Source organism: Streptomyces sp. PA03-1a (assembly GCF_033792805.1).
Classification (GTDB): domain Bacteria; phylum Actinomycetota; class Actinomycetes; order Streptomycetales; family Streptomycetaceae; genus Actinacidiphila.
Map to the genome: position 1 here is coordinate 1 of NZ_JARAVO010000011.1, position 56,083 is coordinate 56,083.

56 protein-coding genes and 1 riboswitch are annotated in these 56,083 nt (G+C 73.1%); of the genes, 39 read left to right on the plus strand and 17 right to left on the minus strand.

All coding sequences use genetic code 11. From position 1 onward, the window contains the following. Window positions 1-802, minus strand: an 802-nt coding sequence (locus PV341_RS03950; RefSeq protein WP_500356705.1) for an IclR family transcriptional regulator, incomplete at its 3' end; no start/stop codon positions are given. A 137-nt stretch (window positions 803-939) separates the two neighbouring features. Here PV341_RS03950 and PV341_RS03955 point away from each other — a divergent pair. From PV341_RS03955 to PV341_RS04005, 11 genes are all read left to right on the plus strand, one after another. Next, window positions 940-1,710: a CoA transferase subunit A gene (locus tag PV341_RS03955; RefSeq protein WP_500356706.1), complete on the plus strand. Its 771-nt coding sequence runs from the start codon at window positions 940-942 to the stop codon at window positions 1,708-1,710. After that, window positions 1,710-2,366, plus strand: a complete 657-nt coding sequence (locus PV341_RS03960) for a CoA transferase subunit B (RefSeq protein ID WP_500323333.1) — start codon at window positions 1,710-1,712, stop codon at window positions 2,364-2,366. The genes PV341_RS03955 and PV341_RS03960 overlap by 1 nt, the downstream gene beginning before the upstream one ends. Next, window positions 2,363-3,556: a thiolase family protein gene (locus PV341_RS03965; protein ID WP_500323335.1), complete on the plus strand. Its 1,194-nt coding sequence runs from the start codon at window positions 2,363-2,365 to the stop codon at window positions 3,554-3,556. Before PV341_RS03960 ends, PV341_RS03965 begins: the two co-directional genes overlap by 4 nt. Before the next feature lie 11 nt (window positions 3,557-3,567). Further along, window positions 3,568-4,350 (plus strand): protocatechuate 3,4-dioxygenase subunit beta, encoded by a 783-nt coding sequence (pcaH, locus tag PV341_RS03970; RefSeq protein WP_500323337.1) that lies wholly within the window; start codon window positions 3,568-3,570, stop codon window positions 4,348-4,350. Further along, entirely contained in the window at window positions 4,347-4,919 is a 573-nt protein-coding gene (gene pcaG / locus PV341_RS03975; protein ID WP_500356707.1) for a protocatechuate 3,4-dioxygenase subunit alpha, read from the plus strand. The genes pcaH and pcaG overlap by 4 nt, the downstream gene beginning before the upstream one ends. Then, entirely contained in the window at window positions 4,888-6,315 is a 1,428-nt protein-coding gene (gene pcaB, locus PV341_RS03980; protein ID WP_500356709.1) for a 3-carboxy-cis,cis-muconate cycloisomerase, read from the plus strand. The genes pcaG and pcaB overlap by 32 nt, the downstream gene beginning before the upstream one ends. Window positions 6,316-6,469: 154 nt before the next feature. Next, window positions 6,470-7,645 (plus strand): bifunctional 3-oxoadipate enol-lactonase/4-carboxymuconolactone decarboxylase PcaDC, encoded by a 1,176-nt coding sequence (gene pcaDC / locus PV341_RS03985; RefSeq protein ID WP_500323343.1) that lies wholly within the window; start codon window positions 6,470-6,472, stop codon window positions 7,643-7,645. Between the two features lie 8 nt (window positions 7,646-7,653). Continuing rightward, complete coding sequence (locus PV341_RS03990) at window positions 7,654-8,835, plus strand: 4-hydroxybenzoate 3-monooxygenase (protein WP_500323345.1); 1,182 nt, start codon at window positions 7,654-7,656, stop codon at window positions 8,833-8,835. An 82-nt stretch (window positions 8,836-8,917) separates the two neighbouring features. Then, on the plus strand, window positions 8,918-9,628 hold the full coding sequence (locus PV341_RS03995) for a molybdopterin-dependent oxidoreductase (RefSeq protein WP_500323346.1): 711 nt from the start codon (window positions 8,918-8,920) through the stop codon (window positions 9,626-9,628). Then, the gene (locus PV341_RS04000) at window positions 9,612-10,286 is read left to right on the plus strand and encodes a cytochrome b/b6 domain-containing protein (protein WP_500323348.1); all 675 of its coding nucleotides are present in this window, start codon (window positions 9,612-9,614) and stop codon (window positions 10,284-10,286) included. The genes PV341_RS03995 and PV341_RS04000 overlap by 17 nt, the downstream gene beginning before the upstream one ends. Window positions 10,287-10,550: 264 nt before the next feature. Further along, window positions 10,551-11,000, plus strand: a complete 450-nt coding sequence (locus PV341_RS04005; protein WP_500323349.1) for a phospholipase — start codon at window positions 10,551-10,553, stop codon at window positions 10,998-11,000. Between the two features lie 61 nt (window positions 11,001-11,061). On the opposite strand, the gene PV341_RS04010 is transcribed toward PV341_RS04005, so the two are convergent. Beyond that, entirely contained in the window at window positions 11,062-11,559 is a 498-nt protein-coding gene (locus PV341_RS04010; protein ID WP_499515533.1) for a peptidylprolyl isomerase, read from the minus strand. Window positions 11,560-11,652: 93 nt separating this feature from the next. Between PV341_RS04010 and PV341_RS04015 the strand changes: the two genes are divergently transcribed. Next, on the plus strand, window positions 11,653-12,285 hold the full coding sequence (locus tag PV341_RS04015) for a GNAT family N-acetyltransferase (RefSeq protein ID WP_500356711.1): 633 nt from the start codon (window positions 11,653-11,655) through the stop codon (window positions 12,283-12,285). Window positions 12,286-12,352: 67 nt separating this feature from the next. Here PV341_RS04015 and PV341_RS04020 read toward each other — a convergent pair whose 3' ends face one another. Further along, window positions 12,353-13,360 (minus strand): aldo/keto reductase, encoded by a 1,008-nt coding sequence (locus PV341_RS04020; protein ID WP_500323353.1) that lies wholly within the window; start codon window positions 13,358-13,360, stop codon window positions 12,353-12,355. A gap of 632 nt (window positions 13,361-13,992) precedes the next feature. Then, window positions 13,993-14,184, plus strand: a riboswitch (cyclic di-AMP (ydaO/yuaA leader). 2 nt (window positions 14,185-14,186) lie between these two features. Here PV341_RS04020 and PV341_RS04025 point away from each other — a divergent pair. The 3 genes from PV341_RS04025 (at window position 14,187) to PV341_RS04035 (ending at window position 18,512) form a co-directional block, all read left to right on the plus strand. Further along, the gene (locus PV341_RS04025; protein WP_500356713.1) at window positions 14,187-15,338 is read left to right on the plus strand and encodes a transglycosylase family protein; all 1,152 of its coding nucleotides are present in this window, start codon (window positions 14,187-14,189) and stop codon (window positions 15,336-15,338) included. A gap of 205 nt (window positions 15,339-15,543) precedes the next feature. Beyond that, the gene (locus PV341_RS04030; RefSeq protein ID WP_500323356.1) at window positions 15,544-16,359 is read left to right on the plus strand and encodes an SAM-dependent methyltransferase; all 816 of its coding nucleotides are present in this window, start codon (window positions 15,544-15,546) and stop codon (window positions 16,357-16,359) included. Beyond that, window positions 16,356-18,512, plus strand: a complete 2,157-nt coding sequence (locus PV341_RS04035; protein ID WP_500323358.1) for a putative bifunctional diguanylate cyclase/phosphodiesterase — start codon at window positions 16,356-16,358, stop codon at window positions 18,510-18,512. Before PV341_RS04030 ends, PV341_RS04035 begins: the two co-directional genes overlap by 4 nt. A gap of 30 nt (window positions 18,513-18,542) precedes the next feature. On the opposite strand, the gene PV341_RS04040 is transcribed toward PV341_RS04035, so the two are convergent. Beyond that, on the minus strand, window positions 18,543-19,352 hold the full coding sequence (locus tag PV341_RS04040) for an alpha/beta fold hydrolase (protein WP_500356714.1): 810 nt from the start codon (window positions 19,350-19,352) through the stop codon (window positions 18,543-18,545). Between the two features lie 134 nt (window positions 19,353-19,486). On the opposite strand from PV341_RS04040, the gene PV341_RS04045 reads away from it, so the two are divergent. From PV341_RS04045 to PV341_RS04065, 5 genes are all read left to right on the plus strand, one after another. Continuing rightward, a complete protein-coding gene (locus PV341_RS04045; RefSeq protein WP_500323360.1) occupies window positions 19,487-20,827 on the plus strand; it encodes an aminotransferase-like domain-containing protein in 1,341 nt (446 codons plus the stop codon). Window positions 20,828-20,962: 135 nt separating this feature from the next. Then, window positions 20,963-21,346 (plus strand): hypothetical protein, encoded by a 384-nt coding sequence (locus tag PV341_RS04050; RefSeq protein ID WP_499515541.1) that lies wholly within the window; start codon window positions 20,963-20,965, stop codon window positions 21,344-21,346. Beyond that, window positions 21,343-22,314, plus strand: coding sequence for a transcriptional regulator (locus PV341_RS04055; RefSeq protein ID WP_500356716.1), 972 nt, complete (start codon window positions 21,343-21,345; stop codon window positions 22,312-22,314). Before PV341_RS04050 ends, PV341_RS04055 begins: the two co-directional genes overlap by 4 nt. A gap of 80 nt (window positions 22,315-22,394) precedes the next feature. After that, complete coding sequence (locus PV341_RS04060; protein ID WP_089223339.1) at window positions 22,395-22,787, plus strand: roadblock/LC7 domain-containing protein; 393 nt, start codon at window positions 22,395-22,397, stop codon at window positions 22,785-22,787. Window positions 22,788-22,903: 116 nt separating this feature from the next. Continuing rightward, window positions 22,904-23,278, plus strand: coding sequence for a hypothetical protein (locus tag PV341_RS04065; protein WP_500323363.1), 375 nt, complete (start codon window positions 22,904-22,906; stop codon window positions 23,276-23,278). 92 nt (window positions 23,279-23,370) lie between these two features. Here PV341_RS04065 and PV341_RS04070 read toward each other — a convergent pair whose 3' ends face one another. Together PV341_RS04070 and PV341_RS04075 are read right to left on the minus strand one after the other, a co-directional pair. Then, window positions 23,371-23,922 carry a snapalysin family zinc-dependent metalloprotease gene (locus tag PV341_RS04070; protein ID WP_500356718.1) on the minus strand — a complete coding sequence of 184 codons (552 nt, stop codon included), beginning with the start codon at window positions 23,920-23,922 and terminating at the stop codon, window positions 23,371-23,373. A gap of 94 nt (window positions 23,923-24,016) precedes the next feature. Next, on the minus strand, window positions 24,017-24,451 hold the full coding sequence (locus PV341_RS04075) for a hypothetical protein (protein ID WP_499515544.1): 435 nt from the start codon (window positions 24,449-24,451) through the stop codon (window positions 24,017-24,019). Window positions 24,452-24,794: 343 nt separating this feature from the next. Here PV341_RS04075 and PV341_RS04080 point away from each other — a divergent pair, with 343 nt between their 5' ends. Continuing rightward, complete coding sequence (locus PV341_RS04080; RefSeq protein ID WP_500323365.1) at window positions 24,795-25,973, plus strand: acyl-CoA dehydrogenase family protein; 1,179 nt, start codon at window positions 24,795-24,797, stop codon at window positions 25,971-25,973. 61 nt (window positions 25,974-26,034) lie between these two features. Here the strand turns inward: PV341_RS04080 and PV341_RS04085 are convergent, their stop codons facing one another. Together PV341_RS04085 and PV341_RS04090 are read right to left on the minus strand one after the other, a co-directional pair. After that, entirely contained in the window at window positions 26,035-26,472 is a 438-nt protein-coding gene (locus PV341_RS04085; RefSeq protein WP_500323366.1) for a hypothetical protein, read from the minus strand. Between the two features lie 215 nt (window positions 26,473-26,687). Further along, window positions 26,688-27,737: a LacI family DNA-binding transcriptional regulator gene (locus PV341_RS04090; protein WP_500356720.1), complete on the minus strand. Its 1,050-nt coding sequence runs from the start codon at window positions 27,735-27,737 to the stop codon at window positions 26,688-26,690. A gap of 140 nt (window positions 27,738-27,877) precedes the next feature. On the opposite strand from PV341_RS04090, the gene PV341_RS04095 reads away from it, so the two are divergent. The 7 genes from PV341_RS04095 (at window position 27,878) to PV341_RS04125 (ending at window position 37,354) form a co-directional block, all read left to right on the plus strand. Beyond that, entirely contained in the window at window positions 27,878-29,182 is a 1,305-nt protein-coding gene (locus tag PV341_RS04095; RefSeq protein WP_500323368.1) for an ABC transporter substrate-binding protein, read from the plus strand. A 14-nt stretch (window positions 29,183-29,196) separates the two neighbouring features. Further along, window positions 29,197-30,126 carry a carbohydrate ABC transporter permease gene (locus tag PV341_RS04100; RefSeq protein ID WP_500323369.1) on the plus strand — a complete coding sequence of 310 codons (930 nt, stop codon included), beginning with the start codon at window positions 29,197-29,199 and terminating at the stop codon, window positions 30,124-30,126. Further along, a complete protein-coding gene (locus tag PV341_RS04105) occupies window positions 30,126-30,944 on the plus strand; it encodes a carbohydrate ABC transporter permease (RefSeq protein WP_500323370.1) in 819 nt (272 codons plus the stop codon). The genes PV341_RS04100 and PV341_RS04105 overlap by 1 nt, the downstream gene beginning before the upstream one ends. Continuing rightward, window positions 30,941-33,289: a beta-xylosidase/alpha-l-arabinosidase gene (locus PV341_RS04110; RefSeq protein WP_500323372.1), complete on the plus strand. Its 2,349-nt coding sequence runs from the start codon at window positions 30,941-30,943 to the stop codon at window positions 33,287-33,289. Before PV341_RS04105 ends, PV341_RS04110 begins: the two co-directional genes overlap by 4 nt. Further along, the gene (locus PV341_RS04115; protein ID WP_500356722.1) at window positions 33,286-34,902 is read left to right on the plus strand and encodes a glycoside hydrolase family 43 protein; all 1,617 of its coding nucleotides are present in this window, start codon (window positions 33,286-33,288) and stop codon (window positions 34,900-34,902) included. Before PV341_RS04110 ends, PV341_RS04115 begins: the two co-directional genes overlap by 4 nt. Before the next feature lie 13 nt (window positions 34,903-34,915). Next, the gene (locus PV341_RS04120) at window positions 34,916-35,890 is read left to right on the plus strand and encodes an acetylxylan esterase (protein WP_500323374.1); all 975 of its coding nucleotides are present in this window, start codon (window positions 34,916-34,918) and stop codon (window positions 35,888-35,890) included. Window positions 35,891-36,016: 126 nt separating this feature from the next. Next, window positions 36,017-37,354: a COG1361 family protein gene (locus tag PV341_RS04125; RefSeq protein WP_500356724.1), complete on the plus strand. Its 1,338-nt coding sequence runs from the start codon at window positions 36,017-36,019 to the stop codon at window positions 37,352-37,354. A gap of 59 nt (window positions 37,355-37,413) precedes the next feature. Here PV341_RS04125 and PV341_RS04130 read toward each other — a convergent pair whose 3' ends face one another. The 3 genes from PV341_RS04130 to paaI all read right to left on the minus strand — a co-directional run bounded on the left by PV341_RS04130 (window position 37,414) and on the right by paaI (window position 40,098). Next, on the minus strand, window positions 37,414-38,211 hold the full coding sequence (locus PV341_RS04130) for an ArsR/SmtB family transcription factor (protein ID WP_500323376.1): 798 nt from the start codon (window positions 38,209-38,211) through the stop codon (window positions 37,414-37,416). A gap of 130 nt (window positions 38,212-38,341) precedes the next feature. Next, window positions 38,342-39,688 carry a phenylacetate--CoA ligase PaaK gene (gene paaK, locus PV341_RS04135; RefSeq protein WP_500356725.1) on the minus strand — a complete coding sequence of 449 codons (1,347 nt, stop codon included), beginning with the start codon at window positions 39,686-39,688 and terminating at the stop codon, window positions 38,342-38,344. Then, the gene (paaI, locus tag PV341_RS04140; protein ID WP_326571081.1) at window positions 39,685-40,098 is read right to left on the minus strand and encodes a hydroxyphenylacetyl-CoA thioesterase PaaI; all 414 of its coding nucleotides are present in this window, start codon (window positions 40,096-40,098) and stop codon (window positions 39,685-39,687) included. The genes paaK and paaI overlap by 4 nt, the downstream gene beginning before the upstream one ends. 108 nt (window positions 40,099-40,206) lie before the next feature. Between paaI and PV341_RS04145 the strand changes: the two genes are divergently transcribed. The 7 genes from PV341_RS04145 to PV341_RS04175 all read left to right on the plus strand — a co-directional run bounded on the left by PV341_RS04145 (window position 40,207) and on the right by PV341_RS04175 (window position 46,308). Further along, the gene (locus PV341_RS04145; RefSeq protein ID WP_500323379.1) at window positions 40,207-41,412 is read left to right on the plus strand and encodes a thiolase family protein; all 1,206 of its coding nucleotides are present in this window, start codon (window positions 40,207-40,209) and stop codon (window positions 41,410-41,412) included. Between the two features lie 110 nt (window positions 41,413-41,522). Next, window positions 41,523-42,506, plus strand: coding sequence for a 1,2-phenylacetyl-CoA epoxidase subunit PaaA (gene paaA / locus PV341_RS04150; protein WP_500323380.1), 984 nt, complete (start codon window positions 41,523-41,525; stop codon window positions 42,504-42,506). Further along, entirely contained in the window at window positions 42,503-42,811 is a 309-nt protein-coding gene (gene paaB, locus PV341_RS04155; RefSeq protein WP_319136252.1) for a 1,2-phenylacetyl-CoA epoxidase subunit PaaB, read from the plus strand. The genes paaA and paaB overlap by 4 nt, the downstream gene beginning before the upstream one ends. Window positions 42,812-42,820: 9 nt before the next feature. Then, the gene (gene paaC / locus PV341_RS04160; protein ID WP_500323382.1) at window positions 42,821-43,678 is read left to right on the plus strand and encodes a 1,2-phenylacetyl-CoA epoxidase subunit PaaC; all 858 of its coding nucleotides are present in this window, start codon (window positions 42,821-42,823) and stop codon (window positions 43,676-43,678) included. Then, the gene (paaD, locus tag PV341_RS04165; protein ID WP_500356727.1) at window positions 43,675-44,196 is read left to right on the plus strand and encodes a 1,2-phenylacetyl-CoA epoxidase subunit PaaD; all 522 of its coding nucleotides are present in this window, start codon (window positions 43,675-43,677) and stop codon (window positions 44,194-44,196) included. The genes paaC and paaD overlap by 4 nt, the downstream gene beginning before the upstream one ends. Then, complete coding sequence (gene paaE / locus PV341_RS04170) at window positions 44,196-45,305, plus strand: 1,2-phenylacetyl-CoA epoxidase subunit PaaE (protein WP_500356728.1); 1,110 nt, start codon at window positions 44,196-44,198, stop codon at window positions 45,303-45,305. Before paaD ends, paaE begins: the two co-directional genes overlap by 1 nt. Window positions 45,306-45,375: 70 nt before the next feature. Beyond that, entirely contained in the window at window positions 45,376-46,308 is a 933-nt protein-coding gene (locus tag PV341_RS04175) for an anti-sigma factor RsbA family regulatory protein (RefSeq protein ID WP_500356738.1), read from the plus strand. Between the two features lie 65 nt (window positions 46,309-46,373). Here PV341_RS04175 and PV341_RS04180 read toward each other — a convergent pair whose 3' ends face one another. The 6 genes from PV341_RS04180 to PV341_RS04205 form a co-directional block, all read right to left on the minus strand. Beyond that, the gene (locus PV341_RS04180) at window positions 46,374-46,559 is read right to left on the minus strand and encodes a CsbD family protein (protein ID WP_499515564.1); all 186 of its coding nucleotides are present in this window, start codon (window positions 46,557-46,559) and stop codon (window positions 46,374-46,376) included. Further along, window positions 46,474-47,355 carry a YhjD/YihY/BrkB family envelope integrity protein gene (locus PV341_RS04185; RefSeq protein ID WP_500323387.1) on the minus strand — a complete coding sequence of 294 codons (882 nt, stop codon included), beginning with the start codon at window positions 47,353-47,355 and terminating at the stop codon, window positions 46,474-46,476. Before PV341_RS04185 ends, PV341_RS04180 begins: the two co-directional genes overlap by 86 nt. Window positions 47,356-47,522: 167 nt before the next feature. After that, window positions 47,523-48,671: an iron-containing redox enzyme family protein gene (locus tag PV341_RS04190; RefSeq protein WP_500323389.1), complete on the minus strand. Its 1,149-nt coding sequence runs from the start codon at window positions 48,669-48,671 to the stop codon at window positions 47,523-47,525. Further along, the gene (locus PV341_RS04195; protein ID WP_500356730.1) at window positions 48,628-49,884 is read right to left on the minus strand and encodes a carboxylate-amine ligase; all 1,257 of its coding nucleotides are present in this window, start codon (window positions 49,882-49,884) and stop codon (window positions 48,628-48,630) included. The genes PV341_RS04190 and PV341_RS04195 overlap by 44 nt, the downstream gene beginning before the upstream one ends. A gap of 76 nt (window positions 49,885-49,960) precedes the next feature. Next, window positions 49,961-50,422 (minus strand): SRPBCC family protein, encoded by a 462-nt coding sequence (locus PV341_RS04200; RefSeq protein ID WP_499515568.1) that lies wholly within the window; start codon window positions 50,420-50,422, stop codon window positions 49,961-49,963. 128 nt (window positions 50,423-50,550) lie between these two features. Next, window positions 50,551-50,697, minus strand: coding sequence for a hypothetical protein (locus PV341_RS04205; RefSeq protein ID WP_500356731.1), 147 nt, complete (start codon window positions 50,695-50,697; stop codon window positions 50,551-50,553). A 177-nt stretch (window positions 50,698-50,874) separates the two neighbouring features. Between PV341_RS04205 and PV341_RS04210 the strand changes: the two genes are divergently transcribed. From PV341_RS04210 to PV341_RS04225, 4 genes are all read left to right on the plus strand, one after another. Further along, a complete protein-coding gene (locus PV341_RS04210) occupies window positions 50,875-51,315 on the plus strand; it encodes an Lrp/AsnC family transcriptional regulator (protein WP_361803599.1) in 441 nt (146 codons plus the stop codon). A 94-nt stretch (window positions 51,316-51,409) separates the two neighbouring features. Beyond that, window positions 51,410-53,068 (plus strand): amidohydrolase, encoded by a 1,659-nt coding sequence (locus tag PV341_RS04215; RefSeq protein ID WP_500356732.1) that lies wholly within the window; start codon window positions 51,410-51,412, stop codon window positions 53,066-53,068. A gap of 534 nt (window positions 53,069-53,602) precedes the next feature. Beyond that, the gene (gene lnt, locus PV341_RS04220; RefSeq protein ID WP_500323395.1) at window positions 53,603-55,261 is read left to right on the plus strand and encodes an apolipoprotein N-acyltransferase; all 1,659 of its coding nucleotides are present in this window, start codon (window positions 53,603-53,605) and stop codon (window positions 55,259-55,261) included. After that, window positions 55,258-56,052, plus strand: a complete 795-nt coding sequence (locus PV341_RS04225; RefSeq protein WP_500323396.1) for a polyprenol monophosphomannose synthase — start codon at window positions 55,258-55,260, stop codon at window positions 56,050-56,052. The genes lnt and PV341_RS04225 overlap by 4 nt, the downstream gene beginning before the upstream one ends. The last annotated feature ends 31 nt before the right edge of the window (window positions 56,053-56,083 follow it).

The following is a 56,083-nucleotide window of genomic DNA, read 5'->3' on the forward strand; positions in this document are numbered from 1 at the left end:
GTGAGAGGGCGTCCTCCATGGCCGCGACCGTCTCCCGCAGCCGGGGCAGCACGGCCTCGCGCAGCGACTCGGCGCTGTGCCTGCTGGTGTGGCTGACCACGCTCACCGCGCACACCGGCTGCCCGGCGCTGTCCCGTACGGGCACGGCGACGGCGATCAGTCCCGGTTCGATCAGCTGGTCGTCCGCCGACCAGCCGTGGGTGCGCGCGGCGGCGACCCGCTCCGGGAAGGAGGCGGCGGCGTCGCCGTGTCCGCGGGGCAGTGCGGGGAAGCCGGTGTCCAGCGGGTCCGCCGCGCGGCGGTGGCGCCACCGTTCCCATCCGGCGTCGTCCCAGTCGCCGGCGAAGAGCGCCCCGGGGGCGCCGCGCTCGGCCGGCAACTGGTCGCCGATGCGGAAGGTCAGGGACATCGCGCGGCGCCGGGTCGCCTGGTGGACGAAGCGGACCCCGTCGCCGTCCGGCACGGCGATGGACACGGACTCGTCCAGGCCGTCGGCCAGGGCGTCGGCGAGCGGACCCAGCAGGTCGGGGAAGCGGCTGGCGGCGAGGTAGGCGTTGCCGAGTTCCATCAGCCGGGGGGCGAGGACGGCGTCCCGGCCCTCGACCCGCAGGTACCCGGTGCGGACGAGCGTGCTGACCACCCGGTCCACCGTGGACCGCGCCAGGCCGGTGGCCCGCACGAGGTCGCCGACCGAGCGCCGGCCGTCGGCCGCGGCCAGCTCGCGCAGCACCGCCAGTCCCCGGACGAGGGGGCCGACGGCCTCCTGCGGCGGGGGAGTGGTCGCGGTGGTCAGCGGTGTCATCAGCACTCCAGCGTGGCGAAACGTCGTCGAAACCGTACCGCCCCGGAACGTTGACAGAGCGGGCGCCCGAGGATCACACTCGGGCACAAGCAATTGTGAACTTAAGTTCACTGGACGAACAAGAAGGTGGGCGCAGGATGGACAAGGTGGTCGCCTCGGCCGCTGAGGCCGTAGCGGACGTCCAGGACGGCGCGTCGCTGGCGGTCGGCGGCTTCGGCCTGAGCGGCGTGCCGAACACGCTGGTCCAGGCCCTCTACGAAGCCGGGGTCAGCGGTCTCGCCGTCGTCTCCAACAACTGCGGCGCCCTCGACTCGGGCCTCGCGGTCCTGCTCGCCGCGCGCCGCATCGCCCGTGTCACCGGCAGCTACATCGGGGCCAACAAGGAGTTCGCCCGCCAGTACCTGGCCGGCGAGCTGGAACTCGAACTGATCCCGCAGGGCACCCTGGCCGAGCGCCTGCGCGCCGGCGGCTGCGGCATCCCCGCCTTCTACACCCCGGCCGGCGTCGGCACCCAGGTCGCCGAGGGCGGCCTGCCCTGGCGCTACGACGGGGACGGAGGCGTGGCACTGGCCTCCGAGCCGAAGGAGGTGCGCGCGTTCGACGGCGTCGAGTACGTCCTGGAGCGCGGCATCACCACCGACTTCGCGCTCGTCCGCGCCGCCAAGGGCGACCGCCACGGCAACCTGGTCTTCAACAAGGCCTCCCGCAACTTCAACCCGCTCGCCGCGATGGCCGGCCGGATCACCGTCGCCGAGGTCGAGGAACTCGTCGAGCCCGGCGCGATCGACCCCGACCAGGTGCACCTGCCCGGCATCTTCGTCCAGCGCGTGGTGGCGCTCACCCCGGAGCAGGCCGCCGACAAGAAGATCGAATTCCGTACGGTCACGGCCAGGGAGGTGCGGGCCTGATGGCCTGGACACGCGACGAGATGGCCGCCCGCGCGGCCCGGGAACTGCGCGACGGCGAATACGTCAACCTCGGCATCGGCCTGCCGACGCTGATCCCCAACCACCTCCCCGAGGGCGTCGAGGTCATCCTGGAGTCCGAGAACGGCATCCTCGGCACGGGCCCCTTCCCCGACGAGGACGAGGTCGACCCCGACCTGATCAACGCGGGCAAGGAGACCGTCACCGTCCTGCCCGGCGCGGCCTTCTTCGACTCCGCGCTGTCCTTCGGGATGATCCGCGGTGGTCACATCGACACCGCCGTGCTCGGTGCCATGCAGGTCTCCGCCCGCGGCGACCTGGCGAACTGGGCCGTCCCCGGCAAGCTCGTCACCGGCATCGGCGGCGCGATGGACCTGGTGCACGGCGCCCGGCGGGTCATCGTCACCATGACCCACACCGCCAAGGACGGCAGCCCCAAGATCCTCCAGGAGTGCGCGCTGCCGCTCACCGGCCGGGCCTGCGTGGACCGGATCATCACCGACCTGGGCGTCCTCGACGTCACCGACGGGGGACTCGTCCTCGTGGAGACCGCCCCCGGCGTCACCACGCAGGAGATCCTGGACAAGACCGCGGCCCCGGTGCACGTCGCCGTCGCCGCAGAAGGGAGCGCCCGATGAGCGGGCAGCTGCGTGAGGTGTACGTCGTCGACGCCGTCCGTACCCCGGTCGGCAAGTACGGCGGCGCCCTGTCAGGAGTGCGTCCCGACGACCTCGCGGCGCACGTCGTGGCCTCGCTGGTGGCCCGTACGCCCGAGCTCGACCCGGCCCGGATCGACGACGTCTTCTTCGGTGACGCCAACGCGGCGGGCGAGGACAACCGCAACGTCGCCAGGATGGCCGCACTGCTTGCCGGGCTGCCCGTCACCGTGCCCGGCACCACGGTCAACCGGCTCTGCGGCTCCGGCATGGAGGCCGTGATCCAGGCCGCCCGCGCCGTGGCCGTCGGCGACGTCTCCGTCGCCATCGCCGGCGGTGTGGAGTCCATGAGCCGGGCCCCCTGGGTGCTGCCCAAGCCCGAACGCGCCTTCCCCGCGGGCCACCAGGAGCTGTACTCCACCACCCTCGGCTGGCGCATGGTCAACCCGAGGATGGACCCGCGGTGGACCATCCCGCTCGGCGAGAGCGCGGAGCTCATCGCCGACCGGCACGGCATCACCAGGGAGCAGCAGGACGCCTTCGCCGTCGCCAGCCACGAGAAGGCGGCCCGCGCCTGGAAGGACGGCCTGTACGAGGCCGAGGTCGTCCCGGTCGACGGCGTGGACCTGCCGCGCGACGAGACGATCCGCGACACCACCTCCATGGAGGCGCTCGCCCGCCTCAAGCCCGCCTTCCGCAAGGACGGCGGCACCGTCACCGCGGGCAACTCCTCGCCCCTCAACGACGGGGCAGCCGCGCTGCTCGTCGTCGACGAGGAGGGCCTGAAGGCCACCGGCCGCGAGCCGCTCGCGCGCATCCGCGCCTCGGCGGTCACCGGCATCGAGCCCGACTACTTCGGCCTCGCCCCCGTCGAGGCCGTCCGCAAGGCGCTGGCCAAGGCCGGCAAGGGCTTCGGCGACCTCAGCACCGTCGAGCTCAACGAGGCCTTCGCCTCGCAGGTGCTCGGCTGCCTCGCCGGATGGCCCGAGCTCGACCCCTCGATCGTCAACCCGCGCGGCGGCGCCATCGCCGTCGGCCACCCGCTCGGTGCCTCCGGCGCCCGCATCGCCGGCGCCGTCGCCCACCAGCTCGCGGCCGCGGGTTCGGGCACCGGCCTCGCCGCCCTGTGCATCGGCGTCGGGCAGGGTCTCGCCCTCGTCCTGGAAAGGTAGGAGCCCTCCGCATGAGCAGCCCCCTCACCCAGGGCGAGATCTCCGCCGAGATCGCCGACGAGCGCGCGGCCTATGCCAAGCGACGTGCCGACGGCGGCGCCGCCGAGGACCACCCCGACCGCGGCTACGCCCCCTACCGGAGCAGCGTCCTGCGCCATCCCAAGCGCCCGTTGGTGGCGGCGGGGCCGGCCGCCGGCGACCCCGAGGCCGTGGAGCTCTCGGGCCCGGTCTTCGGCGTCACCGACGTCACCGCCCTCGACCACGACCTGACGCGGCAGCACCAGGCCGAGCCGCTGGGCGAGCGCATCAAGGTCACCGGGCGCGTCCTGGACCGCGCGGGCCGGCCCGTGCGCGGCCAGCTCGTCGAGATCTGGCAGGCCAACGCCTCCGGTCGCTACGCGCACCAGCGGGACGACCATCCCGCCCCGCTGGACCCGAACTTCACGGGTGTCGGCCGCACCCTGACCGGGGACGACGGCACCTACGCGTTCGTCACCATCAAGCCCGGCGCCTACCCCTGGCGCAACCACCTGGGTGCCTGGCGCCCGGCGCACATCCACTTCTCGCTCTTCGGCCCGGCGTTCACCCAGCGCCTGGTCACCCAGATGTACTTCCCCGGGGACCCGCTCTTCGCGTACGACCCGATCCTGCAGTCCGTCACGGACGACTCGGCCCGGCAGCGGCTGGTCGCGACGTACGACCACGACCTGTCCACCCCCGAATGGTCGCTCGGCTACCGCTGGGACATCGTCCTGGACGGCCCGGCCGCCACCTGGATCGAGGAGGGCCGATGAGCGGCGAGGCACCCGCCCCCACGCCCTCGCAGACCGTGGGCCCCTTCTACGGCTACGCGCTGCCGTTCCCCCAGGGCGGCGACCTCGCCCCCGCCGGGCACCCGGACACCGTCACCGTCCACGGCTGGGTCTACGACGGCGCGGGGCAGCCCGTCCCCGACGCGCTCATCGAGGTCTGGCAGCCCGCCCCCGACGGCTCCCGGCACGGCGCCCCCGGTTCGCTGCGCCGCGACCAGGTCACCGGGGCGGTCCTCGGGCGCGACGGACTGGTCTTCACCGGCTTCGGGCGCGTCGCCACCGACGCGGACGGACACTACGTGATCCGCACGTTCCCGCCCGGCGGCGTCCCGTACCTGTCGCTGATCGTCTTCGCCCGCGGTCTCCTCCACCACCTGCACACCCGGGTCTACCTCCGCGACGCCGAGGGGGACCCGCTGCTCGGCTCCCTGGAGCCGCAGCGGCGTGCCACCCTGATCGCCACTCCGGAGGGCGGGCGCGTCCACCGCTTCGACGTCCGGCTCCAGTACGACGGAGTGCATGAGGAGACGGTCTTCCTTGCCTTCGACTGACCCCGCCGCGGACGTCGGCCTGCTCTCCCCGGTCCGGGCCGGGTCGGCCGCCGAGGAGGCGACCGGGGACGCGGCCTTCGTACGGGGCATGCTCGACGCGGAGGCCGCACTGACCCGGGTGCAGGCCGCGCTGGGTCTCGCGCCGGTGTCCGCGGCGGCCGCGGTGACCGCCGCCGCGGCCGAGCCCGGCCGGTTCGACCCGCGCGACCTCGCGCTGCGCGCCCGGGCCGGCGGCAACCCGGTGATCCCGCTGGTCGCCGACCTGACCGAGGCGGTGGGGGAGCGGGACGCGAACGCCGCCGGCTATGTGCACCGCGGCGCCACCAGCCAGGACATCCTGGACACCGCGGCGATGCTCGTCGCGTCCCGCGCGCTGGGCCCTGTCCTGGACGACCTCGCCGCCGCGGCCGGGGCGTTCGGACGGCTCGCGACGGAGCACCGCGACACCCCGATGGCCGGACGCACGCTGACGCAGCACGCCGTCCCCACCACCTTCGGACTCAAGGCGGCCGGCTGGCGCTCCCTGGTCCTGGACGCGTACGACCGGCTGACTGCCGTCCGCGGCGACCTGCCCGTGCAACTCGGCGGTGCCGCGGGCACGCTCGCCGCCTTCGGCGCCTTCGCCGAGGCGGACGGCACCGCCCCCGGCGCGAACGCCGCCGCCGCTCCGCGGCTCCTCGCCGCCTACGCCGCCGAGACCGGGCTGGCGGAACCCGTTCTCCCCTGGCACACCCTGCGGACGCCCATCGCCGACCTCGCCGGGGCACTCGCCTTCGCGGCGGGCGCGCTGGGCAAGGTCGCCGCCGACGTACTGGTGCTGTCGCGCACCGAGGTCGGCGAGGTCACCGAGGGCGCCGGCGGCGGTTCCTCGGCCATGCCCCACAAGGCCAACCCCGTCCGCGCCACGCTCATCGCCGCCACGGCCCGCCAGGTGCCGGCGCTCGCCGCCGTGCTGTACGGCTCCCTGGCCGCGGAGGACGAACGCCCGGCCGGCGCCTGGCACGCCGAATGGCAGCCCCTGCGCGAGGCGTTGCGCCTCGTCGGCGGCGCCGCCCGTGACGCCGCCGGACTCGCCGCGGGCCTGCGCGTCCACCCGCACCGCATGCGCGAGACCCTCGGCACGACGGGCGGTCTGGTGGTCACCGAACGTCTCGCCGCGGCCCTGACCGCTCTCATGGGCCGCGGCGAGGCCAAGTCCGCCCTCGCACGGGCCTCCAGACGCGTCGCCGAGGAGGGGATCGCCCTCGACGACGCCCTGGCGCAGGAGCCGGCCCTCGGCGGCCTCCTCCCCGAGGGACGCCTCCGGGAGCTCACCGACCCCACCCGCTACACGGGGTCGGCCGGCGCTCTCGTCGACCGCGCCCTGCGCCGTCCCGCCCCGGGGACGTCCTCGTGACCGCCCCCGCCCCCTTCCGCGACCCGGGCCGATCGGGGTACGCCATGTCCGGGGGACTTCGGGCCCGGGCGGGCGCCCGCCCGGCCGCCGGGCCCTGAATGGGCGCCGTGACACCGCCGTACGCACCCGTCAGCACCATCCGCGAGGAGCCCGCATGAGCACGCCGCACGAGGCCGTGGAGCCCCGACTGCCGCACCACCGGGTGGACGGCGCGCCGGGCCTGCCGCCGCTGATCCTCGGGCCGAGCCTGGGCACCTCGCTCGCCGTGTGGGACCCGCAGGTCCCCGCCCTCGCCCGCGGGCACCGCGTCATCCGCTGGGACCTGCCCGGCCACGGCGGCAGCCCCGCCGCGCTGCTCCCGGAGGGCGGCACGGTCGAGGACCTGGCCCGCTCGGTGCTGGCCCTCGCCGACGCGCTCGGCGCCGACCGCTTCGCCTACGCCGGCGTCTCCCTCGGCGGGGCCGTGGGGACCTGGCTCGCGATCCACCACCCCGAACGGGTCGCCGCGCTCGCGATCGTGTGCTCCTCCGCCGACTTCGGCGACCCGGACGGCTGGCGGGAACGCGCGGCCCTGGTCAGGGCGAAGGGCACGGGACCCGTCGCCGACACCGCGGCCACCCGCTGGTTCACCCCGGAGTTCGCCGGCGACCCCGCCGTCGGCGCCCTCCTGGACGACCTGCGCGCCGCCGACCCGGAGGCGTACGCGACCCTCTGCGACGCCCTCGCCGCCTACGACGTACGCGCCGACCTGTCCCGGATCACCGCGCCCACCCTCGTCGTCGCGGGCCGCGGCGACCCGGCGACCCCGGTCGCGGACGCCCGTGTCCTCGCCGACGGCATCCCCGGGGCGAGCCTCACCGAGGTGGCGCACGCCGCCCACCTGGCCGGCGTCGAGCGCCCGGCCCCCGTCCTCGCGGCGCTCCTGCAGCACTTCGCCACCGAGCCGGCCGCCGACGACGGCGCCCGCCACACCGAGGGCATGGCCGTCCGCCGTGCCGTGCTCGGCGACGCGCACGTCGACCGGGCGGTCGCCCGCACCACCGCCTTCACCGCCCCCTTCCAGGACTTCATCACCCGCTACGCATGGGGTGAGATCTGGACCCGGCCGGGCCTGAGCCGCAGGACCCGCAGCTGCATCACCCTCACCGCGCTGGTGGCCCACGGCCACCTGGACGAGCTGGCGATGCACGTGCGCGCCGCGCGGCACAACGGCCTGACCTGGGAGGAGATCCAGGAGGTCCTGCTCCAGTCCGCCGTCTACTGCGGCGTTCCCGCGGCCAACGCCGCGTTCGCCGTGGCGAACCGCATCCTCGAGGAAGAAGAGGAGTAGGAGAACACATGCAGCACCACACCACCGTCGCCATCGTCGGCGCCGGTCCCGCAGGCCTCCTGCTGGCCCGTCTGCTCCATCGCTCCGGCATCGACTGCGTCGTCCTGGAGAGCCGCGACCGCGAGTACGTCGAGCAGCGCCAGCGCGCCGGGATCCTGGAACAGGGCACGGTCGACGTGCTCCGCTCGTCCGGCGCGGGCGCGCGCCTGGACCGCGAGGGCCTCGTCCACGACGGCATCGAGCTGCGCTGGGACCGCCGCTCCCACCGACTGGACTTCCCGGCCCTCACCGGCGGACGGCGCGTGTGGGTCTACGCCCAGACCGAGGTCGTCAAGGACCTGATCGCCCTCCATCTCCAGGACGGGGCGCCGCTGCTGTTCGGCGCCCCTGTGCACGCGGTCGAGGGGGCCGATACGGACCGCCCGGTGGTCCGCTACCGCCACGAGGGCCGGGAGAAGACCCTCACCTGCGACTACGTCGTCGGCTGCGACGGCTTCCACGGCGTGACGCGCGCGGCGGTCCCGGAGCACGCCCGGCGGACGTACGAGCGGGTGTACCCCTTCTCGTGGCTGGGGATCCTCGCCGACGTCGCGCCGTCCTGCGAGGAGTTGATCTACGCGCACTCGCCCCGCGGTTTCGCGCTGCACAGCATGCGTTCCTCCCAGGTCAGCCGGCTCTACCTGCAGGTGCCGAGCGGCACCGATCCCGCCGAATGGTCCGACGAGCGGATCTGGGGCGAACTGGACGCCCGCTTCGCCCTCGACGGGGACTGGAAGCTGGAGCGCGGTCCCATCACCTCCAAGGCCGTGCTGCCGATGCGCAGCTTCGTGACCGAGCCGATGCGCTGGGGCCGCGTGCTGCTCGCCGGCGACGCCGCGCACATCGTGCCGCCGACCGGCGCCAAGGGCCTCAACCTGGCGGCCGCCGACGTCATCGTCCTGGCCCGTGCCTTCGCCGCCCTGGCGGAGACCGGTTCCTCCGCCCTGCTCGACGCCTACTCCGACACCTGCCTGCGGCGGGTGTGGCGTGCCGAGCACTTCTCCTGGTTCATGACCACGACCCTGCACACCGACCCGGCGCAGAGCGACTTCGACACCCGGCTGCAGATCTCCCAGCTCGACCGCATCGCCGCCTCCCCGCACGCGGCGGCCGAACTCGCCGAGAACTACGCGGGCCTGGAGATCGGTTAGCCCGGGACCGAACCTCTTACGCCTTGCTTACGTGCGGCCCCGGCGGTCCGCAACCGCCTCGCGCGGGCTTACGGTGAGGGGTATGGAAGGCAAGGGCACGCCGGTCGGCCGGCGCGTGGTGCTCGGGATGCTCGGGCTGGGCGCCCTGGGGGTGGCGTTCGGCAGCCGCGCGCAGGACGGACTGGACTCGGCGCTCTCCCAGGTGGCGGGGAAGGACCCCACCGGGCTCAGCGGACTGCTCCCCGGGGGCGGCGGCTTCCGCATCTACAACGTGGCGGACTCCGTTCCCCACCGGGACGCGACCGACTACCGCCTCACCGTCTCCGGCCTCGTCGACCGGAAGGCCACCCACACCCTGGCCGAACTGCGGGCGATGCCGCAGACCAGGATGGTGCGCGACGTGCAGTGCGTGACCGGGTGGCGCGTGCCGGGCACGCCCTTCGAGGGGGTGCGGCTGTCCCACCTCCTCGACCTCGCGGGCGTGCAGGACGGTGCCGGCGCCGTGCGCTTCACCTGCTTCGACGGGGTCTACAGCGAGAGCCTCACCCTCGAACAGGCCGTCAGGGACGACGTCCTGGTCGCCCTGCGGATGCAGGACAAGCCGGTGACCACGGCCCACGGCGGCCCCGTGCGGCTCTACGTGGCGCCGATGTACTTCTACAAGTCCGCCAAGTGGCTCTCGGGCATCGAGGTCACCCGGGACGTGCGGCCCGGCTACTGGGAGCACTACGGCTACGACGTCGACGCCTGGGTCGGCCGCTCGAACGGACGCCACGATGACCCCACGTCCTGAGACCGTGCGCCGCTTCACCCGCGGCGAGCGCTGGGTGCACCGCAGCACGGCCGCCCTGATGCTGGTCTGCCTCTGCACGGCGGCGGCCCTCTACCTGCCCCCGCTCGCCGAACTCGTCGGCCGCAGGCGGCTGGTGGTCACCGTGCACGAATGGTCGGGCATCGCCCTGCCGCTGCCCGCCCTCGCGGGCCTCGCCTCCCGCGCCTTCCGGCGCGACCTGCGGCTGCTCAACCGGTTCGCCCCCTACGACCGGGGCTGGCTGCGGGACGCGCTGCGCCGCGTCCCCCACGACCGTCGTGCGGCGGGGAAATTCAACGCCGGGCAGAAGCTGTACGCGTCCTTCGCCGCGGGCGCGGTGCTCGTCATGCTCGGCACCGGGCTGCTGATGATGTTCCCGCACCTGAGCGGCTTGGTGTGGCGTACCGGCGCGACCTTCGTCCACGACTGGCTGGCCCTGGCGGTGGCCGTGGTGGTCGCGGGACACCTGTGGATGGCGGCCGACGACCCGCAGGCGCGGCTGGGGATGCGCACCGGGTTCGTCACGCCGGAATGGGCGCGCCGCCACCATCCGCGGTGGGAGCGTACGGAGTCCGAGGAGCCTGGGGAGCACGGCGGGTCCGGGGAGCCCGGGGACCGGCCGCGCACCCCCGCCGCCTGACGCCCCGTAGGGGCAGACGCGCGGCCCGCGGGTCCAGCGGGTCAGTGAACCAGACAACGGTGTCAGCTTCTTGACGTGCCGTCGACGCCCGCCGTCGGCGGCGCGTCGTCATGTTCATGTAATTTTTGCCGTCCGGCATCTACTCGCATAGACCCCTGGGGCCCCATCCTGGCTTCGCACACCAGTACCACCTGTTCGGTTCCGCATCCGGTTGCACCGCCATGCCCGCGCGTCACACCGCGCCCGTCAGTGACTGGAGTCCCCATGCGCCGAATCACGACCGGCTTCGCCGCCACCGCGGTCGCCGCCGTCGCCACCGTCGTCTTCACCGTCCCCGCCCAGGCCGCACCCGCCGACAAGGCCCAGGTGCTCGCCGGTTGGACCCAGACCAGCGCCTCGAGCTACAACGCCTGGTGGTCCGCCCGCGGCAACCAGGGCGCCTGGGCCGCCTACGGCTTCGACTGGTCCACCGACTACTGCAGCAGCTCCCCGGACAACCCCTTCGGCTTCCCGTTCCAGAACTCCTGCGCCCGGCACGACTTCGGCTACCGCAACTACAAGGCGATGGGCTCCTTCTCCGCCAACAAGAGCCGCCTCGACAGCGCCTTCTACGAGGACCTCAAGCGCATCTGCGCCGGCTACAGCGGCGCCACCGCGACCGCCTGCAACAGCACCGCCTGGACCTACTACCAGGCGGTCAAGGCCTTCGGCTGACCCGTACGCCGAGCGGCCCGGCACCGGTCGTTCCGGTGCCGGGCCGCTTCGCGGAGCCGGGTCAGGCGACCGTACCGGACTTGGCGATCTCGACGCGGGCGCTGGTCGCGCCGGTGCGGGAGCCGAGCGACTCGATCTTCTTGACGACGTCCATGCCGTCGACGACCTCGCCGAAGACCACGTGCTTGCCGTCGAGCCAGTCGGTGACGATCGTGGTGATGAAGAACTGCGAGCCGTTGGTGTTCGGGCCCGCGTTGGCCATGGAGAGCTGGCCGGGCTTGGTGTGCTTGAGCTGGAAGTTCTCGTCGGCGAACTTCTCACCGTAGATGCTCTTGCCACCGGTGCCGTTGCCGGCGGTGAAGTCGCCTCCCTGGAGCATGAAGTCGGGGATCACGCGGTGGAAGTGCGAACCCTCGAAGCCGAAGCCGTGCTCGCCGGTGGCGAGCTCACGGAAGTTCCGCGCGGTCTTGGGGACCACGTCGTCGAACAGGGTGAACACGATCCGTCCGGCGGGCTCGCCGTCGATCGTGATGTCGAAGAACACGTCGTTGCTGTTCATGCCCCCATTTTCGCATCCATCACGCCCGGCCTCCGACGCGCCCCGCGGAAACGCGCTTGACGGGTGACCCGGCCGGACACCAGCATCCGGGGCATGCCCGAACCCGTGACCCTGGAAGGCAAGCACGTCCGCCTGGAGCCGCTGAGCGCCGCCCACGCGGACGGGCTGCTGCGCGCCGCCGACGAATCCCGCGACACCTACGCCTACACAAAGGTGCCGGCCGACCGCGAGGCGATGGCGCGCTACGTCGAGGAGGCCCTCCAGGACCAGGCGACCGGGGCCGCGCTCCCCTTCGCCGTGCGGGACGTCCAGCGTGGCGCCCTGATCGGCTCCACGCGGTTCCTCGACCTCGACCACTGGACGGCCACCCCCGCCTGGCCCGCCGGCCGCTCCGTGCCCCGCAGCGGCGCGGTGCCCACCGTCGCCGAGATCGGCAGCACCTGGCTCGGCGCCTCCGCCCAGCGCACCCCCTGCAACACCGAGGCGAAGCTGCTGCTGCTCACCCACGCGTTCGACGTGTGGGACGTGTTGCGCGTCACCCTGAAGACGGACGCGCGCAACGCGCGCTCCCGCGCGGCGATCGAGCGCATCGGCGGCCGTTTCGAGGGCATCCGCCGCGCCCACACCCTCGCCGTGGACGGCACCGTCCGCGACAGCGCGTACTACTCCATCGTCGCCGGCGAGTGGCCCGGCGTCCGCGCCGCGCTGGAGGCCCGTCTCGCCTGAGCCGGGCACCGACGCGGAAGGGCGGGCCCCTGCGGGGGCCGGCCCTTCCGTACGTGCGGAGCGGCCGTTACGGGATGCGGACGCCCGCCTCCGCCGAGAGGCGGTCGATCTCGGCGAGCTCGTCCGCGGTGAGCGGGCCCGCGTCGAGGGCGGCGAGGTTCTGGTCGAGCTGGGCGACGCTGCTCGCGCCGATGAGGACGGAGACGACCCGCGGGTCGCGCAGCACCCAGCTCAGGGCCAGCTGCGCCAGGGTCTGACCGCGCTCGCCGGCGAGCTTGTTGAGGGCGTGCAGGAAGGTGAGCTTCCGCTCGGTCAGGGCGTCGCGCTTGAGGAAGTGGCCGAGCGCCATCCGCGAGTCGGCCGGCACGCCCTGGAGGTATCGGTCGGTGAGCTGGCCCTGGGCGAGCGGCGAGTACGCGATGAGCGCGGTGCCGGTGTCGCCGACGGCGTCGAGGACCCCGGCCTCCGGGTCGCGCTGGAGGATGCTGTAGGCGGCCTGGTGGATCAGCAGCGGGGTGCCCAGCTCGCGCAGGATCTCCGTCGCCCGGCGGTGCGCCTCGGCGGGGTAGTTGGAGATGCCGGCGTACAGGGCCTTGCCCTGGCGGACCGCGGAGTCCAGGGCGCCCATGGTCTCCTCCAGGGGCGTGTCCGGGTCGAAGCGGTGCGAGTAGAAGACGTCCACGTGGTCCAGGCCCATGCGGCCCAGCGACTGGTCCAGCGACGAGAGCAGGTACTTGCGGCTGCCCCATTCGCCGTACGGTCCCGGCCACATGTCGTACCCGGCCTTGGTGGCGATGAAGAGCTCGTCGCGGTACGGGCGGAAGTCCTGGGCGAACAGGGTGCCGAAGTTGGCCTCGGCCGAGCCGGCGGGCGGGCCGTAGTTGTTGGCCAGGTCGATGTGGACCACGCCGCGGTCGACGGCGCGGCGCAGCACCGCGCGCTGGTTCTCCAACGGCGAGGTGTCGCCGAAGTTGTGCCACAGGCCCAGGGACACGACGGGCAGCAGGACCCCGCTGCGCCCGGTCCTGCGGTATTCCATCGAGGCGTAGCGGTCGTCGGCGGCGAGGTAGGGCACGCGAGGTCTCCCGGGCGATGTAAGAAAATGTGCGGGATTGGGAGGCTACCGTCGCCCAATCGGCGCTGTCACGTCCGTTCTCCGGACGGCGGCCGTCGTGCACGTCCCCTTCTCGCCCCGCCGGAGGGGTGGTTGTGGCGCACGCCACACCGCGGAACGCCTCGGCGCGGCCCGTCCGGGAATCGCGGACCCCCCTCGGCGGTTGGATCCGGGGGGTGTTCCTCCGGGGGACCTCAGGACGGCGCGGTCCGGGGCGGGTTGGACCGGAACGCGTCCTGCCTTATCCGGCATTAAGCCGCCTAACCGGACATATGCGTCCACAGTGCATGCGTAGGGAATCGATGCGTGATGGGTGTCACGCGCCGAACACGCAGCGGAGGCCACGGGCCACGCAGCGTCTAATTTTCCCGCCGAATTTCACCGGGTGATATCACGCAATTACCGTGGGACAGTTTTCCGCCTACGCAGAGCGGACACTTCTCACCTAAAGTCACAGAAGCGGATGATCGACTTGCGGTCCGCCGGGGGGCGTGATTCCGGTCCTTGCTCCGGGGCGATTCCGTCGTTTAGCTTCCAGATCTCGCAGGACAAATTCCTGCGAGATTCTTCCGGGTAGAACGCCTAGTCCTGCCGCTGCCCGGACGCCGGATGACAAGACCGCACGGCAGGAGCGGGGGACCCAGGTAGTTTGCCGTTCCCGTTGGTCTCGGGACGGCTAGGGGTGAAGTCGCAGCGACATGCCTTTATTTGGCATGCCCCATTGCGGCCGGGCATCTCCAGCCCGAACCCGACAGCTTACCTCGCAGGCGTCGGAGAGGAATTCGGCATGCCCGGTAAGGGAAAGCACCGTCGTCCGCGGAACACCCGCATCACCCGTATCAGCGCGCTGGCCGGCACCACCGGCGCCGCCGTGGCGCTCCCGATCGTCGGCGCCACCGGTGCCCACGCCGCTCCCGTGAGCGTCTGGGACAAGGTCGCGGCCTGCGAGAGCACCAACAACTGGTCCATCAACACCGGTAACGGCTTCTACGGCGGACTGCAGTTCACCCAGAGCACCTGGGCCGGCTTCGGCGGCACGAAGTACGCCCCGCGCGCCGACCTTGCGACCAAGGCGGAGCAGATCGCCGTCGCGGAGAAGGTCCTCGCGACCCAGGGTCCGCAGGCCTGGCCCGTGTGCGGTCCCAAGGCCGGTCTGACGAAGGCCATGGCCAACCCGTCGGCCACCCCGCAGAGCGTCTCCGGCACCGCCGCGAAGCCGGCCGCCAAGCCCGCCGCCCCCGCCAAGAAGGCCGAGGCGCCGAAGGCCGCCACCGCCGAGCCGAAGAGCACCGGCGGCTCCTACAAGGTCGCCGGCGGCGACACCCTCTCCAAGATCGCCGACGCCCGGTCGGTCGAGGGCGGCTGGCAGAAGCTGTACGCGAACAACGAGTCGGTCATCGGCGGCGACCCGAACCTGATCTACCCGGGCCAGGTCCTGTCCCTGGGCGAGAAGTCCGCCGCCAAGAGCGCGCCCAAGGCCGCGAAGGCCGCCCCGGCCGCCAAGCCGGCCGCCGCCAAGGCCGCCAGCACCTCCGGCTACACCGCCCCGCTCGACCACGTCACCCTGGGCACCGCCTACCACCAGGCCGGTGCCATGTGGTCCAAGGGCTACCACACCGGTGTCGACTTCATCGCCTCGACCGGCACCAAGGTGAAGTCGATCGCCGGCGGCACCGTGGTCTCCGCGGGCTGGGGCGGTTCGTACGGCAACCAGGTCGTCGTCAAGCACGCCGACGGCCGGTACTCGCAGTACGCCCACCTGTCCGCGCTGTCGGTCTCGGCCGGTCAGACGGTCTCCGCCGGTCAGCAGCTGGGCCTGTCGGGCGCCACCGGCAACGTGACCGGTCCGCACCTGCACTTCGAGGTGCGCACCACCCCCGACTTCGGCTCCGACATGGACCCGCTGGCGTACCTGCGTGCCCACGGCGTCAACGTCTGATCGGACTGATCGACCGTCATCCGTCGGTAGGGTGTGCCCTGTTCCCCGTTTGTAGGGAACAGGGCACATGCCTTTGGTCTGTGACCGAAAACGGATCGAATATTTCCATTTCTTGTGTCCTCTCGAACGGTCGATCAGTAGCCTCTCTCGCACGTGGTCGTGTCCACGACCACGAATCCTGATCGCCGACGAGCTGGAGCCGTTGATGGAACGCCCTGCCTGGGCCCCCCAGGGGATCGATCTTTCCGTGCCGAGCGTGTCCCGCATCTACGACTACTACCTGGGCGGTTCGCACAACTTCGAGGTCGACCGGGAGGCGGGACGGCGGGCCATCGAGGCCTTCCCGGGGCTGCCGAAGATCATGCAGGCCAACCGGGCGTTCATGCGCAGGGCCGTGCGTTACTCCGTCGACCAGGGCATCACCCAGTTCCTCGACATCGGCTCCGGCATCCCCACCTTCGGCAACGTCCACGAGGTCGCCCAGGCCGCCAGTCCCGGCGCGCACGTCGTCTACGTCGACCACGACCCGGTCGCCGTCGCCCACAGCCGTGCCGTGCTGGAGGGCCACGAGAACGCCGCCATCGTCGCCGCCGACCTGCGCTCGCCCCGCGACATCCTGGACAGCGCGCAGGTGCGCGGGCTCATCGACCTGGAGCGCCCGGTCGCGCTGCTCCTCGTCGCGGTCCTGCACTTCCTCGAGGACGCCGACGAACCGGCCAAGGCCGTGGCCGAACTGCGCGACGCCATCGCCCCCGGCAGCCTGCTGGTCGTCACCCACGCCTCGGTCGAGGGAGGCCCGCGCAGACCCGAGGAGGGGGAGCGGGTCGAGAACGTCTACCGCAGCGCGAGCTCGCCGCTGATCATGCGGTCGCGGGCCGAGGTCGAGCGCTTCTTCGACGGCTTCGACCTCGTCGAACCCGGCCTGGTCTCCGCGCCGTTGTGGCGCCCCGACGGCACGGACGACGACGAGCTCGCCCCGGTCGTCTTCAGCGGGTTCGCGGGCGTCGGCCGCAAGGCGTGACCGTGAGCAGGGAGCCCGGCCCGGAGCCGGAGCCCGCCGACAGCCTGCGGCGCTTCGCGATCATCTGGAGCCGGGCGATCTACCCGGCCACCGCCACCTCCATGACACGCGGCGAGTTCGAGGAGTACCTGCTCCCGCTCGCCGCGCGTCTCGACGCCACGCTGCGCGCGCAGCCCTTCGACCCCCGCCCGGCCGCGGAGGTCGGCGCCGCGCTCGTGGCCGCGCACTGCACCGATCCCGAGGCGCTGCCCCGCATCCTCGACGTCGTCGACGCCTACCTGCTGCTGTACTGCCCGCCCGGCCCCGCCCTGTTCCCCGAGGACGGCCGCACCCGCTGCAACCGCCTGCAGCACTGGGTGGCCGCCGGGTACGCCCGGGCCTTGCAGGAACGCACGCGGACCGAGCAGGAGGCCCTCTCCAAGGCGGCGCTCGCCGCCCGGGCCGCCACCGAGCAGGCCCTGCACGAGAGCGAGGTCCGTTTCCGGGCGGTCTTCCAGGACGCCTCCATAGGCATCGGCATCGCCGACATGGACGGCCGCATCCTGGACGTCAACGCCGCCCTCACCACCATGTTCGGCGGCCTGGAACGCCACATCCGCAGCAGGAACGTCTACGACTGGGCGCACGCCGACGACGCCCCCGAGGTCTGGGAGATGCAGCGCCAGCTCAACCGGGGCGAGCGCGACCACTACCGCATCGAGAAGGCCTACTACCGGCCCGACGGCACCGCGCTGTGGACCAACCTGACGGTCTCCCTGCTGCGCGACGCCGGCGGGACCCCGCAGTACATGCTCGCGCTGATGGAGGACATCACCGAGGAACGCCTGCTCAGCGAGCGGCTGCGGTACGAGGCGACCCACGACGCGCTCACCGGCCTGGCCAACCGCAACCTCTTCTTCGAGCGACTGGAGCAGACGCTGAACGGCCCCGAGGGCGTGGGCGTCGGCGTCTGCTACCTCGACCTGGACGGCTTCAAGGACGTCAACGACAGCCTCGGCCACGCCATCGGCGACCGGCTCCTGGTCGCTGTCGCCGAACGCCTCCAGGCCTGCGTCACCTCGCCCGACCAGCTCGTGGCCCGCATCGGCGGCGACGAGTTCGCCGCACTGGTGGTCAACCCCGCCAGCCGCGCGGACATCACCGGCCTGGCCGACCTGATCCTGGCCGCGCTGGCCGACCCGATCCGGGTGGACGGCCGCGAGCTGTCCGTACGGTGCAGCATCGGCATCGTCGAGGGCCAGGCCGGCTCCCTGGGCCCCGCCGAGGTGCTGCGCAGCGCCGACATCACGATGTACCGGGCCAAGGCCGCGGGCGGGAACCGCTTCGAGCTGGCCGACCCCGACTCCGACGCGCGCGCCATCACCCGGCACGGGCTGACCAACCGGCTGCCGACGGCCCTGGAGCGCGGCGAGTTCTTCATCGAGTACCAGCCGCTGGTACGGCTCGGCGACGGCAGCGTCCGCGGCGCCGAGGCACTGGTGCGCTGGTGCCATCCGGTGCACGGGATCCTCGGTCCCGACCAGTTCATCCCGCTCGCCGAGAGCACCGGGCTGATCGTGCCGCTCGGCCACTGGGTGCTGCAGCAGGCCGCCTGGCAGGCCCGGGACTGGCAGTTCCCGCGCAGCGACGGCCACCCGCTGCGGATCAACGTCAACCTCTCCCCAGCCCAGCTCGGCCACCCCGGCCTCGTCCCGGAGACCCTCGCGGTGATCAAGGACGCCGGGCTGGAGCCGACCGCGCTGTGCCTGGAGGTCACCGAGAGCGCCTTCATCGGCGCCGACGAGGAACTGCTGCGCCCGTTGCGGGAGTTCGCCGAGCTCGGCATGGCCATCGCCCTGGACGACTTCGGCACCGGCTACTCCAACCTCGCCTCGCTGCGCCGGCTGCCCATCACCACCCTCAAGCTCGACCGCTCCTTTACGCGCGGGATGCAGCAGCAGCAGGCCGACCCGGTGGACGTGAAGATCGTGGAGATCGTCGTCGACCTGGCGCACACCCTCGGGCTGTCGGTGACGGTGGAGGGCGTCGAGACCGGCACCCAGGCCGAGCACCTGCGCGCGCTGGGCTGCGACACCGCGCAGGGCTGGTACTACGCGAGGCCCGGCCCGCCCGACCGCCTCCACTCGCTCTCGCTGGTCGACACCACGCCCTGAGCACACGGGCGGGGTACGGCGCCCACCGGCTCAGGGACGCACGTCGAGGACGTCGAGGAACCGCCGCAGAGCGTCGTTGAACTCCTCCGGCCGCTCCAGGTTCGGCAGGTGCCCGGCGTCCTCGACGACCACGAGCCGCGAGCCGCGGACGGCCGCGTGCATGGCCTCGGCCTCGGCGACGGGGGTGTACACGTCGTCCCGGCCGACCACGATCAGCGTGGGCACCCGGACCGCGGCCAGCACGGCCCCGTAGTCGGGCCGCCGGGCCCGGCCGCGCAGGGCCGCCGCGGCGCCCTCGGGGGAGGTGCCGCGCATCATCCGCAGCACGTGCGCGGCCACTTCGGGGAGCGCGGTCACGTTGCGGGGCGTGATCATCCGGTCGAGCACCTCGCCGGCGTAGCCGTCCATCCCCTCGGCCAGCAGCCGCTCCGCCATCGCGTTCCGGGCCCGCCGCCCCTGCGCCGTCTCGGCGCCGGGGAAGGTGTCGGCGAGCACGAGCCCGGCCACCCGGCCGGGGAACAGCCGCTCGAACTCCATGACGATCTGACCGCCCATCGACAGCCCGCCGACGACGGCCTCCGGCACGCCCAGGCGGTCCATCAGGGCGGCGATGTCGCGGGCGAAGGTCTCCAGCGGGGTGACCCCCGGGACCACCTCGCTCGCGCCGTAGCCGCGCAGGTCAGGCACGACCACCCGGCGGCCGGCCGCCGCCGCGGGGACCTGCGGGGCCCACATCGAGCGGTCGAAGGGATGGCCGTGCACCAGCACCAGGGGGGTTGCGGGCCCGTCCCCCGCGACGTCGTACGCCAGTGTGACGCCGTTGACCGATGCCGTCGCCAAGGGGATCTCCTCGTCTCGCACGATCCCCTTCCCGCAGGGGAGTTGACCGCGATGCTAGGTTCCCCTCCCGGCTCGGTGCAATAGCATCTTTGCTCTCGGTGCAATACGGGAATTGCCTCGGAGGAGGAACACCGATGGACGACTACCGCACGGTCGCGGACGCCGTGGCGGCCGACATCGCCGCCGGACGGCTGCGCCCCGGCGACCGGCTCGCACCGCAGCGGACCTTCGCGCGGCAGCGTGGCATCGCCAACTCCACGGCGATCCGCGTCTACGCCGAACTCGCCCGCCGCGGCCTGGTCGTGGGCGAGGTGGGACGCGGTACCTTCGTGCGTGCCGCATCGCCCGCCACGGGACCCGCCCTCGCCGAGCCGGCACCCCAGCGGATCGACCTGGAGCTGAACCACCCCGTCGCCGAGGGCCAGTCGCAGCTGCTCGCCCCCGGGCTCGCCGCGCTGCAGCGCCCCGACGTCCTCGGCGCCGCGCTGCGCCCGCTGACGGCCGCGGGCACCCCGGCCGCGCGTGACGCCTTCGCCGAACTGCTCGCCCGCACCGGCCCACGCCCCGACCCCGGGCGGCTGCTCTTCGCGGGCAACGGACGTCAGGCCATCGCCGCCGCCCTGGCCGCGCTCGTCCCGCCCGGCGGCCGGCTCGCCGTGGAGGCGCTCACCTACCCCGTGGTCAAGGCGCTCGCCACACGGCTCGGGATCGCCCTCGTCCCCGTCGCCTGCGACGAGCACGGGATGCGTCCCGACGCCCTCGCGGAACTCCACCGGGCCGCCCCGCTGCACGCGCTCTACACCCAGCCCACCCTGCACAATCCGCTCGGCGTCACCATGCCGGAGGGCCGCCGGGCCGAACTCGCCGGCGCCCTCGGCCGGCTGGGCCTGCACGCCGTCGAGGACGCCGTCTGGGGATTCCTCGCCGCGGACGCCCCGCCGCCGCTCGCGGCATACGCCCCCGACCGCGTGGTCCTGGTCGACAGCCTCTCCAAGCGGCTCGCCCCCGGGCTCACCGCCGGCGTCGTGCTCACTCCGCGGGAGCTATCCGCCCCGGTTTCCGCGGCCTTGCGCTCGGCGGGCACCGCGGCCTCCGGTTTCGCGCTGGCCGCCGCCTGCCGGTGGATCGCCGACGGCGCCGTCGACGCGGTGGTGGCGGCCAAGCGGCGCGACGCGGCCGCGCGGGCCCGCATGGCCGCCGAGCGCCTCGCCGGGTTCTCGGTCGCGGCGGATCCGCGTGCCTGCTTCTGCTGGTGGCGGCTGCCCGGGCCCTGGCGCGCCGACACCTTCGTCGCGGCCGCCGCCCGGCAGGGCATCGCCGTCACCCCCGCGGCCGCCTTCGCCGCGGGCCGCGGCAGCGCGCCGCACGCCGTACGGATCGGCCTCGCCTCGCCGTCCCTGCAGGTCCTGGACGACGCGCTGGGCGTCCTCGCGCGGATCGCCAGGGGCGGTCCCGAGGACAATTGCGCCGACTGATCACAAGGGGCGGCGAATCCTAGCGAGTCGCCCGCACATGCCTCCGGAAAATGCCCCAACTCACCTTTTTCGCGTACGGGATGAGTAACGTTCCGTGCTGTTCCGTATACCAGAAGTGGCGGCGAAGGGGTGCGCGTGCCCGGCATAGACGAGTGCCTTTCCGAGGCGCTGGCGATTCCCGGTGTGCTCGGGGCGAGCGTGGTCGACTGGAGCAGCGGCCTGCTCCTCGGGGCGGTCGGGCAGGAGCCGGGACACGGTCACGAGGCGGCCGCCGCGGACACCACCGAGGCGGCGCGGGCGGTCGTGGAGGGCGGCACCTTCACCGCGAAGGAGTCCGGAAGGGTGCCGGTCGAGGACATCATCATCACCGCCCCGGGGAGTTACCACCTCATCCGCTTCCTCGACACCTCCTTCGACAGCGACGTCATCCTCTACCTGTGGCTGGACCGGTCGATGGCCAACCTGGCCGTCGCCCGGCTCGGGCTGCAGTCCATCGCCGAGCGGCTGGTGCTCGTATGACGGGCACGGAGGCGGGGCGGCCGGCACTGGCCATGCGCGGTCTGCCCCGGCGCATTCCGGCGCGCGGCAGCGCGCCGGCCCAGGTCCGCGCCGGGGTGGTGGGCGCGTACGCCTTCACCGCCGCACTGGCCCGGCTCGCGGAGGCGAGGGCCAGCGGGGCGCTGTACGGATCGGCGGGGGCGGTCTACCTGCGCGACGGGGCGATCGTCCACGCCGAGAGCCCCTGCGCCCCCGACCTCGGGGTACGGCTCATTGCCTGCGGGCTGCTCTCCCCGGACCAGTGGCGCGAGGCGGTCACCATCGCGAGCGCCGAGCGCGGCGTCGGCGGGCACCTCGTCGACACCGGGCGGGTGGCCCGCGGGGAGCTCGAGCTCTGCCACCTGCTGGCGCTCTTCGACGCCTCCTACTTCACCCTGCTGCCCGACTCGGAACCCGACCGGTTCCAGCCGGGCGCCACCTCCCGGCTGGGTCCCATCTCCCGGCCGGTCCCCGCCCAGCGCGTGGCCAGGGAGGCGCAGCGGCGCCGCGCGCAACTGGAGCGGGCCTGGCCGTGGGACGACACCGACGCCGGCCCCGTCGTCCCCCGCTCCGAGGGCGGGGTGCGGGGCGGCCGGGCCAGGGCCCCCACGCCCGCCCAGCTGGCGGTGCTGGCGGCGGCGGACGGATCCCGTACGCCGGTCCAGATCGCCTGGCACCTGGGACGTTCCGCCTTCGCGACCCTGCTGGACGTCCGTCGGCTGGCCGCGACCGGCCGGATCAGCATGCCGGTACGCGCCCAGGCACCCGCGGCTCCGGCTCCGGCCCGCCCAGCGCCCGTGCCGCCAGCGCCGGTGGCGCCCGCGCCGCTGCCACCGGTGGCGCCCACGCCCTTCGCCCACGGCGGATCGCAGTCGGCGGTCCTGTCGTCCTCCGATCCCTCAGTCGCCCTGTTGCTACGACTTCGTGCCGCCCTGGAGGCCCGCCTGTGAGCGCCCTGCCGACCCGCCCGGCGCCCGCCGAACGACCGTGGAGGAAGGCTCTGCGGCAGCTCGCCGGAAGGAGACAGCTGGTGGCACTCGAAGCCGATGTACTGGCCGAACTCCGGAGCCTGCGGGCGAGGGTGCCGCACCTGACGGGCGGGCTCGTCGCCAGCGTCGACGGCCTGGTCGTCGCGCACGACCTGAGCGGGCCGGAACCGGAGGGGGTCGCCGCGCTGACCGCCGCGGCACTGGGCGTGGCGGCCCGCATCACGGAGGCCACCGAGTGCGGCGGCTTCCGGGAACTGCTCGTCAGGGGCGACCGCGGGTACATCGCCGCGTACGCCGCCGGCGGGGCCATGGCCCTCGCCCTGGTGGCGGGACCCGGCTCCAACGTGGGCCGCCTGCACCTGGAGGCACGCCGATCCAGTCGACGGATCGAGGATCTCGTCGACCTCGCGCTCCAACGTCAGGAGCGGAAATGACCGCAGGACCCAGCTCATCAGCCGACAAGCCGTCGGGCACCGCACGCGGCCGCGCCGTTACCGGACCCAGGCATTCGTCACGTCAGAGAACTCAACGACAAGGAAGTGAGACCGCAATGGCCAACACCGAGACCGCGCTGAAGGATGTCATGACGTCGATCGAGGGCGTCCTGGGCGTCGCTCTCGTGGACTACGGCAGCGGCATGGCCCTGGGCACCCTCGGGGGCTCCAAGGACCTCGACCTGACCGTCGCGGCCGCGGGCAACACCGACGTGGTCCGCGCCAAGATGCGCACCATGGAGATGCTCAACCTCAAGGAGCACATCGAGGACATCCTGATCACGCTCAACACCCAGATCCACATGATCCGGCTGCTGACCGGCCGCTCGGGCAAGGGGCTGTTCCTCTACGTCGCGCTGGACAAGGACCGGGCGAACCTGGCGATGGCCCGCCACCAGCTCAGGCGCATCGAATCCGACCTGGAGGTCTGACCCGCCCCCCCCACGAGCCCGCGGCCGAGGGCGGCCCGGCACATGAGGCGCAGGCCGACGTGTGCCGGGCCCCGCCCTGCCGTGGCCGGGGGTCACGCGGCCCCTGCGACCGGCAGACGTGTGCCGAACATGCCCTCCACGGCGCTCCGTTCGGCCTCGTCCGGCTGGATGCTGTGGCACGAGGTGCCGGCGGTGCTCCCGGACATCAGGCTGGAGCGGGGCCCAGGCTTCTTGGCGTCGAGACCGAGGATGTGACAGTTCGTGCGCCGCGATCCATGTCGGGTCGTAGCCCTCGTGCACCGCCTGGCGGCAGATGTGGACGGTGCCGCGGCCGGGTTCCTCCTGTTCCGCGTAGGGCCGGCCGCCGAAGGCGACGATGCGGACGTCCGCGAACCGGTCGGGGGAGCACCGGCTCGAACACCACGTTGTCCACCGCCTCGCTCCACGCGGCGACGGCTCCGGTGACCGCGCCGGTGAACTCGCCCGCGGCCGCCACGGCGGGCAAGCACCGAGCGGCGCCGGAGATGGGGGATGCGGGGTCTGGGGAGGCTCCTTGGTCCTGCGGGGGCGGGTGCGTGCCGGTCCGGCCGGTCGGCAGGTCGCGCACACGCCACCCGTTGGCCTTGGCCGTCGGTGCAGGTCACGTCGCTGATGTTCGGGACGTGACGGTGCGGTCCGACCGGCGGTAGCGCTCGCGGAGCGCCGCGGATGGCGACGGGGCGGGGCCTCCCCGGCCCGCTACCGGCTCGTGGCGGACGCGGGTGCCGAGGGCGAAGCGGCGGAGTGGCCGCCGTGGTGCGCCCCCTCCTCGACCCTGCCGCCCAGCTTCTCGCGCACCGGCGCCAGCGCCTCGGGATCGGCCTCCACCACCCAGCGCTCCCCGATCAGGTAGGAGCCGCCGTACGGCTCCGCCTCCTCCAGCCACGACTTCTGGCCGGCCTCGCTGGTGAAGGTGAGCATCACATAGGCACCGCGTGCCGTCGTGCACGCCCCCTGCCGCAGCTCCTTCACGTCGGTCTGCAGCTGCGGGGTGCACCCGACGGCCTCGCCGATCCGCTCCAGGGCGACCGGACCGCCCGCCGCATCCGTGTCCTGGCCGCCGCAGCCCGCCACCGCCAGCGCGACGACCGCCACCGCGGCCACCTTCGGGCCCCACGCACGGAACACGGACACCGGCATCACCTTTCCTCGACTCCTGGCACGGGCGACACACGCCCCGCACGCGCACCGCGCGCGGGACGACGCTAACCCGAACGGCCCCATGACCCGTACAGCCTTGCGAAAAGCCCGCCCATGGGCGCGCGGTATGAAAAAATCCGCTGCCGCACGCTCCGGAGGGCCTGGCACCCCGTGACTCCGACACCTCCGATCGGGCATACTCCAACGCGCCGAAGCCGCAGGTCGGACCATGCCGTGACCCGGCAGGAGACCATCGGTCTACGGTCGACAACCCGGTAGCGCCGCCACACCCTGTGCGGACGCCGCCGCAGCGCCCGACAGGGAGGAGAGTGCCGCCATGTCCCACGACGGCCTTCAGCCGGTGGACCGACAGCTTCCCACCGAGGAGGCCCGCGACCTGCTCGCGCTCGTACGCGAGCTGGCCCAGCGGGAGATCAAGCCCAGGGCGGCCGAGGAGGAGGACGCGGGCGTCTTCCCGCGCGAGGTCTTCCGCCTCATCGGCGAGGCGGGGCTGCTCGGACTGCCCTACCCGGAGGAGCACGGCGGCGGTGGCCAGCCGTACGAGGTCTACCTGCAGGTCCTGGAGGAACTGGCGGCGGCGCGCCTGACCGTCGGTCTCGGGGTGAGCGTGCACACCCTGGCCTGCCACGCGGTCGCCCAGTTCGGCAGCAAGGAGCAGCGCACCGAGCACCTGCCGGCCATGCTCGGCGGCTCCCTGCTCGGCGCCTACAGCCTTTCCGAGCCCGCCTCCGGCTCCGACGCCGCGTCCCTGCGGACCCGTGCCACCCGCGAGGGCGACGCGTGGCGGATCGAGGGCACCAAGGCGTGGATCACCCACGGCGGTGTCGCAGACTTCTACACGGTGCTCGCCCGCAGCGGCGCCGAGGGCCCGCGCGGCATCACCGCGTACCTGGTGCCCGGCGACGCGGAGGGCCTGACCGCGGCGGTCCCGGAGAAGAAGATGGGCATGAAGGGGTCGCCCACGGCCCAGGTCCACTTCGACGGCGTGACCGTCCCCGACAGCCGCCGCGTCGGTGACGAGGGCCAGGGCTTCACCATCGCGCTGGCCGCGCTCGACTCCGGCCGCCTCGGCATCGCCGCCTGCGCCATCGGCGTCGCCCAGGCCGCCCTCGACGAGGCGCTCGCGTACGGGATGACCCGGCAGCAGTTCGGCCGTCCCGTCGTGGACTTCCAGGGGCTGCGCTTCATGATCGCCGACATGGCCACCAAGATCGAGGCCGGCCGGGCGCTGTACCTCGCGGCCGCCCGGCTGCGGGACGCGGGCCGGCCGTTCTCCCGGCAGGCGGCCATGGCCAAGCTGTTCTGCACGGACGCCGCGATGCAGGTGACCACGGACGCGGTGCAGCTGCTCGGGGGCTACGGCTACACCGCCGACTTCCCCGTCGAGCGGTACATGCGCGAGGCCAAGGTGCTGCAGATCGTCGAGGGCACCAACCAGATCCAGCGCATGGTGATCGCCCGCAGCCTCGCAGGGCCGGAGAGCAAGGAGCACTGAGACAGTCGTGCCGCGCCGCCCGGCGGGGGCGGCGCGGCACCGAGCGTACGGTGGGCGCGGGTCAGGCCGCGCGCTGGAACGGCACGCGGATCGGCTGTGAACCGGGTCCGCCCACGTGGGAGAACGGCTGCGTGCGCCAGTCCAGCCCGGCGGGGAGCGTCAGCAGCGCGCCCCACTCCGTGTCGTCGTCCCGGGCGTCGCCGGGGGCCGGCGAGGCCTCGGCGGTGGCACGCCCCGAGCCGGGGCAGACCGTCAGCCCGAAGGGGTTCCAGGGCGAGGCGCACAGCGCGTGCTGCGGCAGGACGTCCTCGTCGGTGAAGAGCGCGATCGGGCGGGCGCAGTCGGGGCAGTGCACCCGGAAGATCTCAAAGCCTTCGTCGTCGAAGGCGTCTTCGGCGTCTTCCGCCGTCAGCAGCTCGAACGGCTCGCGACGTTCGTGCTCCTCCTCGAGCGCCACCAGCGTGCGTTCGCCGCGGCTGTGTCGTGCATGGGTGCGCATGGGTGCATCTCCCCCTCAGAAGAACGCCCACCAGCGGGGCAGACCGGGCTCTCGGCCTCGGCCATAGCGAGCATTTCCCGCCACCCGCCCGCGGTAATCACCGCCACTCCGAAAGGCGTTGACATCGGGTGTGGCCTTCGTCACACAGTCCTCCGCTAGCGCGCTCCGCGCCCCCGCCGGCGATGCCGTGCGCCCGCTCCGCGCCCTTCCGGAGATCAGTCCTCGCGCGTCGCCCCGGCGTCGCGCGGCGCTGCGGTGCTCTTTCTGACGACCAGTCTGACGCCCAGCTCCATACGGGTGTTGCTCTTGTCGCCGGTCTCGTCGGGCTGGGACAGCCGGAGCAGCATCCGGGCGGCCTCCTCGGCCATCTCGACCAGCGGCTGGTTGACGGTGGTGAGCGACGGGCTCGCCCACTGGGCGAGCGGGATGTCGTCGTAGCCGACCACGGACAGGTCGCGCGGCACCTGCAGACCCTTGACCCGGGCCGCCTCCAGGACGCCGAGCGCCTGCAGGTCGCTGCCGGCGAAGATGGCGGTCGGCGGGTCGGGCCGCTCCAGCAGGGCGAGGGCCCCGTCGTGCCCGCCCTGCACGTGGAAGTCCCCGTAGCGGATCAGGTCGTTGTCGACGGTGAGCCCCGCCATGCCCATGGCCGAGCGGAAGCCGTCGAGACGGGCCAGGGAGCACAGCATGTCGTCGGGCCCGGTGATGATGCCGATGCGGCGGTGGCCGAGGTCGATGAGGTGCCGGGTGGCCGCGACGCCGCCGGCCCAGTTCGCCGAGCCCACGGACGGGACGTCGGGTTCGGGATCGCCGGCCGGGTCGATGATCACGAAGTTGATGGCCCGTGAGCGCAGCTTGCGCTTGATGTCGTCGGGCAGCGAGGAGAAGACCAGGACGACGCCGAGCGGCCGGCGGCGCAGCACGCCCTCGATCCACTCGGGGCCGGGGGCGTGGCGGGTGCCGCTCTCGGTGAGCACCACGCTCATGTTGCGGCTCTTGGCGACGTTCTCCACGCCCCGGATGAGCTCCATCGCCCAGACGCTCTCGAGCTCGTGGAAGACGATCTCGATCAGCCGCGACTCGGGCTGGGTGGGGGAGGGGCGCTGGTAGCCGTTCGCCTCCAGCAGGCGCTCGACCTTGCTCCGGGTCGGCGCGGCCACATCGGGACGTCCGTTGAGCACCTTCGAAACTGTCGAAAGTGAGACGCCCGCTTTCGAAGCCACGTCGGCCAGGGTGATACGGCCCTCGGTCTCATCATCACGCATGCGGCACAGGATAGAGCACCGCCCTTCGGTAACGGTTTGGTCGCGTCAATTCCACGCTGTTGACCCCGGCGAGGAGGGAGCCTACGGTCCGTCGTCAGGCGAATTTCGGCAAAGCGGCCGAAACTTTCGAGAGGTCGATCATGAAGAAGCGTGCGTGGTTCCCCCGTGCCGTCGCCGGCGGCGCGACACTGGCACTGGGCCTGACCCTGACCGCCTGCGGCGGCGATGGCGCCTCCGCGGGAGGCGATTCCGGGACGATTCACGTCCTCGTGTACGGCGACTCCGCGAACAAGGTGGAGAAGGCGATCGTCGCCGAGTTCAACAAGACCTCGAAGGTCAAGGCCGTCCTCGACACGGTCCCCGGCGCGGACTACCAGCAGAAGCTGCAGACCGTCATCAACACCAAGCAGGCCCCCGACGTCTTCTTCAACTGGGGTGGCGGCAGCATCCAGCCGTTCGTGAAGGCCGGTCTGCTGCTCCCGCTCGACGACTTCATCAAGAAGGACCCGGGCCTGAAGGACAACTTCCTGTCCTCGGTCTTCAACACGGCGGTCGTCGACGGCAAGTCCTACGGCGTGCCGATGCGCGGCACCCAGCCGGTGCTGATGTTCAACAACAAGAAGGTCCTCGCGGACGCGGGCGTCCAGCCCCCGCAGACCTGGGACGAGCTCATCGACGCGGTCAAGAAGCTCAAGGCCAAGGGCGTCACCCCGATCGCGCTCGGCGGCGGCGACCAGTGGCCGACGCTGATGTGGTTCGAGTACCTCTACGACCGCGTCGCCGGCCCGGAGCTGTTCACCAAGGCCCTCGGCGGCGACAAGAGCGCCTGGGAGAGCGAGGACAGCAAGAAGGCGCTGGGCATGCTCAAGGAGCTCATCGACGCCGGCGCCTTCGGCACCAACTTCGACTCGGTGAAGTTCACCGACGGCGGCTCGCCCCAGCTCCTCGCCAGCGGCAAGGCCGGCTTCGAGCTCATGGGCTCCTGGGAGTACTCCACGCAGCAGGACGCCAGCCCGGACTTCGCCAAGAACGACCTCGGCTACACCAACTTCCCGACCGTCACCGGCGGCAAGGGTGACGCCGCGAACGTCGTCGGCAACACCAACAACTTCTACTCGGTGCTGAAGAAGACCGAGCACCCCGAAGCGGTGGCGGAGTTCCTCAAGCTGATGTACTCCGACGACTTCGTGAAGCAGCAGCTGGCCATCGGCAACCTGCCGACCACCACGAACACCACCAAGTTCCTCGACTCGGCCGACAACCCGGACTACCTGAAGTACCAGTTCGACCTGGTCCAGAAGGCACCCTCGTTCCAGCTGTCGTGGGACCAGGCCTACCCGCCGTCGGGCATCACGCCGATCCACCAGGCCGTGCAGCAGTTCTTCAACGGCCAGGTCGACGCGGACGGCTTCATCAAGGCCATGCAGGCCCTGCCCACCTCCTGAGAGCGACGTCCCGCATGGTCTCCCTCACTGCCTCCGTGACGGGCAAGCGGCAGACGCAGCGCCCGGTCGGCCGTACCATCGGCCGGCCGGGCCTCGCCTGGGCGCTCCCCGCCACGATCTTCTTCGCCCTGTTCGCCGTCGTGCCGCTGGTGCTGGTGGCGGTGCTGTCCTTCACCACCTGGAGCGGACTTGGCTCGCCCGAGTTCGCGGGCTTCGACACCTGGGTCCGGGTCTTTCAGGACCCCGTCATGATCAAGAGCCTCTGGCTGAGCGTGCTGCTCACCGTGCTGGGCGTCGTCGTCCAAACCCCGCTGAGCATCCTGCTCGGCGTCTGGGCGGCCGGTCCCCAGCGCAACCGCGCCGTGCTGTCGGCGGTCTTCTTCGTGCCGCTGCTGCTGTCCGCGACCGCCGTGTCGGTGCTGTGGCGCGCGCTGCTCGACCCGAACTTCGGTGTGCCCTCGCAGGCGCGCTGGCTGTTCGGCGACGGCAACCTCTTCGGCACGCAGACCGCCGCGATCGGCGTGCTGGTGTTCGTCAGCACCTGGCAGTTCACCCCGTTCCACGCCCTGATCTACCAGGGTGCGACCCGGGCGATCCCGCAGGTGCTCTACCAGGCGGCGCAGATCGACGGCGCGGGCACCGTACGGCAGTTCTTCCACATCACGCTGCCGCAGCTGCGCAACTCGATCATCACCTCGATGATCCTGATGATCGTCGGCGGTCTCACCACCTTCGACACGGTGCTGATCCTCACCCAGGGCGGCCCCGGCACCGACACCACCATCAGCGCCTACTACATGTACGACAAGGCCTTCAAGGGGTTCGACTTCGGCGCGGGCGCTGCGGTCGCGCTGATGCTCGTCGTCGTCGCCACCGTGATCTCACTGATCGTCGTCCGCGTCTCCGGCTACGACAAGATGGCCGGCACCAAGGAGGGGCTCTGATGAGGCGCCGCCCCAACTACCTGGCGGGCCTGGGCGCCCTGCTGTGGCTCGCGCTGGTGGGCCTGCCGCTGTACGTCATGCTCGGCGCCACCGTGCAGACGCGCGAGGAGTACAGCGCCAACGGCCCGCTGGCCTTCCCCCGCTCCTTCACGCTGGACAACTACGTCCAGGACTTCAGCAACGGCTTCGGGCAGTACTTCCTCAACACGGTCGTCGTCACGGTCAGCGTGGTGGCCATCGTGCTGCTGCTCGTGCCGCCGCTGGCGTTCACCATCGTCCGCAACCGGGGCCGCGGCACGTCCGGGGTGTTCCGGCTCTTCCTGCTGGGCCTGGCCATCCCCGCGCAGGCCGTGATCGTCCCGATGTTCTACGTCATCAGCAAGGCCGGGCTCTACGACAACCTCATCGGCATCATCCTGCCGACGGCGGCGTTCTGCCTGCCAGTGTGCACGCTGATCCTGACCGGCACGATGCGCGACATCACCTCCGACCTGTTCGAGGCGATGGCCATGGACGGCGCCTCCGTCCGGCGGACCTTCTTCCAGCTCGTCCTGCCGCTGTCCGGCAGCGGGCTGTCGACGATCGTCGTCTTCTCCGCCCTGCAGGCGTGGAACGGCTTCCTCTTCCCCCTCGTGCTCACCCAGTCCGAGGAGACCAAGGTGATCACGCTGGGCCTCTACAACTTCCGGACCCAGTACGGCATCAACATCCCCGGCCTGCTGGCCGCCGTGGTGCTGTCCACGATCCCTGTCCTGCTCGTCTACCTGTTCGCCCGCCGTGCCCTCGTGCAGGGGCTCATGGGCGTCGGAGGAAAGTGAACGACAACGTGACCGCCGACTCCCGCGTCGAGGCGCTGATCCGCGACATGACCCTGGACGAGAAGATCGCCCAGCTCTACGGCGTCTGGGTCGGCGCCTCCAGTGAGGGGGCCGAAGTGGCCCCCCACCAGCACGACATGGACGAGCCGCCCCGTCTGGAAGACCTCCTGCCGGACGGCCTCGGACAGCTCACCCGGCCCTTCGGCACCGTCCCCGTCGACCCCGCCCTGGGCGCGCTGTCCCTGATGCGCACCCAGCAACGGGTCGCCGCGGCCAACCGGTTCGGCATCCCGGCCATGGCCCACGAGGAGTGCCTCGCGGGCTTCGCGGCCTGGGGCGCGACCACCTACCCCGTCCCGTTGTCCTGGGGCGCCTCCTTCGACCCCGAGCTGGTCCGGGTGATGGCCGCGGCCATCGGCCGCGACATGCGCTCGGTCGGCGTCCACCAGGGTCTGGCCCCGGTCCTCGACGTCGTGCGCGACGCGCGCTGGGGCCGGGTCGAGGAGACCATCGGCGAGGACCCGTACCTCGTCGGGACCATCGCCACCGCGTACATCCAGGGCCTGGAGTCCGCGGGCATCGTGGCCACCCTGAAGCACTTCGCCGGCTACTCCGCCTCCCGCGCCGGGCGCAACCTGGCGCCGGTCAGCATGGGCCCGCGGGAGCGCGCGGACGTCGTCCTGCCGCCCTTCGAGATGGCGGTCCGGGAGAGCGGCGTCCGGTCCGTGATGCACGCGTACACCGACACCGACGGCGTCCCCTCGGCCGCCGACGAGGAGCTGCTCACGGGACTGCTCCGGGACACCTGGGGCTTCGACGGGACCGTGGTCGCCGACTACTTCGGGATCGCCTTCCTCAAGACCCTGCACGGCGTCGCCGCCGACTGGGCGGACGCGGCGGGCACCGCGCTGCACGCCGGCGTGGACGTGGAGCTCCCCACCGTCAAGACCTTCGGGCAGCCGCTGCGGGACGCCGTCGCCGCGGGTCTGGTCGACGAGAAGCTCGTGGACCGCGCGCTGCGCCGCGTCCTGACCCAGAAGGCGCAGCTCGGCCTGCTCGACCCCGGGTGGAGCCCGGTGCCGTCCGCGCTCGCCGGGGCCGACCTCACCGATCCGCAGGGCCTGCGCGGCACGGTCGACCTGAACTCCGCCGCCCACCGGGACCTGTCGCGGCGCCTGGCCGAGCGGTCCGCCGTCCTGCTGAGCAACGACGGCACCCTGCCCCTGGGGCGGCCCGCCCGCATCGCGCTCGTCGGCCCTCAGGCGCAGACCCCGACCGCCGTGCTGGGCTGCTACTCCTTCCCCGTGCACGTCGGCGCCCAGCACCCGGACACCCCGCTCGGCATCGACCTGCCCACGCTGCGCCAGGCCCTGGTGGCGGAGTTCCCCGGCTCCGAGATCGTGACCGTGGCGGGCTGCGGCGTCGATGACAGCGATGTCTCCGGCATCGCGGCGGCCGTACGCGCGGCCCTGGACGCCGACGTGGTGGTCGCCGCGCTGGGCGACCGTGCCGGGCTCTTCGGCCGCGGCACCAGCGGCGAGGGCTGCGACGCGGAGTCGCTCACCCTGCCCGGCGTGCAGCAGCGGCTGCTCGACGCGCTCCTCGACACGGGGACGCCCGTCGTGCTCACCCTGCTGGCCGGCCGCCCGTACGCCCTCGGACGGGCCGTGGACGAGGCCGCGGCCGTCGTCCAGACCTTCTTCCCGGGACAGGAGGGCACCCCGGCCCTGGCCGGAGTGCTGAGCGGGCGCATCAACCCGTCCGGGCGGCTGCCGGTGAGCGTGCCCCGGCACCCGGGCGTCCAGCCCTCCACCTACCTCGCCGCGCCGCTCGCGCGGGCCAGCGAGGTCTCCAACATCGACCCGGCCGCGGCCTTCGGCTTCGGCCACGGACTGACGTACACGGCCTTCGAGTGGTCCGCGCCGCAGGTGCACGGCGGCGCCGACGGCCGGGCCGTCACCGGCACCGACGGCGAGGTCGAACTGTCCTTCACCGTCCGCAACACCGGCGGTCGCGCGGGCAGCGAGGTCGTCCAGGTCTACCTGCACGACCCGATCGCCTCCGTCGTCCAGCCGGTGCAGCGGCTCGTCGGCTACCTCCGGGTGCCGCTGGAGGCGGGCGAGGCGCGGCGCATCGGCGTCACGGTCCCCGCCGACGTCGCCGCCTTCACCGGCCGGGACGGCCGCCGCGTCGTGGAACCGGGGGAGCTGGAGGTGCGGCTGGCGGCCTCCAGCACCGACGTCCGGTTCACCGTGCGGGCCGAACTCACCGGCCCGGCACGGCAGGTGGACCACACCCGGCGGCTGCACGTGCTGGTCACCGGCGCACCGGAGGAGTCCAGGTGAACCTGCCCGAAGGGACGGGGGAGGCGGCCGTGTCGACGGTGGACGTCGCCAACCCCGTCCTGCCGGGCTGCCATCCCGACCCGAGCGTCTGCCGGGTCGGGGCCGATTTCTACCTGGTGAACTCGACGTTCGAGTACTTCCCGGGGATCCCGGTGTTCCACAGCCGCGACCTGGTCCACTGGCGGCCGATCGGGCACGTCCTGGACCGGCCCTCGCAGGTGGACCTCGGCACCGTCGCCTCCTCCGAGGGGATCTTCGCCGCGACGATCCGGCACCACCGGGGCCGCTTCTACGTCGTGACCACCCTGGTGGGCGGCAGCGGACAGGGCGGCACCTTCGTCGTCACCGCCACCGACCCCGCCGGGCCGTGGAGCGACCCGGTGTGGCTGGACGACGCGCCCGGCATCGACCCCTCCCTGTTCTTCGACGACGACGGCCGCGCCTGGTGCACAGGCACGCGGCTCGCGGAACCGGGGGAGTGGGAGGGCCAGACCGACGTCTGGCTGCGGGAGTTCGACGCCGCGGAGCTGACCCTCACCGGCCCCGAGCACCTGCTGTGGCGCGGCGCGCTGCACGGCGCCGTGTGGGCCGAGGGACCCCACCTGTACACGGTGGACGGCCGCTACTACCTGCTGGCGGCGGAGGGCGGCACCGAGCACGGGCACGCCGTCAGCGTCGCCCGCGCCGACCACGTCACCGGTCCGTACACCGGGAACCCGGCCAATCCGGTCTTCACCCACCGGCACCTGGGCCGTGACTTCCCCGTCGTGGGCGTCGGCCACGCCGACCTGGTGCGCACGGCGCAGGGGCAGTGGTGGTGGGCGGTGCTGCTGGGCAGCCGTCCGTACGGCGGGTACCACCCCAACCTCGGGCGGGAGACCTTCCTCGTCCCGGTGCGCTGGGAGGACGGCTGGCCGCTCTTCGCGCCCGGCGTCGGCACCACGCTCGGCCCGTTCCGTCCGCCCGCGGTCGCCGGGTCCCCTCGTGATCCCCACCCGGAGCCGGTGCGCGACGACTTCGACGGCCCACGGCTGGACCCGCGGTGGAACCAGGTGCGCACCGGGGAACCCTTCTGGTCGCTCACCGGACGTCCCGGCTCGCTGCGGCTGCCGCTCGGGCCTTCCACGCTCGCCGACGTAGGCACCCCCTGCTTCCTGGGCCGGCGCCAGCAGCACCAGGACGTCAGCGTGTCCGCGCTCCTCGACGTGGCGCCCGGGACGCCGCAGGAGTGGGCGGGGCTCGCCGTCCGCCAGTCCGAGGCGGACCATCTGGTGCTCGCGGTGGCCGGTGACGGGCGCGGCGGCTGCCGCGTGCTCGCCGCGGTCCGCACGCGGGGCGAGCAACGCCTGCTCGCGCAGGCGCCGTTGCCCTCGGGCCCGGTGGTCCTGCGCATCCACGCCGAGGGTCAGCGCTACGGGCTGCGCTACGCCCCCGCCGGCGCCGGGCCCGAGGCGGAGGCCGAACTGACCTCCGTGGACGGCGGATTCCTCAGCTCGCCCCGCGCGGGCGGCTTCCTCGGCGTCTGGCTCGGCCCGTACGCCACCGCCCACGGCGCCTCCTCCACCACCGTCGCCGACATCGACTGGTTCGACTACCGGCCTCTCGCCCCCTGACCAGGAGCCGACATTGTTCACCGATCTCCCCGAGGCCGAACTCCGGGACCACCGCAGCAGCCAGACCGCGCCCGCCGACTTCGACGACTTCTGGAGCACGACGCTCGCCGAGTCGCGCGCCGCCGGGACCGCGGCCGTCACCGTCACCCCCGCGCCCGGTCCGCGGCTGCACACGGTGCGCGTCTTCGACGTCACCTTCCCCGGCTACGGCGGCGAGCCGGTGCGGGCCTGGCTGCGGCTGCCGCACGGTGCCGAGGGACCGCTGCCCGCGGTCGTCCAGTACGTCGGTTACGGCGGCGGCCGGGGCCACGCCGTGGACAACCTGCTGTGGGCGTCGGCGGGTTTCGCCCACCTCCACATGGACACCCGTGGCCAGGGGTCGGGCTGGAGCCGCGGCGACACCCCCGACTCCGGCACCACGGGCCCGCAGGCCCCCGGGATGATGACCCGCGGCATCGACGACCCCCGCACGTACTACTACCGCCGCCTGTTCACGGACGCCGTCCGCGCCGTGGACGCGGTCCGCACGCTGCCCTCGGTGGACCCCGGCCGGATCGCCGTCCTCGGCGCGAGCCAGGGCGGCGGCACCGCGCTCGCCGTGGCCGCCCTCGCCCCGGAGGTCCACGCCCTGGTGGCGCACGTCCCGTTCCTGTGCGACTTCCCCCGGGCCACGGTGATCACGGACGCGGACCCGTACCGTGAGATCGGCCGCTACCTCGCCGTGCACCGCGGCAACGCCGAGCGGGCCATGCGCACCCTGTCCTACTTCGACGGCGTCAACTTCGCCGCCCGCGCCCGGGTACCGGCCCGCTTCTCCGCGGCCCTGATGGACGAGATCACGCCGCCCTCCACCGTCTTCGCCGCGTACAACGCGTACGCGGGACCCAAGGAGATCGCCGTCTGGCCCTGGAACGGGCACGAGGGCGGCGCCATCGACGACGACGAGGAGGCACTGGCCTTCCTCCGCGGGCTTCTGACGGCAACGTGAAGTGCGGCCTCATCATGTGGACTTGAGCTGGAAGGGCGTACAACCTTTGCTCTTCCTTGATCGTCATACGGGTGCACCGGAGACCCCGGTGCACCACTGATGTGGCCACACCCTTGGGGAAGAGTCATGCGATCTGACTCCGTCGGGCGCTCGCTGCGCCTCGGAGCCTCTGCCGTCGCGGCGGCCGGCCTGTTCGTGGCCGGTCTCGCCGTGCCCGCGCACGCCGCCGAGACCGACCAGCTGTGGATCAACGCACCGTCCGAACTGTCGCTGCCCTTCGGCACGGGCGGCGGAGAACCGCAGTCGCGGACGCTCGACATCGGCATCTACCACGACAACGACAACTTCACGGTCACCGAGGGCGAGGTCACCGTGGACATCTCCGGGGTCGCGGGCGTCGCGGAGGTGACCTGGCCGGAGAACTGCACGCCCAGCGGCACGATCGCCGTCTGTCACGTGCCCGAGGTGCCCGTGATCGGCGGCGACTACCGCAGGCAGATCCACCTCCCGGTACGCGCGGCGGACGGTGCGGCGAACGGGGCGTCCGGCCGGATCACCTACGAGGCGACCGCCGTCGGCGGCCCCGACGGCACCCTCACCGCCCCGCGGGGCGACTCCGACACCACGCTCACCGTCTCCTCCGGCCCGGACCTGTCGCTCGCGGAGATCGCCCCGGTCCAGCACGCCGCCCCCGGCGCCACGGTGCGGCTCCCGTTCGGGCTGACCAACAACGGCAACGAGAGCGCGCAGGGCTTCACGCTGAAGTTCATGGCCTCCTACGGCATCCAGAAGCTGACCAAGTACAAGCGCTGCACCTACACGACGTCGAACGACGGCGAGTACGCGCCGATGACCTTCGCGACGTGCACCTTCGACCGGGTGCTGGCGCCGGGGGACTCCTTCCGGCTGCCCAAGCAGCTCAAGGCGGTGCTCGCCCCGTACGCGATGAACGAGCGGCTCGACATCAGCGTCGAGCCCGGCGGGGGCGCCGAGGACCTCGAGAGCGATGACAACTACACGGTGGTCGGCGTCAGCGCCGACAACACCGCGGACTTCGCGGTGACCGGCGACGCGGTCACCGGTGCGGCGGGCGAGACGGTGACGGCCCGGCTCACGTTCCGCAACAACGGCCCGGCCTGGCTCGGCAACCTCGGCTCCGGCGACCCCGTCGCGAAGGTCCGGCTGATCGTCCCCGCGGGCACCAAGGTCACCGGCGTCCCGTCCGGCTGTGACCCGCACACCCTCTCCGGCGGCTACTACCCGCAGGAGACGGGGGCGCCGCGCTACGACTGCCCCCTGCCGTACTGGGTGCTGGAGAACACCGAGCGCTCGTACGACTTCTCGCTGCGGATCGACACCGTGGTGCCCGGCACGACCGGTGCCGTGAGCATCCACCCGGAGTTCGGCGAGTTCCCGTACGACCCGGACACCACCAACAACACGGCGGTCCTGGCGGTCAACTGACCCGACCCGCCCCGGCACGTGGTGCAGGAGCCTCCCGCACCACGTGCCCCGCGGGGCGGTCAGGGGCCTTGCGGTTCAGGCAGCGGCTCGCCCGTCTCCAGCAGCGTTTTCAGTCCCGAGATGAGGGCGGGCCAGCCCTGGGAGACCATGCCCAGCACCCCGCTGTCCGGGTCGTGGGCCTCGTGGACGACGGTCAGCCTGACCGTCTCCCCGAGCGGTTCGATCTCGAACGTCACCTGGGAGCGGCGATCCCCCGCCAGGCGGGCGCGGACCTCCTCGCTCACCCCCGCGTTCCGAGCCCACTGCGGGGTGAAGGTGTGCCAGGTGTAGGAGAGCCGGCGCGGCGGATCGGACTCCAGCACGACCTGGGCGGGATCGGCGGTGCGGGCGCCGCCCTCCTCCCAGACCATGGCCGAGCCGGCCGCCCAGTCGGTCTCGAAGGCGACGCCCCAGTAGCGGCGGGTGAACGCCTGGTCGGTCAGCGCCTGCCAGAGGCGCTCGGGCGTGGTGCGGACGTAGGTCGTGTAGACGAATGCGGACTCGCTCATGGGTGCCTGCTCCAATGCCCTCTGGAGGTCGGCGAGCGCCTGCGCGCGCTCGCGGTCGTACCGGTCGATCCATCGTTCGGCGACGGCGTTGATCGGTGCGGCGTTGAGGTAGTGCAGCTTCTCCCGGCCCCGCCGGACCGTGGTGACCAGCCGGGCCTCCTCCAGTACGGCCAGGTGCTTGCTGACCGACTGGCGGGCCATGTCCAGCCCCGCGCACAGCTCGCGCAGGGTCTGCCCGTTGCGTGCGTTGAGGCTGTCCAGCAGCCGCCGGCGGCTGGCGTCGGCCAGCGCCTTGAATACCTCGTCCATCCCGCTTCCCCGCCGTTCCGGAAATGCAGCCGTCCGGCTGCCTGTCGAACATAGGCAGCCGGACGGCTGCATGTCAACGCGGTGCGGCCGAGAGCGTGGGTGCGGGGGCGTGGGTGCGGAGGGCGCGCCGCTATCCGGCCCGCAGGTCCCGTACGCGGCGGATCTTGCCGACGGACCGCTCCACGGTGTCGGGGTCGACGACCGTCACCTCGACGCTGACGCCCACGCCGTCCTTGACGCCCGCCGCGATGGAGCGTGCCGCCTCCTCGCGCGGCGCGGCCCCGGCGTCGGGGCGCGCCTCGACGACGACCTCCATGTGGTCCATGCGGCCGCGCTTGGTGAGCCGGATCTGGAAGTGCGGGGCCACGCCGGGCGTGCGCAGCACGATCTCCTCGATCTGGCTGGGGAAGACGTTCACCCCACGCAGGATGATCATGTCGTCGGAGCGGCCGGTGATCTTCTGGATGCGGCGGAAGGCGGGGCGCGCGGTGCCGGGCAGCAGCCGGGTCAGGTCACGGGTGCGGTAACGGATGATCGGCAGCGCCTCCTTGGTGAGGGAGGTGAAGACCAGCTCGCCCTCCTCGCCCTCCGGTACCGGCTCGCCCGTGATCGGGTCCACCACCTCGGGGTAGAAGTGGTCCTCCCACACGTGCAGACCGTCCTTGGTCTCCACGCACTCCTGGGCGACGCCCGGGCCGATCACCTCGGACAGGCCGTAGATGTCGACGGCGTGGATGTCCATCCGCTCCTCGATCTCCCGGCGCATCTCCTCCGTCCACGGCTCCGCGCCGAAGATGCCGATCCGCAGCGAGGTGCCGCGCGGGTCGACGCCCTGGCGCTCGAACTCGTCCAGCAGGGTCAGCATGTACGACGGGGTGACCATGATGATCTCGGGCTGGAAGTCCTGGATGATCTGCACCTGACGGGCGGTCATGCCGCCGGAGGCGGGGATCACCGTGCACCCGGCGCGCTCCGCGCCGTAGTGCGCGCCCAGGCCGCCGGTGAACAGGCCGTAGCCGTAGGAGACGTGCACCTTGTGGCCGGGGCGCCCGCCGGCGGCGCGTATGGAACGGGCCACCACGTCGGACCACATGGACAGGTCGTTCTCGGTGTAGCCCACCACGGTCGGCAGGCCGGTCGTGCCACTGGAGGCGTGGACGCGGCGCACCTGGTCCATGGGCACGGCGAACATGCCGAAGGGGTAGTTTTCGCGCAGGTCGGCCTTGGTGGTGAACGGGAAGCGCGCCAGGTCGTCCAGGCTCGCGCAGTCCTCGGGGCGCAGCCCGGCCTCGTCGAACTTCTTCCGGTAGGCCTCGACGTTGTCGTACGCGTGGCGCAGTGTCGCCCGGAGCCGGGTGAGCTGCAGTTCCCGCAGCTCTCCGGGGCCCAGCTTCTCGGCGGCGTCCAGCAGGCCGTCGGGGAGCGGCTCTCCCAGGCGCGCCCCCGCGGTCGCCCGGTCCGTCGGCTCGCTGCTCATCCGTTCTCCTTCGTGCGTCCGATGCTGCGGCTGCGCCCGCGGAACTCCGCCACCACCTGGTCGCCCCGCAGGATGCTCACGTCGTAGATGCCGCTGCGGCCGAAGCGGGTGCGCTCTTGCGCGGTGGCGACCAGTTCGTCGCCCTCGTGGACGGGGGCGACGAAGGAGATGTCCGCCCCGGCGGCCACCGTCACCGGGCCGTGGCTGTTGCAGGCGCAGGCGAAGGCGGTGTCGGCGAACAGGAAGAGGTAGCCCCCGTGGGCGATCCCGTGCCCGTTGACCATCGCGGGCGTGACGGTCATGCGCAGCACGGCCGTCCCCTCGCCGGTCTCCAGCAGCTCGATGCCCAGGCTCTGCGACGCCTTGTCGGCGGCGAACATGCTCTCCGCCGGGCCCTGGGTCGCGTCCATGGCATCCCTCACGATCGTCACCACCCTTGTGAACCGACCGAACATTCGGTTAGCGTGCGGCACCCAAGGTAATCCAGCATCCGAACTGCCTGTCAAGAGGTGGAACGCATGTCCCAGCACCTCCCCGCGCGACCCGCAGACGAGGTCTTCCTGATCGACGGCGCGCGGACCCCGCAGGGCCGTTACGGCGGCGCCCTGGCCTCCGTGCGCCCCGACGACCTGGCGGCCCTGGTGGTCGGCGAGGCCGTGAGCCGCGCCGGGATCCCGGCCGGGGCCGTGGACGAGGTGATCCTCGGCGCCGCCAACCAGGCGGGCGAGGACAACCGCGACGTCGCCCGGATGGCCGTGCTGCTGGCCGGCCTGCCGCACACGGTGCCCGGCTACACCGTCAACCGGCTGTGCGCCTCCGGCCTCACCGCCGTGGCCTCGGCGGCGCAGGCGATCCGCTCCGGCGAGGCCGACCTGGTGGTCGCCGGCGGGGTGGAGTCCATGACCCGTGCCCCCTGGGTGATGGCCAAGCCCGGCACCCCGTGGGCCAAGCCGGGTGAGGTGCACGACACCTCCTTGGGCTGGCGCTTCACCAACCCGCGCTTCACCGCGAAGGACACGCTGTCCATGGGGGAGACCGCGGAGGAGGTCGCCGCCCTGGACGGGATCAGCCGCGCCGACTCCGACGCCTTCGCGCTGCGCAGCCACCGGCGGGCCGTCGCGGCTCAGGAGGCCGGCCGTTTCAACCGCGAGATCGTGCCGGTCGCCGTCAAGGACGGCGAGGTCACCCGTGACGAGGGCCCGCGTCCCTCCACCACCCTGGAGAAGCTCGGGACCCTGCGCACCATCTTCCGCAAGGACGGCATCGTGACCGCCGGCTCCTCCTCGCCGCTCTCCGACGGCGCCGCGGCCCTCGTGGTCGCCGGCCGCGCGGCCGTCGAGCGCTACGGCCTCACGCCCCGCGCCAGGATCGTCACCTCCGCCACCGCCGGGGTCGAGCCCCACCTCATGGGCCTCGGTCCCGTACCGGCGACGGAGAAGGCGCTCGCCCGCGCCGGATGGCAGACCGGCGACCTGGACGCCGTCGAACTCAACGAGGCCTTCGCCGCCCAGGCGCTCGCGGTCGTCCGCCGTCTGAAGCTGGACGAGGAGCGGGTCAACGCCGACGGCGGTGCGATCGCGCTCGGTCACCCGCTGGGCTGCTCGGGCGCCCGCATCCTGCTCACCCTCCTCGGCCGCCTGGAGCGCGAGGGCGGCCGCCGCGGCCTCGCCACCCTCTGCGTGGGAGTCGGCCAGGGTGTGGCGATGCTGGTGGAGCGGGTGTGAGCGCAGGCTTCGGAGGACCGCGGGCGACCGTCGTCCACAGGGCTTGCCGCTTGCGGCAAAGTTCGTCAGACTGTAACCGAACGAATGGTCGGTAGGGGAAGCTGGTATCGATGACCACACCGAACGCCACCGTGCCGGCGGAGGGCGCGCAGGCGCCGCTCCAGGAGCACTTCGACGCCACGATCGCGCGGGACCAGCGCATCGAGCCGCGGGACTGGATGCCCGACGGCTACCGCAGGACGCTGATCCGGCAGATCGCGCAGCACGCGCACTCGGAGATCATCGGCATGCAGCCCGAGGGCGAGTGGATCACCCGTGCCCCGTCGTTGCGCCGCAAGGCCATCCTGTTCGCGAAGGTCCAGGACGAGGCCGGCCACGGGCTGTACCTCTACTCGGCCGCCGAGACCCTGGGCATCGACCGCGCGGACCTCACGCAGCGTCTGATCGAGGGCCGCCAGAAGTACTCCTCGATCTTCAACTACCCGACCCTCAGCTTCGCCGACGTCGGCGTCATCGGCTGGTTCGTCGACGGCGCGGCGATCTGCAACCAGGTGCCGCTCTGCCGCTCCTCCTACGGGCCGTACGCCCGCGCCATGGTGCGCATCTGCAAGGAGGAGTCCTTCCACCAGCGCCAGGGCTACGAGCTGCTGATGACGATGATGCGCGGCACGCAGGCCCAGCGGGAGATGGTGCAGGACGCGGTGGACCGCTGGTGGTGGCCGTCGCTGATGATGTTCGGCCCGCCCGACGGCGACTCGCCCAACTCGGCCGCGTCGATGGCCTGGAAGATCAAGCGCCACAGCAACGACGAGCTGCGCCAGCGGTTCGTCGACATGACTGTCCCGCAGGCCGACAAGCTCGGCGTGACGCTGCCCGACCCGGAGCTGCGCTGGGACGAGGAGCGCGGCCGGCACGACTTCGGCACCCCCGACTGGTCGGAGCTGCAGCGAGTCATCAGCGGCGACGGGCCGTGCAACGCCGAGCGGATGGCACGCCGCCGCTCCGCACACGAGGAAGGCGCCTGGGTGCGCGAGGCCGCGACCGCCCACGCCGCCAAGCAGGCGGCCCGGGCAGAGGAAGGAGCCGTGGCATGAGCACCACCGGCGACAGCACGACCCGGGCCGAGTGGCCCCTGTACGAGGTGTTCGTCCGCGGCAAGCGCGGCCTGAACCACGTCCACGTCGGGTCCCTGCACGCGGCCGACGACCGCATGGCCCTCACCCACGCCCGCGACCTGTACACGCGGCGGAACGAGGGCGTGAGCATCTGGGTGGTGCGCTCGGAGCACATCGCCGCGTCCACGCGGGACGAGAAGGACCCCTTCTTCACGCCCAGCGCCGACAAGGTCTACCGGCACCCCACCTTCTACGACATCCCCGAAGACGTCCCCCACATCTAGGAGCAGGGCATGAGCGACGAGCACGTCTACCTGTCCCTGGCCGAGGGGCACGACGACAGTGACGCCCGCTGGGCCTTCGGCACCGGCTTCGAGGACCCGCTGCACGGCGTCGACACCGCCGTGCCCGACGGTGTGGACGCCGCGGAGCTGGCCGCCCACTGCCTGGCGCTGGGCGACGACGCCCTGGTGGGCGCCCAGCGCCTGGCCGAGTGGTGCACCCGCGCGCCGGAGCTGGAGGAGGAGGTGGCCCTCGCCAACATCGGGCTCGACCTGCTCGGCCAGGCCCGTCTGCTCTACTCCCGCGCCGGTCAGGTGGACGGCACCGGTCGCGACGAGGACGCCTACGCCTACTTCCGGGACGCCGCCGACTTCCGCAACGTCCGCCTGGCCGAACTTCCCTGCGGGGACTTCGCGTTCTCCATGGCCCGGCTGCTCGTCACGTCCTGCTGGCGGCTCGCCGTCTTCGAGCGGCTCGCCCGCTCCGCGCAGGACCCGGTGCTCGCCGCCGTCGCCGCCAAGGGCGTCAACGAGCTGACCTACCACCGGCAGTACGCCGCCGAGTGGGTGGTACGGCTCGGCGACGGCACCGAGGAGTCGCACCGCCGCATGCGGGCCGGCCTCGAACAGGTCGCCCCTTACCTGGAGGAGCTGTTCACGGCCGGCGCCACGTGCGGGGCCGACCCGGCCGGTGTGCGGGACGAGGTGACCGCCGCGCTGCGCCAGGTCACCGAGGCCGCCGGGCTGCGTCCGGTCCAGGCCGATCCCCTGCCCGGCCACGGCCGTGAGGGTGACCGCACCGAACACCTCGCCCCGCTGCTCGCGGAGTTGCAGGGCATCGCCCGCGCACACCCCGGAGCGGTCTGGTGAGCGCCGTGACCGTGCTCACCGACGCGCACCGGGCGGCCCGCGTGGCCGCCGAGGTGCCGGACCCCGAGCTGCCCATGCTGACCCTGGCCGACCTCGGCGTCCTGCGTGACGTCGAGGTCACCGGGGACGGCACGGTCGTGGCCGCCCTCACCCCCACCTACTCCGGCTGCCCGGCCATGGCGGAGATGCGCGCCGACGTGGCCGCCCGGCTGCGCGCCGCGGGCTTCGACCGGGTCGAGATCCGCACCGTGCTGGACCCGCCGTGGACGACCGACTGGATCACCCCCGAGGGCCGCCGCAAGCTCGCCGAGCACGGCATCGCACCTCCCGGTCCCGCGCCCCGGCGCGTCACCGGGCCGGTGCCGCTGGTGCTCACCGCCACCCGGCGCGACGTCGCCTGCCCCCGCTGCGGCTCGGCGGACACCGAGGAGACCTCGCGCTTCGCCGCCACCTCCTGCAAGGCCCTGTGGCGCTGCCGTGCCTGCCTGGAGCCGTTCGAGTACGTCAAGGAGATCTGATGGCCCCGACCATCCCCGCCCCGCAGGCGCCGGCCCCGCGGGTCCGCCGCCGCCCGGCCTTCCACGCCCTGCGGGTCGCCGCGGTCGAGCCGCTCTGCGAGGACGCCGCCGCCGTCAGCTTCGACATACCGCACGAGCTGGCCGGGGAGTTCGCCTTCGCGCCCGGTCAGTCCCTCACGCTGCGCCGCGAGGTCGACGGCCGGGACGAGCGACGCTCGTACTCCATCTGCTCGCCCGCCGGCGCCACCCCCCGCATCGGGGTGCGCGTGGTGCCCGGCGGCCTGTTCTCGTCGTGGCTGGTGCACGAGGTGCGCCCGGGCGACACCGTCGAGGTCATGGGCCCCACCGGTGCCTTCACCCCCGACCTCACCGCGCCCGGGCACCATGTGCTCATAGCCGCGGGCTCCGGCATCACCCCGATGCTCTCCATCGCCGAGTCCGTCCTCGCCGCCGACCTCGGGTCCCGGGTCACGCTCTTCTACGGCAACCGGCGCACCGACACCGTGATGTTCGCCGACGAGCTCGCCGAGCTGAAGGACCTGCACCCCGCCCGGTTCCAGCTCGCCCACGTGCTCTCACGGGAGCCGCGCGAGGCCGAGGTGCTCTCCGGCCGCCTCGACGCCGGACGGCTCGCCACCCTCGTCGAGGGCCTCGTCGACGTCCCGAACGCCGACCACTGGTGGCTGTGCGGCCCGCACGGCATGGTCGTCGACGCCCAGCAGGTCCTCGCCGGCCTCGGCGTGCCCGGGGAGCGGGTGCACCAGGAGCTGTTCTACGCGGACGACGAGCCGGTGACCCCGGTGCACCACGAGGACGCCGTGGCCGAGGGCCCGGTCAGCCAGGTCACCATCGTCCTCGACGGCCGTACGACCACGGCCGCCCTGCCCCGTGACCGCAGCGTCCTCGACGGCGCCCAGCGCACCCGCCCCGATCTGCCCTTCGCCTGCAAGGGCGGCGTCTGCGGTACCTGCCGCGCGCTCGTCGCCGACGGCAAGGCCGAGATGCGCCGCAACTTCGCCCTCGAGGCGTCCGAGGTCGACGCGGGCTACGTGCTGACCTGCCAGAGCTACGCGGAGTCCGACAACCTGACGGTCGACTACGACAGCTGACGCCTCGTCGGCACCCCCCGCCCCCCGGAGCCGGTTGGTAAGGTCGGCCCGGGGGTGGGAGGTGGACGACGTGCTGAGCGAGGTCGGCGAGGTCTCCGACGCCGGGCCGTTCGTGCACCCCGCGCTGTTCTACCGGAACGCACGGGAGTACACGGCCGTCACGGTGCCTTTCCTGCTGGACGGGATGGCCGCCGGGGAGCCGGTCGCGGTGGCCGTGCCCCCACCCCGTCTCGCCCAGTTGCGCGCCGCGTTGGGCCCGCGCGGCGCCGAGGTGCACTGGGTCGACATGGAGCGGGCCGGGCGCAATCCCGGCCGCATCATCCCCGGTGTGCTGCGGGCCTTCGCCGACACCCGGCCCACCGGACGGGTACGGATCATCGGGGAGCCCGTCTGGCCCGGGCGGAGCGCCCTGGAGTATCCGGCGTGCGCCCAGCACGAGGCACTGACCTTCGCCGGACGCCCCGTGACGATCCTGTGCCCCTACGACGCCGCCCGGCTGGACGCCGCGGTGCTGGCGGAGGCCCGCGCCACGCATCCCGTGGTGGTCGACGGCGGCCGCGAGGAACGCAGCGCGCACTACGCACCACGCCGGGTGATCGCCGCGCACAACCGGCTGCCGCACCCCCCGCACGGCGCCTTCGCCTTCGGCTTTGCGGAGCCGCAACTCGCCGACGCCCGGCACGTCGCGACGGCCCAGGCACACCGACTGGGCCTGGGCGGCGAGCGGCTCGCCGAGTTCTCCCTCGCCGCCGGCGAACTGATCACGAACAGCGTGCTGCACGGCGGCGGGTCGGGCGTCGTCCGCGTCTGGGCGGGAGACGATCACGTGGTGTGCGAGGTGCACGACCGCGGACGGCTGACCGACCCGCTCGCCGGCCGCCACCCCGCGTCACGGGACCGCCCCCACGGCAGGGGCCTGTTGATGGTCCACCGCATCGCCGACCTGGTGCGCCAGCGCACCGCAGGCGACGGCACCACCATCCGCTTCTACCTGCGAGCCTGACCGCCGGCGCGGGACCGGCGGGCGTGCGCGCCCGCCGGTCCCGCGGTCCGTGGTCACCAGAGCGGTCAGCGGCCGAAGACGTCCTTGCCCACGTCCTTGCCCTTCTCCACGGCCTGCTTGGCGTCGCTGCCGACTTGATCCTTCTTCCCCTTCATGCGCAGGCTCTCATTGCCGGTCACCTTGCCCGTGGCCTCCTCCGCTTTGCCCTTCATCTTCTGGCCGGTGTGCTTGACCTTCTTCTCGGCACCCATGGGGTTCTCCTTCCAGGGCTCGATCAGCGCTTCCCTCCGCCTGCCCGGAAGATCCTGAATGAAACCATTTGCTCGGATTCTGCAGATGGCGACCGAGCAAGGCGCCCCCGAACACCACGAAACCCACCCCGATCAGCCAGCACTGCACGATCAGCACCGTGCCGACGGCCCCGTAGGAGACGGCGTTGGTCACGATCAGCGGGGCGAACACGAAGGAGGAGAAGACCCGCAGCCCGATGAGGCCGACCATCGTCGCGACGGCCCCTGGCGCCAGCGCCGCCAACGGCACCTGCCCGGCCAGCAGGAAGTACTGGCCCCACCAGAAGAAGACGAAGCCCAGCACGACGGCCGTGCCGCCGCGGAACACCGTGTCCGGCCACCCCCCGCCCAGCACCACCCCGCTCTGCGCCTCCGCGAACAGGTACGCGGTCAGCGCCGCCAGCCACACCGCCCGCCGCCACACGTGGTGCCACGGAGTGGGCGGCACCTGCCAGATCCGGGTGTAGCCGACCTCGACGCAGGCCGCGAAGGAGAGCCCGAAGAGCGCCAGCGCCAGCAGGCTCAGACCGCTCGTGGAGCTGATCACCTTGCGTGGCGCGGCGAACAGCTCCCGCACGGCCTCCGCGGGCCGCGCCGACAGGCCCATGCCGTCCACGACCCACTGCGCGAAGCCGTTGCCGTGGAAGGGCAGGGCCGCGGCGACCACGATCAGCAGCGGGACCAGCGTCACCAGACCCAGTGCCGCGAACCCCATGGAGCGCTGCAGCAGCTCCAGTTCGCCCCCCTGGTGCCACATGCGGCCCGCCCGTGAGTCCCGCCACGACCGGTACGGATGCCGGAGCCACCGGGCCGCCCCACCTGCCATCGCGGGGGCCTCAGCGCACGGGGGCGCGGTCCGCCGCGAGGCGTGCCGTCTCCACCCGGGTTGCCAGGGGTTCTGAGCGCATGGCTCGTCCTCCTTGCTCAGGCCTGCTCGGCGGGCGGGACGCCGCTGCGGCTCGCTGCCCGGGCCTCATGGGGTGCACCTTCCCCGTACGACCCGGACGAACCGGACGGCACGGCGGGCTCCGGTACGGCGCGCAGCGAGGTGCGCCCGGCGCGCCACGCGCCCAGCAGGTGCTCCTCCAGGCGCCGCTCCACCAGCGCCATGGCGCGGATCCCCAGGACGACGTCGGCGGTGAGGTGAGGTTCGTGGGCCAACAGGTCGCCGATGACGTCGCGGCGCAGCACCTGCTCGTGCACGGCGTCGGCCTCGACGTGCTCCTCGTAGAAGTGCCGGCAGACGGCACCGCCGCCGAGCCGGTCGATCGCCTCCACCGTCCGGCGGGCGGACGGCGGGGTGGAGATCTCGGCGGCCGCGAAGTGCCCCACGAGCGCCCCGCGCAGTTCCCGGCGCAGGCCCAGCCAGGAGATCAGGTTCACCGTGGCGAGGGTGACGGCCGGTACGGCGTCCACGTAGTGGCCGTAGGAGGCGTCCAGCCCGGCGTCCCGGAGCAGGTCGGCGTAGAGCCGCGCGTGCACGCGTTCTCCGCGCCCGCTCCCGAACTCGTCGTACTCGACGGCCACGAGCGCGGCCTTCGCCCGGCCGGTGAGCCTCGGGATGACCCATGCGTGCGGATCGGCCTCCTTCAGCTGGTAGACCGACCGGTGCACGAAGTACTCCCGCAACTGCTCCCAGGTGCCCTCGTCGCGGAGGAAGTGCGACACACCGCGCCCGTCGCGCGGCTCGTGCAGCAGCCCCTCCAGTTCCCGGTCGAGGGCCGTGCGGGCCGCGGCGCCGCCCGGGGTGGCCGGCAGCTCGGCGCGGAGGGCCGCCCCGAAGGAGCCCTCCATGGCGCCGCGCAGCGCGAGCAGCCCCGGATCCCACTCCCAGCCGGGGTGCACCCCGGCGAAACCCCGGTAGTGGAGTTCGTAGCAGACGTGCAGCGCGAGCTGTACGTCCTCGCCGTACGGATCGGCGGCCTCGACCGCCCCGGTGGACACCGGAAGGGCGGTACCCGGCGGCCCCTGGGTGAGGGCGCCGAGCACGGCCCGGGAGAGGGGGCCGCGCGGTGCGGGCGGCGGGGGCTCAGCGGTCCGGGGACCGGTCGAGAGGTCGCAGACCGTGTCCATCGGGTCCTCCGTGGGTCGGTGCGGGGACGTCCTGGGCGTACGGGCGTCCGCCGGTGCCCCTGCCCGCTGACGCCGGGGGCATGCGGCCGTCCGTCGCCGTCTGCTCGACCAGCATGTCCACCGCGGCGCGGGGGCCGCCCGCCGCCGCGGCCCGCCGCTGCCGGTCGGCGCCGCTCCCCGTCCGGGCGAGGGCGGCCGTGGCCTCGCGGACGAAGGCCAGGTCGCCGGTGTCCTCCAGCGCGGGCGCGACGCGCCGCAGCAGCTCGTCACGCAGCGCCGTGGCGGGCACGCGGGTCTCCCGGACGGGATGGATCCCCGGGCCCGACATCCCGTAGCGGGCCGCCGACCAGAGCGCGGCCGCGGCGAGCTGAGCCGTCATGCGCGGGGCCGGGACGCTCCGGGAGAGGTCGTCGAGCGCCGTGCGCACGAGCGCCCGCGTGAGCGCGGCCTGCAACGCCGTCTCCCATGTCGCACCCAGCGCGTCCGCGACCCGGACCTCCACCGTGGGCAGCCGCGGCGAGGGCCTGGCCAGCCAGAACGTCATGGCGTGGTCCACCAGCACCCCGCAGGCCACCAGCCGGTCGACCTCGGCGTCGTGCTCCGCCGCCGACGCGAACCACGGGGGGATCCCGGAACCGGGGAACCGCGCCTGGTCCAGCACACGCCAGCTGGCGTAGCCGGAGTCGCGGCCCCGGTCGTAGGGCGAGTTGGCCGACAGCGCCAGCAGCGTCGGCAGCCACGGCCGCAGGTGGTTGAGGACCGCGACGGCGGTCTCCCGGTCCGGTACGCCCACGTGGACGTGGCAGCCGCAGGCCCGGTAGCCGGTCGCCTGGCTCTCGTAGATGCCGGCGTTCGCGGCGTAGCGCTCGCCCGCACTGATCCCGGAGGGGCCGTCCAGTACGGGCGTTCCCGAAGAGACCAGCCGCGTGCCCTCGGCGGCGGCGGCGTCGGCCAGCAGGCGGCGCGTGGCCGCCAGCTGGCCGGTCAGCTCGGACAGGTGCGTGGCCACCCCGGTGGCCGACTCGATCTGCGCGGCCGACAGCTCGTGCTGCAGCGCGACGCCCGGGGCGGGCGGCGGCACGCACGAGGCCCGGGCGATGACGGCGGCCGCGCCGTCGACCAGCCGTCCGGTCCGCGGGTCGACCAGCAGGAACTCCTCCTCGACCCCGAAGGTCAGGCCGCCCGCCGGCGCCCGGTCGTCCACATCGCCCATGCACCCCCCTTACCCCGCCCGCACCGTGCCGGACCCGAACGGCCGCACGCGGAGGCCCCAGAGGCGGGCACGGGGGTCATCCGCCCGGGGCGACACGACCGCGCCACGCGCCCGTCTCGCTGCCCCGTTCCTCGATGAAGTGCTTGAAGCGCCGCAGGTCGCCCCGGGCCCGCCGGTCCACGACGCCGAGCGCGTCGGCCGCCTTCTCCGCGAGGCCGGAGGTCTGGAGCTCCATGGCCAGGTTGACCCGGGTGTGCGAGGCGTCCAGCTCCTGGAACGTCACGACGCCGCGCTGCCGGACGTCCCCGGTGACGGTGCGCCACGCGACCCGCTCGTCCGGCAGCTGGTCGATGATCTCCGTGTCGAATTCCCGGCGGGCACCGGCGACGTTCGTCACCCAGTGGTTGTGCCGGTCGTCGACCTGCGTCACCTGTTCCACGCCCTCCATGAAGTTCGGGAACTCCTCGAACTGCGTCCACTGGTTGTACGCGGTGTGCAGCGGGACGTCGACGTCGACGGATTCGCTGATCGTGCCCATGGGTCCGCTCCTTCCGAGGAATCGTCGCTGGGTCGGCTTCCCGGTGCGGATGTGCCTAATCGTCCTGATCCGGCGGTCGCCGGGTCCTATGTCTGGTGCGGTGCCCTCGGGTAGGGCAGCCGCGCCGGTCACCGGCTCGTGTCGAGGAGGGCAGCCGCGTGGGCGGGACCGCTGAAGCGGTCCGCGGGGCGGATCCGGGCGCCGCCGCCCGACAGGCCGCGGCCCGTACGGGATGCGGCCGGCGGCCGGCACTCCTGCGCGTCCGGACTTGCCACGGGTGGCAGGCGACGAGCGCACGGCCAGTGCGGGCTGCGCGGCCCCTCCCCGTCGGCGCCGCCGCCGTGCTCACCCCGGCCCCGGCAGGTCGGCTCCGCGCCGCCGCCGCTCGCGCCCGGCCGGGACGGGGCGGCCGGATACCGTCGGCGTCCGGGGACCCTGTAGGTTCTTGCGCTGTGGAGGAGCTGGACCGGCAGATCGTGGAACTTCTCGTGGCCGACGGGCGCATGAGCTACACCGACCTGGGCAAGGCCACCGGCCTGTCCACGTCCGCGGTGCACCAGCGCGTACGGCGCCTGGAGCAGCGCGGGGTGATCCGCGGGTACGCGGCGATCGTGGACCCGGAGTCGGTGGGGCTGTCGCTGACGGCGTTCATCTCGGTGAAGCCCTTCGACCCGAGCGCACCCGACGACATCGCCGACCGTCTTGCCGAGGTCCCCGAGATCGAGGCGTGCCACAGCGTCGCGGGGGAGGAGAACTACATCCTCAAGGTCCGGGTGGCCACCCCGATCGAGCTGGAGCACCTGCTCGCGAAGATCCGCACCCTGGCCGGGGTCTCCACCCGCACCACGGTGGTCCTCTCCACGCCGTACGAGGCGCGCCCACCGCGCGTCTGAGGCCCCACGGCCCCCTGACCCACCGCACGATCCCGTCCCCTCGCCCCCACCGGGGCCCGGGCGGGCCCAACATCACATCGCGAGGCGAAACCCAGTGCCGCACACCACGAACGAGCCGACCACCAGCGGATCCGGCGCGAGCCGCACCGTGCTGCTGCGCGGCGGCAACGTCTACAGCCCCGCCGACCCCTTCGCGACGGCCATGGTCGTCGACGGCGGCACGGTCGCCTGGCTCGGCTCGGAGGGCGCCGCGGAGTCCTTCGCCGCGGGCGTCGACGAGGTGGTCGACCTCGCCGGTGCGCTGGTCACCCCCGCGTTCACCGACGCCCACGTGCACACCACCGCCACCGGCCTGGCGCTGACCGGCCTCGACCTGGCCCCCGCCCGCGACCTGACCGACGCCCTCGCCAGGGTCGCCGCGTACGCGCAGGCCAACCCCGGCCACCGGGTGCTGCTCGGCCACGGCTGGGACGAGAGCCGCTGGCCGGGGCAGCGCCCGCCGACCCGCGCGGAACTCGACGCGGCGACCGGCGGCCGCCCCCTGTACCTGACCCGCGCCGACGTCCACTCGGCGGTCGTCACCACCGCCCTGCTGGCGCTGGTCCCCGATGTCGGGACGATGGCCGGCCACCACCCCGACGGGCCGCTCACCCGCGACGCCCACCACGCGGTCCGGCGCGCGGCCTACGGCGCCGTCACGCCCGCGCAGCGTGCCGCCGCGCAGCGCACCGCACTCGCCCACGCCGCCTCGCTCGGCATCAGCGCCGTCCACGAGTGCGCGGGCCCGGACATCTCCTCCGAGGACGACCTCACCGCGCTGCTGCGGCTGGCCGCGGCCGAGCCCGGGCCGCGCGTGTACGGCTACTGGGCCGAGGCCGTGACCGGCGCCGAGGACCTGGAGCGGATCCGGGACCTGGGCGCCGTCGGCGCGGGCGGCGACCTCTTCGTGGACGGCTCCATCGGCTCCCGCACGGCCTGCCTGCACGCCCCGTACACCGACGCCCCCGCCGTCGGCGGCACCGCCTACCTGGACGCCGCGGCGATCGCCGACCACGTGGCCCTGTGCACCGAGGCGGGGGTGCAGGCGGGTTTCCACGCGATCGGGGACGCCGCCGTGGCCGCCGTCGCGGAGGGGATGCGCGAGGCCGCCCGCCGGGTGGGCCTGGACCGCGTGCGCGCGCTGCGGCACCGCGTCGAGCACGCCGAGATGATGACCGAGGACACCGTCGCCGCCTTCGCGGAGCTGGGCCTGGTCGCCTCCGTGCAGCCCGCCTTCGACGCCGCCTGGGGCGGTGAGGACGGCATGTACGCCCAGCGGCTCGGCGCCGAACGGGCCCGCACCCTCAACCCGTTCGCCGCCATGACCCGGGCCGGGGTGCCCCTGGCCCTCGGTTCCGACAGCCCGGTCACGCCGCTCGACCCCTGGGGCACGGTGCGCGCCGCCGCCTTCCACCGGACCCTCGAGCACCGCATCTCCGTCCGCGGCGCGTTCAACGCGCACACCCGCGGCGGCTGGCGCGCCGTGGGCCGCGACGACGCGGGCGTCCTCGTGCCCGGCGCACCCGCGGACTACGTGGTGTGGCAGGCCGGTGACCTCGTGGTCCAGGCCCCCGACGAGCGGGTCGCCAACTGGTCCACCGACCCGCGCTCCGGCACCCCCGGGCTGCCCGAACTCACCCCCGGGCTGCCGCTGCCGACGGCGCTGCGCACGGTGGTCGGAGGCCGTACGGTCTTCGCACGGCCGAACGAGTGACGGGTCAACGGCCGATGCCCCCGAACGGTTCTCCGTCGGGATGGCGTGGAACTTTCCCCGGCCTCGCGTTGACCTGCTGATTTGGTCAATCCGCGCAGGTCAAACGGCTGTTGACAGGCGACGGTCGGGGGCGAGTAGGTTCGGCCGGGTCCACCACCGGACGTCCGACCGGATCTCCGTGCGCCGACGGCCGCAGCTGGGCCACGGGGCGTCGCGCCGTACGGCGTGCGCCACTGGCAGCCAGGTCCAGCGCTCGCGGCACGGAACGCGGTCCGCCTCAACGAGAGGCTCCGCCCGGTCGGCAGGTGTGACCCGGGAGGGGCCCGGACGCCCAGTAGACAACGGCCTTGTCGCCGATCCGCAGCCAGCGGGTCCCAGGTCGGCCCGAAGGGCGTTCCGGGCCCCGAGCAGTTCACGCCCCTCCCGCGCCGCGGGTCCGCCGCGGGAGGCTTTGCCCGCCCGGGGTCCGCGGACAGGGCCGTTGGGGGTACGGTCACTGTCACACAGTGACCACCTGCAGGAAGGCCGCGTACCTTGCGACCGCGCTCCGACGCCGCACCGGCCCCCGCCGCGCCGCCGGCGACGTCCGTAGAACCGCCGCCGCCACCCGCTCCGGCACCCGGCCGCATCGCCCGCACGGCGCGCGCCGTACGGGCGAACGCGCGGCGGTCGGCGCTCGCTGCGCTGTGCGGCCTGGCCCTGGCGGCCGCGTTCCCCCCGTACGGGGTGTGGCCGCTGTCGGTCGCTGCCGTGGCCGGCCTGGCGCTGCTGACCCGGGGCCGTACCGCCCGCCAGGGCGCGTGGCTGGGCTTCGCCTTCGGACTGCCGTTCTTCGTGTGGCTCCTGCTGTGGCTGCGGGTGATCGGCTGGGACGCGGTCGTGGGCCTGTCCGTCATCGAGGCCGCCTTCGTCTCCGTGCTCGGCGCGGGTCTGGCGGTCACATCGCGGCTGCGCGCCTGGCCGCTGTGGGGCGCCTGCCTGTGGGTGGCGGAGGAACTCGTCAGGGACCGGCTGCCGTTCGGCGGCTTCCCGTGGGGCAGGCTGGCCTTCGCGAACACCGCCACCCCCTTCACCCCGCTCGCCGCGCTCGGCGGCGCACCGCTGGTGACCTTCGCCGTCGCGCTGTGCGGTTCGCTGCTGGCCGCGGCCGCGGTCGCCGTGTGGCGGCTGCGCAGGGGCCCGGTCGTCTTCGGCCCGCGCCGTCACGTGCCCGCCACGACGGCGGCGGTGCTGGCGGTGGCCACCTTCGCCGCCGGGTACGCGGTGCCGGTGCCCACCGCGGCCGACGACACCGTCCGGGTGGCCATCGTGCAGGGCAACGTCCAGCAGCCGGGCATGCACTTCCTGGGCCGGCCCCTGAAGATCCTCAACAACCACGTCGAGGCGACCCTGAAGCTCGCCGAGGACGTCAAGGCGGGCCGTGCGCCCAAGCCCGATCTGGTGATCTGGCCGGAGAACTCCTCCGACATGGACCCGTTCTCCGAGCCCCAGGCCTACGCCCTGATCACCAAGGCGGTCCGCGCCGTCGGCGTCCCCGTCCTCGTCGGCGCCCTGGTCGACGGCCCGGACGCGGACCACGTCCAGAACGAGGGCATCGTCTGGGACCCGGAGAGCGGTCCCGGCGACCACTACACCAAGCAGCACCCGGTCCCCTTCGGCGAGTACGTGCCCTTCCGCGAGCAGCTCACCAAGGTCATCAAACGGCTCGACCAGGTCCCGCGCGACTTCTACCCGGGCAAGGGCAGCGGTGTCCTGCAGATCGGCCCGGCGAAGCTCGGCGACGTCATCTGCTTCGAGGTGGCGTACGACGGGATCGTCCACGACACCGTCACCGCGGGCGCCCGCGCCCTGGTCATCCAGACCAACAACGCCACCTACGGCCGCACCGGCCAGCCCGAGCAGCAACTGGCGATGTCCCGGCTGCGCGCCGTCGAGCACGGCCGCGCCGTGGTCACGGCGGCGACGAGCGGCATCACCGCCGTCGTCGCCCCCGACGGGCGGATCGAGCAGCAGACCGAGGAGTTCACGCAGACCGTGCTCAGCGCCCGGCTGCCGCTCCGCGACGATCTGACCGTCGCCGACCGCGTCGGCTCCGCTCCCGAATGGACCCTCGCTATGGTGGGCCTGCTGTCCTGGGCCGCGGCGATCATGCTGGGCAGGCGAGGACGTACCGAGACGGAGGAACAGCAGTGAGCGATGGCGGTGGGGTCACCCGTGGCGCAGCCCAGGGGAGGGCCTTCGGGCCGCTCGGCTCGGTTCTCGTGATCATCCCGACGTACAACGAGGCCGACAACGTCAAGCCGATCGTCGCCCGGGTCCGCGCGGCCGTGCCCGAGGCGCACGTCCTCGTCGCCGACGACAACAGCCCCGACGGCACCGGCAAGCTCGCCGACGAGCTGGCCGCCGCCGACGACCACGTCCACGTGCTGCACCGCAAGGGCAAGGAGGGGCTGGGCGCCGCCTACCTGGCCGGCTTCCGCTGGGGCATCGAGCGGGACTACGGCGTGCTCGTCGAGATGGACGCCGACGGCTCGCACCAGCCGGAGGAGCTGCCGCGTCTGCTGACCGCGCTCAAGGGCGCCGACGTGGTGCTCGGCTCCCGCTGGATCCCCGGCGGCCGGGTGGTCAACTGGCCGAAGTCCCGCGAGTTCCTGTCGCGCGGCGGCAGCACCTACTCGCGGCTGCTCCTCGACGTGCCGCTGCGCGACGTGACGGGGGGCTACCGGGCGTTCCGCAAGGAGACGCTGCTGGGCCTGGGCATGGAGGAGGTGGCCTCCCAGGGCTACTGCTTCCAGGTCGACCTCGCCCGGCGCGCGGTGACGTCCGGCTTCCACGTCGTCGAGGTCCCCATCACCTTCGTGGAGCGGGAACGCGGCGACAGCAAGATGAGCCGGGAGATCGTCGCCGAGGCGCTGTGGCGGGTCACCGCCTGGGGCGTCGGCTCCCGTGTGAAGCGGCTGACGTCCGGGCGGCGCCGCGGCTGACCGGCCCTCCGGGCTCCGGCGGGGAGCAGGC

Coding starts and splice junctions, on each gene's coding strand:
- PV341_RS04190 (WP_500323389.1), bottom strand. CDS start 48,671: ATGGACACGGTCTGCGACCTCTCGACCGGTCCCCGGACCGCTGAGCCC.
- PV341_RS04095 (WP_500323368.1), top strand. CDS start 27,878: ATGAAGAAGCGTGCGTGGTTCCCCCGTGCCGTCGCCGGCGGCGCGACA.
- PV341_RS03965 (WP_500323335.1), top strand. CDS start 2,363: ATGAGCGGGCAGCTGCGTGAGGTGTACGTCGTCGACGCCGTCCGTACC.
- paaI (WP_326571081.1), bottom strand. CDS start 40,098: ATGGACGCGACCCAGGGCCCGGCGGAGAGCATGTTCGCCGCCGACAAG.
- PV341_RS04130 (WP_500323376.1), bottom strand. CDS start 38,211: ATGGACGAGGTATTCAAGGCGCTGGCCGACGCCAGCCGCCGGCGGCTG.
- PV341_RS04100 (WP_500323369.1), top strand. CDS start 29,197: ATGGTCTCCCTCACTGCCTCCGTGACGGGCAAGCGGCAGACGCAGCGC.
- pcaB (WP_500356709.1), top strand. CDS start 4,888: ATGAGGAGACGGTCTTCCTTGCCTTCGACTGACCCCGCCGCGGACGTC.
- PV341_RS04080 (WP_500323365.1), top strand. CDS start 24,795: ATGTCCCACGACGGCCTTCAGCCGGTGGACCGACAGCTTCCCACCGAG.
- PV341_RS04195 (WP_500356730.1), bottom strand. CDS start 49,884: ATGGGCGATGTGGACGACCGGGCGCCGGCGGGCGGCCTGACCTTCGGG.
- PV341_RS03990 (WP_500323345.1), top strand. CDS start 7,654: ATGCAGCACCACACCACCGTCGCCATCGTCGGCGCCGGTCCCGCAGGC.
- pcaH (WP_500323337.1), top strand. CDS start 3,568: ATGAGCAGCCCCCTCACCCAGGGCGAGATCTCCGCCGAGATCGCCGAC.
- PV341_RS04015 (WP_500356711.1), top strand. CDS start 11,653: ATGCCCGAACCCGTGACCCTGGAAGGCAAGCACGTCCGCCTGGAGCCG.
- PV341_RS04065 (WP_500323363.1), top strand. CDS start 22,904: ATGGCCAACACCGAGACCGCGCTGAAGGATGTCATGACGTCGATCGAG.
- PV341_RS04090 (WP_500356720.1), bottom strand. CDS start 27,737: ATGCGTGATGATGAGACCGAGGGCCGTATCACCCTGGCCGACGTGGCT.
- PV341_RS04010 (WP_499515533.1), bottom strand. CDS start 11,559: ATGAACAGCAACGACGTGTTCTTCGACATCACGATCGACGGCGAGCCC.
- paaB (WP_319136252.1), top strand. CDS start 42,503: ATGAGCACCACCGGCGACAGCACGACCCGGGCCGAGTGGCCCCTGTAC.
- PV341_RS04025 (WP_500356713.1), top strand. CDS start 14,187: ATGCCCGGTAAGGGAAAGCACCGTCGTCCGCGGAACACCCGCATCACC.
- PV341_RS04200 (WP_499515568.1), bottom strand. CDS start 50,422: ATGGGCACGATCAGCGAATCCGTCGACGTCGACGTCCCGCTGCACACC.
- paaK (WP_500356725.1), bottom strand. CDS start 39,688: ATGAGCAGCGAGCCGACGGACCGGGCGACCGCGGGGGCGCGCCTGGGA.
- PV341_RS03960 (WP_500323333.1), top strand. CDS start 1,710: ATGGCCTGGACACGCGACGAGATGGCCGCCCGCGCGGCCCGGGAACTG.
- paaE (WP_500356728.1), top strand. CDS start 44,196: ATGGCCCCGACCATCCCCGCCCCGCAGGCGCCGGCCCCGCGGGTCCGC.
- PV341_RS03955 (WP_500356706.1), top strand. CDS start 940: ATGGACAAGGTGGTCGCCTCGGCCGCTGAGGCCGTAGCGGACGTCCAG.
- PV341_RS04145 (WP_500323379.1), top strand. CDS start 40,207: ATGTCCCAGCACCTCCCCGCGCGACCCGCAGACGAGGTCTTCCTGATC.
- pcaG (WP_500356707.1), top strand. CDS start 4,347: ATGAGCGGCGAGGCACCCGCCCCCACGCCCTCGCAGACCGTGGGCCCC.
- PV341_RS04030 (WP_500323356.1), top strand. CDS start 15,544: ATGGAACGCCCTGCCTGGGCCCCCCAGGGGATCGATCTTTCCGTGCCG.
- PV341_RS04180 (WP_499515564.1), bottom strand. CDS start 46,559: ATGGGTGCCGAGAAGAAGGTCAAGCACACCGGCCAGAAGATGAAGGGC.
- PV341_RS04005 (WP_500323349.1), top strand. CDS start 10,551: ATGCGCCGAATCACGACCGGCTTCGCCGCCACCGCGGTCGCCGCCGTC.
- PV341_RS04185 (WP_500323387.1), bottom strand. CDS start 47,355: ATGTGGCACCAGGGGGGCGAACTGGAGCTGCTGCAGCGCTCCATGGGG.
- paaA (WP_500323380.1), top strand. CDS start 41,523: ATGACCACACCGAACGCCACCGTGCCGGCGGAGGGCGCGCAGGCGCCG.
- pcaDC (WP_500323343.1), top strand. CDS start 6,470: ATGAGCACGCCGCACGAGGCCGTGGAGCCCCGACTGCCGCACCACCGG.
- PV341_RS04085 (WP_500323366.1), bottom strand. CDS start 26,472: ATGCGCACCCATGCACGACACAGCCGCGGCGAACGCACGCTGGTGGCG.
- PV341_RS04000 (WP_500323348.1), top strand. CDS start 9,612: ATGACCCCACGTCCTGAGACCGTGCGCCGCTTCACCCGCGGCGAGCGC.
- paaC (WP_500323382.1), top strand. CDS start 42,821: ATGAGCGACGAGCACGTCTACCTGTCCCTGGCCGAGGGGCACGACGAC.
- PV341_RS04125 (WP_500356724.1), top strand. CDS start 36,017: ATGCGATCTGACTCCGTCGGGCGCTCGCTGCGCCTCGGAGCCTCTGCC.
- PV341_RS04055 (WP_500356716.1), top strand. CDS start 21,343: ATGACGGGCACGGAGGCGGGGCGGCCGGCACTGGCCATGCGCGGTCTG.
- PV341_RS04045 (WP_500323360.1), top strand. CDS start 19,487: ATGGACGACTACCGCACGGTCGCGGACGCCGTGGCGGCCGACATCGCC.
- PV341_RS03995 (WP_500323346.1), top strand. CDS start 8,918: ATGGAAGGCAAGGGCACGCCGGTCGGCCGGCGCGTGGTGCTCGGGATG.
- PV341_RS04105 (WP_500323370.1), top strand. CDS start 30,126: ATGAGGCGCCGCCCCAACTACCTGGCGGGCCTGGGCGCCCTGCTGTGG.